Origin of the sequence: Azorhizobium oxalatiphilum (genome assembly GCF_014635325.1) — a bacterium.
GTDB lineage: Bacteria > Pseudomonadota > Alphaproteobacteria > Rhizobiales > Xanthobacteraceae > Azorhizobium > Azorhizobium oxalatiphilum.
In genome coordinates, this window is the sequence record NZ_BMCT01000002.1 from 681,685 (window position 1) to 737,715 (window position 56,031).

The window sequence follows — 56,031 nt, forward strand, 5'->3', positions numbered from 1 at the left end:
GTCCAGTTCGGTGATGGTCTGCTTGCCGGCATTGATCAGGTCGGCATCGACCTCGTTGTCCAGCGGAAACGGGCCGAGGCCGAGGATGCCGTTCTCCGACTGCAACGTCACATCGACGTCGGCGGGAATGTAGTTGGCGACCAGGGTCGGAATGCCGATGCCGAGATTGACGTAGAAGCCGTCACTCAGGTCCTGCGCGGCGAGGCTCGCCATTTCATCACGTGTCCAGGCCATCAGACTGCTCCCGTCCGTACCGTGCGCTGTTCGATCCGCTTTTCGTTCCGGGTCGCCAGAACGAGGCGCTGAACGAAAATGCCCGGCGTGTGGATGTGGTCGGGCTCGAGTTCGCCGGGGCCGACGATCTCTTCCACTTCGGCCACGGTGAACTTGCCGCAGGCGGCAGCCATCGGATTGAAGTTGCGAGCCGACTTCCGGTAGACGAGGTTGCCGTAGGGGTCGCCCTTCCAGGCCTTGACGATCGCCAGATCGGCGACGAGGCCCGTCTCCAGCAGATATTCCTCGCCGTTGAAGGTCTTGGTTTCCTTGCCTTCGGCGATCAGCGTGCCGACACCGGTCTTGGTATAGAAGCCCGGAATGCCGGCGCCGCCCGCGCGCATGCGCTCGGCAAGCGTGCCCTGCGGGCAGAATTCAATCTCAAGCTCCTTCGCCAGATACTGGCGCTCGAACTCCTTGTTCTCACCCACGTAGGACGAGATCATCTTGCTGATCTGGCGCGTGCGCAGCAGACGCCCGAGGCCGAAATCATCCACGCCCGCATTGTTCGAGATTGCGGTGATGTTTTTCGTGCCGCTGGCAACCAGCGCTTCGATCAGCGTCTCGGGTATGCCGCACAAGCCGAAGCCGCCGGAGGCGACCATCATTCCGTCGAATGTCTTGCCCGCCAGCGCCTCCTCGGCGCTGTCACAGATTTTCTGCACAATCTTCCTCCCTACATCAGGTCGAACGTCGGCAAACGCGCCTGACCCCGCCCGGCCCGCCTCGCGATGTATCCGCGAACGGCCCACGGCATGGGAACAGCCAGATATGCGGCTCGTTTTCAGCCGCGCCCTGCCCGTCCCCCTCAGACTCATCGCCACCGGCGGCGTGCGCAACCCCGGCAGGTCCCATTTGCCGATGACTCCCGCTGCGCACATGCCGCCGCAGGAGAATGGCACGAAATCGACGGGGGACAATAGGAGCCAGCACAACCGCAAGGCGTGACGGCACCTCAATCCTGTCAGGGAGCAGCCTCAAATCAGCGCGGATGCCGTCATCTTGCCCGGCTTCGCCGTGACCTGGGAAGGAGCGCCGCAGTGCGCTCAATAAGAAAACTCTACCAATTTACCACGACCTGAATATCTCTACCCCGGCCGACATTCGGCATGACGAGAGACGCGCACACTGGCGCGCCTCTCGCGGGTCGCGCCCTCAGTTGGTGGCGCGGTCGGCCAGATCCTTCGGCAGCTCGCGGCCGTGGAACTTGGCGAACATGGTCGGCAGCGCGCCATTGGCCATATTCTTGCGGATCCAGTCGTCGAGCCACGCCTTCAGCTTGGGCTCGCCCTGCGGCAGCGCGATGCCCAGATTCAGCTCGCGCATGACGAACTTGGTCTTCAGCTGCCGGTCCGGACGCTTCTCATTCATCATGGCGATCAGCGGCGGCTGGGTGGAGACGATGTCCACCTGCCCGGACACGGCCGCCGAGATGAGGGTCGCGTCATCCTCGAACCGCACGATCTCGGCGCCCTTGGCATTGGCGGTCACGAGCTGGTCGTTGACGGTGGCGCGGGTCAGGCCGATGCGCTTGCCGGTCAGGTCCGCATAATCCTTGATGGCGGTGCCATCCGGGGCAGCGACGATGATGTCGAGCGTGGCGTAGGGGATGGAGAAGTCCACCACCTTCTTGCGCTCCGGCGTGATGCCGAGGCTGGCGACGAGGATGTCCGCCTTGCCGGTCTGGATGGTCGGCACGCGGGCGGCGGTGGTGATCTCCACCCACTCCACCTCGACGCCGAGATCTTTCGCCAGCATGCGGGCGGTTTCCACATCCGAGCCGGTGGGCTTCAGGTCCGCGCCGGCAAAGGAAAAGAGCGGCGTGCCGAGCACCACGGCGACGCGGATCTTCTTGGCCTTCAGGATATCATCGAGCTGATCCGCCTTGGCGGCGGGAACGGACGCGAGCGCGAGGCTCGCGGCGGCAAGGGCAATGGCGCCGAATTTGAAAAGTCGCATGGGTTTCTCCTCCTCGTGTGCACTCAGGCCCCGATCTGCGCCGGGGTTTTGGTAAACGCGGCTTACGCACGCCCGCCAAAAGGCGCGGGCGTCAGAAAACTTCAGAGCCGGATCGGTTCGACTTTTTACTTTGACTGTGAAGCAATCGAAGTCGGACGTGCTCTAGAGATCATGGGCCATGAATGCCCTCAGCTCGGGCGTCTGCGGGTTGGCGAGCATGCTGCCGTCGCCCACCTCCCACACCCGGCCCTGATGCATGTAGACGATGCGATCCGCCACCTTGCGGGCGAACCCCATCTCATGCGTCACCACCAGCATGGTCATGCCGCCCTTGGCGAGGTCTTCCATGACGCGTAGCACCTCGCCGGTAAGCTCCGGATCAAGAGCGGACGTCACCTCGTCGAACAGCATCACCTGCGGCTGCATGGCCAGCGACCGGGCAATCGCCACCCGCTGCTGCTGGCCGCCGGACAATTGCTCGGGATAGGACTGCGCCTTCTCCGCCAGCCCGACGCGGGCGAGCGCCTGCGCCGCCAGCGCCCGCGCTTCGGCCTTGCGCAGCTTCTTCACCGTGACCGGGGCGAGCATGATGTTCTCCTCCACCGTCAGGTGGGGGAAGAGATTGTAGCTCTGGAACACGATGCCCACATCGAGGCGCAGCTTGCGCACGTCGAGCTTGGGATCATGCACGGGGTGGCCGCAGACATTGATCTCACCGGACTGGATGGTCTCCAGCCGGTTGACGCAGCGCAGGGCCGTGGACTTGCCCGAGCCCGAACGGCCGATCACCGCGATGGCTTCGCCGCGCTCCACGGCAAGCGAGACGCCCTTGAGCACCTCAACCTGCCCGAAGCTCTTGTGAACGTCCTTCAGCTCAATGACGGCCGACATGGAGCTTCCTTTCGAGCGTGCGGCTCCAGGCGCTCAGCGGCCAGCAGATCGCGAAGTAGAACGCGCCCGCGATGCCGAACACCAGAAACGACTGGAAGGTGGAATTGTTGATGATCTGCGCCGCACGCGTCAGCTCCACGAAGCCGACCACGGAGGCGAGCGAAGTGCTTTTCACCACCTGCACCATGAAGCCCACCGTGGGCGGGATGGCGAGGCGGAAGGCCTGCGGCAGGATCACCTTGCGCAGCGCCTCCCAGCGGGTGAGCGCAAGGCATTCGGCGGCTTCGAACTGGGTGCGCGGCACCGCCTCCACGCAGCCGCGCCAGATCTCGGCCAGAAAGGCGGCCGAATAGATCATCATGGCAACGCCCGCCGCGATGATGGGCGCCACCTGAAAGCCGAAGATGCCGAGGCCGAAATAGACCGCGAACAGGATCACCAGCAGCGGGATGCCCTGCACGATCTGCACCACCACCAGCGAGGCGATGCGCACCGCGCGGAAGCGCGAGATGCGCAGCAGCATGACGCCGAATCCGGCGATGCCGCCGAACACGAAGGCCAGCGCGGAGAGGGCGAGCGTCCACAGGACGCCGTTCAGCATGTAGCCCACATGGGCCAGGGTGAAGGGCTGTGCCAGCATGCGCGCCTCTCTAAAGGCTCGTGCCGAGGCGGCGGCGGCGCGTGAACAGCGCGAGGCCGAGCCCCCAGAAACCGGCCTTCAGGATCAGGGTGAGCAGCAGATAGATGCCGGCCACCACGATGAAGGTCTCGAACGAGCGGAAGGTGTTGGACTGGATGTTGTTGGCGATGCCCGTCAGCTCCTCGGCGGAAATCTGCGAGGTCACGGACGTGGACAGCATCATCAGGATGTATTGCCCGGTGAGCGCGGGATAGACCCGCTCCAGAGCGGGGCGCAGAATGATGTGCCAGTAGATCTGCGGCAGCGACATGCCGAGACTGTCCGCCGCCTCCAGCTGGCCGCGCGGAGTGGCGTCCATGCCGGCGCGCACTATCTCCGCCGTATAGGCGGCCACGTTGAACACCATGGCGATGACGGACGCCACCACCACCGGCAGGCGCAGGCCCGCCGAGGCGAGGCCGAAATAGATGAAGAACAGCTGGATCAGGAACGGCGTGTTGCGCACCGTCTCCACATAGGCGCCGCAGAGGCGCGACAGCAGCTTGTTCTCCGACCGCCGGCCGATGGCCACCAGCGTTCCGACCACGAGGCCGGAAACGGTGGAGAGCACGGTCATTTCCAGCGTCAGCAGGGCGCCGTCCACGAACTGCGGCCAGTATTCGGCCAGCGCGCCGAAATCGAACTTGTACTTCATGGCCGCCCCCGCTCCGGTACGCCCTGGAGGGAAAGCCCTCCAGCCAGGTCGCCATCGAAATAGCCGGGGTTCACATCGCGCATCTCGCCCAGTGACGCGCGCAGGCCCTCCACATGCGCCCGCATGGCGGCGGCGGCGGCCTCCGGATCATGGGCGGCGATGGCATCCACCACCGCGCCATGCTCCACGATCACCCGCTCCATGCGGCCGGGCTGCGGCAGGGTGAGATGGCGGAAACGGTCCACCTGCGTCTTCAGCTGCTGCACCATGCGCCACAGGCCGGGATAACGCGCCGCCTCCGCCACCGCCTGATGGAAGGCCTCGTCCGCGTCATGGAAGCCGGCATGGTCCTCGGCGCCGGCCATTTCCGCCTGCCGCTCCAGAATGGCGCGCAGACCGGAAACCGCGCTGCCGCTGGCATTCTGCGCAGCGGTGCGGGCCGTCACTTCCTCCAGCGCCATGCGGGCGACGATGGCTTCCGGCAGAGCAGCAACGGGAATGCGGGAGACGAAGGTGCCGGATTTGGGGGCGATCTCCACCAGCCCCTCGTCGGCAAGGCGCAGCAGGGCCTCGCGCACGGGGGTGCGGCTGACGCCATGGGCGGTGGCGATGTCCTTCTCGGAAATCACCGCGCCGGGCGCGCGCACCAGAGAGACGATCTCGTCCCGCAGATGCTGATGGATGATGCTGGCCGCGGTCAGCCCGCGGCTCCCCTCGCCGCCCCAATACGGGCCGTTGCCGGGCAAGCCGGCGCGGGCCATGGGGAGGCCAGCGGATAGCCGGCGTCGCATGGTCGTTTCCTCGTGTGCGCCGGGACTGTCCGCCGGCCCGAAAGCCGGTCGCCGTCCCGTGTCGACACACAACTGGTATATTAGATATGTAAGTCCGGCAAGCGGGGCCGACCTACACCTTTTGACGCAATGCAAACGCAAACGGGCGGCCCGAAGGCCGCCCGTCCGATGTCACGTGCGTGTTGAGTGCTTGATCAGGCCGCCCGCACCGTGGCGAGGAAGCGCTGCATCTCGCTGCTCAGCGCGGTCGCCTGCGAGGACAGGTCCGTGGAGAGCGAGAGCACCTCGCCCGCCGCGGCACCGACGCTCTGCGCCGTCTGGGCCACATTGGTGATGTTGCCCGTCACCTCGCTGGTGCCGGCGGACGCCTGCGCCACGCTCCGCACGATCTCGCCGGTGGCCGAGCCTTGCTGGGCAACGGCCGCCGCGATGGCGTTGGAGTAGGTGTTCATCTGCTGGATGGTGGCACCGATGGAGCCGATCGCCTCCACCGCCTTGTTGGTGGAGGACTGGATGGCGCCCACCTGACCCGAGATCTCGGCGGTGGCCTTTGCAGTCTGGTCCGCCAGTTCCTTCACCTCGGAGGCCACCACCGCGAAGCCCTTGCCCGCCTCGCCGGCACGCGCCGCCTCGATGGTCGCGTTCAGCGCCAGCAGGTTGGTCTGACCGGCGATGGTCGAGATCAGGCCGAGGATGTCGCTGATCTTGTGCGCCGCCTGCGAGAGTTCGCGAACGATCTCGCCCGTGGAGCGGGCTTCGTCCACGGCGGTCAGCGAGACAGCCGCCGCCTGCTCCACCTGCCGGCCGATCTCCTGCACGGAGCTGCCCAGCTCTTCAGCGGAGGACGCCACCACGGACACGTTCGCCGCCGCTTCCTCGGCAGCCGCCGCCACGGTGTTGGAACGGCCCGCCGTATCGTCCGCGCCGTTGGCGAGAACGTTGGCGGAAGCCTTGAGCTGGTCCGCGGACGCGCCGACCGAATTAACGATGGCGCCGACGCTCTGCTCGAACATGTCGGCCAGTTCCATCATGGACGCACGCCGCTCGGCTTCAGCCTTCTCGCGGGCGGCGACGGTCTCGGCTTCCAGTGCCGCGTTTCGGATCAGGCTCTCCTTGAACACCTGCACCGAGGCGGCCATTTCGCCGATCTCGTCCTTGCGGCCGACACCGGGGACTTCGGTGTCCAGCCGGCCGTCCGCCAGTTCGCCCACGGCGGCGGTCATGGCCACCAGCGGCTTGATCGCACGACGGGAGACGGCCACCAGCACGCCGATCACCACCAGCACCACGGCCGCGGCGCCAACCAGCGCCCAGGTGAGGTTCGAGCTTGCCGTCGCCTGCGCCCCGTCGATGGCCGCATCGGCACTGTCGAGGGCCGCATCGCGCAGTTCGACGACGGGTCCCCACACACGGAAGGTCTTCTCGCGGAAGGCCGCGCCGTCGAGCGGGAACTCGCCGGTGACGAAGAAGGGCAGCATCTCCTTGCGGATGTCCGCCGAAAGCTGGACGTTCTCGCGATAGACCTTCTCCAGCGAAGGCAGGAAGGAGGGGGCGCCATTGGTGACGGCGCGCAGCTTCCACAGGCCGGCCCAGATCTGATCCACACGCCCCTGCATGATCAGGAAGTTGTCGCGAGCCTCGCCGACCACCGGCTTGCGGGCGGCCACGATGTTCTGCAGCGAGCCGGACAGGCGGCCGCCGATATCGCGGAATTCAAGCACCGACACCGCCACGTTCGCCCAGGCATAGGCCTGGCCGTTGGCGCTGGCGAGCGTGCGCATCTGCGCTTCCATCGCCGCCATGGCGGACGTGTTGATGGCGCCGGCCCGCTCGGTGATCGTCGCAGTCGCGTCACCGCGCTGCCCCACCGGGCGCGCCATGGCGCCTTCCACCAGATCCCGCAGGCTCTTGTAGGACTGCTGCAGATCGTTGGCCTTGGCCACCAGCGCATCGGCGTCGGGCAACTCGCCCCTGGCGGCATTCGCCTTGCTGATCACGTTCGCCAGCGCCTTTTCGGTGGCGGCGCGATAGTCCGTGAGGTCGCGCCGGGCGGCAGCCTGATCCACGGTCATGGTCTCGACGGCGAGCACGGTCAGGCCACGCTCGGCGTTCATCAGCGGCGGGATATCCGCAGCGGCGCGGATGAACTGCAGCCGCATGTCGGCATCATTCACCAGTTGCAGACGGGAATACTGCATCCAGGCCATATTCAACGCCAGAGCACAGGCTATGGCGGCGATCAGCAGGATGGAAAGTGACAACAGGCGTTTGATGGTCACGCGCGCAATCTCCGACACGCCTCCGCGCAGAGGTACGCAGGAACGGCATCCTGTATTCATTAGTCATGAGACTTGCGTGAAGGTTGCAGCCCGAACGCTAGCGATGAAGTAGACAACCAAACGCGAAGGCGCGGCTCGCTGATGACCGAGCGAAGCCAGATACATTGCAAAGCATTGATTTCAATTACTATTTTTCCGACACAGGCGCGCATGGCCATGGCAGGCAGATGCCACGCGTGCAGCGCAACACAACCAGCTGACAGGAACTGTTCATGTGATGTCTCCGCGCCTCGGCAGGTGACACAAAACTGTTGCAGATCAGAGAGTTGGGTACTGTCCACCGTCTACGTTGCTGCAAACGCAAAACGGGCGGCCTTGCGGCCGCCCGTTCCAGTCTGGCTGTCTTCTGCGAAAGCGCCGCTCAGGCTGCCCGTACCGTTACGAGGAAGCGCTGCATTTCGGAGCTGAGCGCAGACGCCTGCGCCGAAAGGTCGGTAGACAGCGAAAGCACTTCGCCCGCCGCCGAACCCACACTCTGCGCTGTCTGGGCCACACCCGTGATGTTGCCCGTCACTTCGCTGGTGCCGGCGGATGCCTGCGCCACGCTCCGCACGATCTCACTGGTGGCAGCGCCCTGTTCCGCGACCGCCGTGGCGATGGCGTTGGAATAGGTGTTCATCTGCTGGATCGTGGCGCCGATGGAGCCGATCGCCTCCACCGCCTTGTTGGTGGAGGACTGGATCGCGCCCACCTGCCCCGAGATCTCGGCCGTGGCCTTGGCGGTCTGATCCGCCAGTTCCTTCACCTCGGAAGCCACCACCGCGAAGCCCTTGCCCGCCTCGCCGGCACGCGCCGCCTCGATGGTCGCGTTCAGCGCCAGCAGGTTGGTCTGGCCGGCGATGGTCGAGATCAGGCCGAGGATGTCGCTGATCTTGTGCGCCGCCTGCGAGAGTTCGCGCACGATCTCGCCGGTGTTGCGCGCTTCCTCCACGGCGGTCAGCGAGACGGCAGCCGCCTGCTCGACCTGACGGCCAATCTCCTGCACGGACGAGCCCAGCTCCTCGGCGGAGGACGCCACCACGTTCACATTCACCGCAGCCTCCTCGGCAGCGGCGGCGACCGTGCTGGAGCGGCTGGCGGTGTCGTCGGCGCCGCCGGCGAGCACATTGGCGGAAGCCTTGAGCTGGTCCGCGGACGCGCCGACCGAATTAACGATGGCGCCGACGCTCTGCTCGAACATGTCGGCCAGTTCCATCATGGACGCACGCCGCTCGGCTTCAGCCTTCTCGCGGGCGGCCACGGTCTCGGCTTCCAGGGCCGCGTTTCGGATCAGGCTCTCCTTGAACACCTGCACCGAGGCGGCCATTTCGCCGATCTCGTCAGCCCGGCCGACACCGGGGATCTCGGTCTCCAGCTTGCCGTCGGCCAGCTCGCCCACGGCGGCGGTCATGGCCACCAGAGGCTTGATCGCCCGGCGAGACACCAGCACCAGCACCGCGATCACCACGAGCACCACGGCCACGAGGCCGACCATGGCCCAGGTCAGGCTGGACTGCGCCGACGCCTTGGCCGCGTCCAGCGCCACATCGGCGCTGTCGAGCGCCGCGTCGCGCAGATCGGCCACCGGACCCCAGATGCGGAAGGTCTTCTCGCGGAAGGCGGCGCCGTCCAGCGGGAAGTCGCCATTGGCGAAGAAGGGCTGCATTTCCTTCCGGATACCAGCGGAAAACTGCACGTTTTCGCGCGAGACCTTTTCCAGCGTGGGCACGAAATTCGGCGCCCCGTTGGTCACGGTGCGCAGCTTCCACAGGCCGGCCCAGATCTGCTCCACCTGCCCCTGCATGACCATGAACTGGTCCTGCGCCTGCGGTGTTACAGGCTTGTGAGCCGAGACGATGTTCTGCAGCGTGCCGGCAAGGCGGCCGCCCACGTCGCGGAATTCCAGCACGGACACGGCGGCGCTGGTCCAGGCGTAGGCCTGGCCATTGGCATCGGCCAGCGAGCGCATCTGCGTTTCCATGGCGTTGGTGACGGCGATGTTGATCCGCGCGCCCCGATCGGTCATGTCCGTGCCGGCCTCGCCGCGCTGGCCGACCGGCCGCGCGAGGGTCGCGTCCACGAAGTCGCGCATGCTCTTGAAGGACTGCTGCAACGCTGTTGCGCTGGCGATCATCACCTCCGCATCCGGCAACTGGCCCTTGGCCTCGTTCGCCTTGGCGACCACATTCTCCACCGCCTTCTGCGTGGCCGCGCGATAGTCCACATAATCGCGCTGCCCCTCCGCCTGGCTCTGGGTGGCGGTGTCCAGCATGACCACGGTCAGGCCGCGCTCGGCATTCATGAGCGGCGGAATGGCGGCGGCGGCACGAATGAACTGAAGGCGCACATCCGCCTCTTCCACGCGGGTGAGGCGGGCGTACTGGGTCCAGGCCATGTTCAGCGCAAGGGCGCAGGCGATGGCGGCGATGAGCAGGATGGAAATCGACAGCAGACGCTTGATCGTCATGCGCGGGGTCTCCCTGAGGGACGCCTGCGCAGAGGTACGCAGGAACGGCATCGTGCCGTTCTGCTAAATGAAACTTGTCCGAAGGTTGCGTCGCAATATTACAAATGCTGCGACGCAACAACTATTCTGCCGTAACAACTTGAACCCGCAGGTTCATTTCTCCTGACCTGCCGGCGTGTCCATATGTCGTTTTCAGCGCGTCGCGATCACCGCCACCGGCCCGCCGCCATCCGGCCCCTGATGTTCGGCACCGCCGGAAACATAGATTTCCGTGTGCCCCACCAGCCCCGCCAGCGCCCCCGCGACGAAACCACGGGCATGGCGGGTGGAGGAGATGTCGCTGTCATCCAGCATGATATGGCGGCGTCCCCGGATGGTGCCGGAGCGGCTGGCTTCCGCCTTGGCCAGCACGATGAGACTGTCCGCCTCGTCCTGCGTGGCGGAGGGCAGCGTGACGCCGAGGCTGGCGAGCGCGCCAGCCACCGGAGCGATGTCGATGGCATCCTTCATCACCGCATGGGCGATGCCCAGCGGACCGGACCAGCCCTCCGACATGCCGAGCACCACCACCTCGTGCCCCATCAGCTCAATGCCGCTGGAGCAGCTGGCCCGGCCGGACCACAGCGACAGATCGGTGCCGATGACGGCGTCGGACAGTTGCTCCAGCCCGATTTCGCCCAGCGCAAGCCCGATACCGAGCGCGCTGGCACCGCGCGAAAGACCCATGGATTTGAGCGTGTCGCCGGTGGCAACGCTCGCCCCCCTGCCCTGCGCCTCCGCCACGCGGGCGGCGGTGAGCAGCGGGCACTTCACCTGCACGAAATGTACATCCTCGGGCCGCGTGATGCCGGCATCCGCCATGGCGCGTTGCACCGCCTCGGCCACCTGCTCCACCTGCCCCATGCGGCCGAGATGTTCCGGCGGCAGCGGCGCGGTATGAGCCCTTCCGATGGCGAGCGCGGGGCCGGACGTCATGCCCTCCCCGTCCTCGCCCCGTTCCAGCACCAGCCAGTGGGGCGCCATGCCGCCTTCCGTTCCGCCGGACATGACGAGGCAGACGTCCTGCGCCGCCGCTCCCACATGACCGCGCAGCATGTCTGCGAGCGCCCGGACGGCAAAGCCGCGCGAGAAATCGTTCACGCAGCCATTGCCCTCGGTCTTGCCGAAGATAGCGATGATACCGGCCGGATCGATGGTTCCGGCCGCGATGGCGGCCTCGACGCCGGACACGTCATCCGGCGCGCCGGCGGAGATGCGATGCACCTTTGCGATAGGCATTCTCTTGTCCTTCCCGTTCGTGCTCAGCCGAGCGCGAAATCGTCCTTGCGCTTGGCCCAGCCGATCACCCGTCCCTCGATCACCGAGAAGATGGCGTAGAGGCCGACGCCCAGCACCGCGAGCACCAGCAGGCCGGCGAAGACCAGCGGCACGTCGAAGGAGGAGGAGGCGATCATCATGAGGTTGCCGATGCCCCGGTTGGAGGCCACGGTTTCGGCAATCACCGTGCCGACGAAGGCCAGCGTCACGGACACCTTCAGCGAGGCGAAGAAATAGGGCATGGCGCGCGGCAGGCCGACATTGGTGAGAATGTCGAGCTTGGTGGCGCGCAATGCCTTCATCACGTCTTCCAGCTCCGGCTCGGTGGTGGCAAGGCCGGTGGCCACGTTCACCACGATGGGGAACATGCTCATGATCATGGCGGTGAGCACCGCCGGCACCGTGCCCGCCCCGAACCACAGGACGAAGATGGGCACCACCGCCACCTTGGGGATGGAGGAGAAGCCGATGAGCAGCGGATAACCCACGTCATAGGCGAGCCGCGAGGAGCCGATCAGCACGCCGAGGAACACGCCCGTGAGGATGCCGAGGCCGAAGCCCACCAGCGTGGTGTAGAGCGTCTGCACCGTGTGCGGCCAGATGGCAGGCGCCTGAAGCCAGAGCGTGGTGAGGATCTGCGACGGGCGCGGCAGCACGATCTCCTTCACATGGAAGACCACGCAGATCAGTTCCCACAGCAGGAAGAAGCCGATGATGACGGCGGCCGATTGCAGACGGCGGCGGTTGATCGCTTTCATGCCGGCACCTCGGTCTTGGCGGCGTCGGGCGCGCGGGCCGAGACGATCAGCTCGCGCAGGCGCTGGGTGAGGGAGACGAAGCCCGGTTCATAGGTCATCTCGATGGTGCGCGGACGTGGCAGATCCACGTGGCAGTCCTCCACGATGCGGCCCGGCCGGGCGCGCATCACGCACACGCGGTTGGCGAGATAGCCGGCTTCCTTGAGATCATGCGTGACGAGGAGCACCGTGGGACGGCGGGTCATCCAGAGATCCTGCATGATCGCCCACAACTCCTCGCGGGTGAACTGGTCGAGCGCGCCGAAGGGCTCGTCCAGCATCAAGAGCTGCGGATCGTGGATCAGCGCACGGCAGAGCGAGGCGCGCTGGAGCATGCCGCCGGAGAGCTGCCAGGGGAACTTGTCGCCGAAGCCGGCGAGGCCCACCTGCTTGAGCAGCGCGTCAGCACGGTCGCGGAATTCGGTCTTGCGCTTGGCGCGGAACTGCTGCCGGAAAGGCGGCACGATCTTCAGCGGCAGCATGACGTTGTCGCGGATGGAGAGCCACGGCAGCATGGTCGGGTTCTGGAACGCCATGCCCACGCGCACGGGCTCCGCGCCCACCTCGCGGCCGGCCACGAACACCCAGCCGGACGAGGCGGTGATGAGGCCCGTCACCAGCTTCAGGATGGTGGACTTGCCGCATCCCGAGGGGCCGACGAGGGCGACGAAATCACCCTTGCCGATCTTGAGGTTCGTCTCGCCCAGCGCGGCGACGGTCTTCTCGCCCTGCCCATAGGTGAGCGTGACCTGCTGGAGCTGGACGAAGGGATCGTTCTCCCCGGTCATTCCGCCGCCTCCGGCCGATATGCGACGACGGCCGCCAGCGTCTCGTCCGTGTGCTTGGGCTCGGGCGTCGGCATCTCCTGGATGACGTGCACGGAGCGCCCGAAGCCCTTGGTGTCCGCCACCAGTTCGCGATCCTTCACCACGAAGCGGCCGCGCACCATGGTGTGCACCGGCAGGCCAGTGACTTCACGGCCATCCCACGGGGAGATCTTGGAGCGCGAATGCAGCTCCTCGTCCTTCAGCGTCCAGGTCTTGCCGAGATCTACGAAGGCGAAGTCCGCGTCCGAGCCCGCCTGGATCACGCCCTTGCGCGGATAGAGGCCCCAGACCTTCGCCGGGTTCACCGCACTCCAGCGCACATAGTCGCTCACCGAATAGCGGCCCTTGGCCACTTCCGTCAGCATGAGCGGCATCTGGCTTTCCACGCCCGGGAAGCCGCAGTCCACGGCCCAGATGTCGGCGCGGGTCTTCTCTTCCGGCGTATGCGGCGCATGGTCGGTGGCGATCATGTCGATGGTGCCGTCGAGAAGGCCGTTCCACAGCGGCTCGTGGTTGGTCGCCTCGCGCACCGGCGGGTTCACACGCACCACGCCCTTGCAGCGCAGATAGTCGGTCTCGTCCAGCATCAGATAATGCGGGCAGGTCTCGCCCGTGATGTCCACGCCGCGCGCCTTGGCCTCGGCCAGCGGGCGCAACTCCGCGCCGGAGGAGATGTGCAGCACATGGATGCGGGCGCCGGTCCATTCCGCGAGAATGGCGGCGCGGGCCACCGCCTCCACCGCCACCACGGCGGGACGGGAGGCGAGATGGGCGAGCGGGTCAGTGCGGCCGGCATCGGTGAGGCGCTGCTGGCGGCGCTCCATGATGGAGTTGGTCTCCGCATGCAGCGAGATGCGCTTGCCGGTGGGCGCCACCACCTCGAACGCCTCCAGCATGGCGCCCGTGGAGGGCGACGGGATGCGGCCGAAGGTGTTGCCCATGTAGCATTTGAAGCCGATGATCCCGGCTTCAACAAGCTCCGGGACCTTGTCGATGGTGTCGTCGCCGATCACGGCATAAAGGCCGTAGTCCACATGCGCTTTGGACTGCGCGATGACGTGCTTGGCCTTCAGGCTCTCGGCATCCGCGATGGTCGGGATGGTGTTGGGCATGTCGAACACGGTGGTGACGCCGCCGAAGGCCGCCGACACCGTGCCGCTCTCGAAATCTTCCTTGTGGGTGTAGCCGGGGTCGCGGAAGTGCACGTGCACGTCGATGGCGCCGGGCAGGATGTGCAGGCCGGTGGCATCGAAGGTCTCGGCCGCCGCCGGCATGGCGTCGGCATCGCCCACCGCCACGATGCGCCCGTCGCGCACGGCGATGGAGGCATCCAGCACCAGTTCCGGCGTGACGACCTTGCCGCCATGGATGACGAGGTCGGCGGGCTGCTGGTCAATGTTGGTCATCGCCGATCTCCTCAGAGCATGGCCCAGCCGCCGTCAACGGGCATGTCGACACCGGTGAGCTGGCGGGAAACGTCGCTGGCGAGGAACAGGCAGGCGTTCGCCACGTCCTCGTCGGTGGTCACGCGCTTCAGCGCATAGTCCGCCGCGTGGCGCTCCATGGCTTCCTCGACCGTGATGTTGAGCTTCTTCGCCATGTCGGCGCAGACCTTGTCGCGGAAGCGCGGGCCATCGACCATGCCGGGCTCGACGCAGTTCACGTTGATGTTGTGCTGGCCGACTTCGAGCGCGAAGCTCTTGGTGATGCCGCGCAGGCCCCATTTGGAGGCCGAATAGGCCATGCGGCCGGCGCGCCCGCGCATGCCGAAGGTGCCGCCCACATTCACCACCTTGCCGTAGCGCCTGGCGATCATGGTCGGCAGCGCGGCGCGCATGGTGTGGAAGCAGCCGTGCATGTTGAGCGTGACGATATCGTCGAATTCCTCCGGCGTGGTCTCGACGCCGGTCTTGCCGATGGGGCCGGAGCCGCCGGCCACGTTCACGAGGATATCCACCGTGCCGAAGGCGTCCAGCGCCTTGGCGATGGCCGTCTCGCAGGCGGCGGGATCTGTGAGATCGCAGGGCACCACGATGGCTTCCGCGCCCTTCGAGCGCACCTCGTCGGCGATGGGGGCGATGGCGGCGGTGTCGCGGCCGATCAGCACCAGCTTGCAGCCCTCGGCGGCGAAAGCGCGGGTGATGGCGGCGCCCATGCCCTTGGCGGGGCCGGTGATGATCGCCACGCGATCCTTGAGCTTGAGGTCCATGGGTCCGTATCCGTCTTGATTGTTCTTCTGGTTTCATCGCGCCAGTACGGCTGGGCGCGTCAGATCCCCTCCCCCGCGTGCGGGGGAGGGCTTTAACGTTCGATCAGAACAGCGTCTTGGGCAGGTCGGCGACCGGCGGCAGGAAGGCCGGGTCGAAGATCTGCGAAGCCTTCGGGGTGGAGGGCAGCTTGTTGGCATCCACCAGGATGTCGATGGACTGCTGCAGGCGCGTCATGTCCACGTTGCCGAGGCCGATCTTGGCGATCTCGGGATGGTTCATCTCGGCCTTGAGGGTCGCGTCGAAACGCTCCTTCTCCACCGGCACCTTGATCAGCGGCTCGCGCTTGGTGACGGCGGCCACAGCCGCGTCCGGATCCTTCAGCGCGTCGATCATGCCCTTGTTGAGCGCACGCAGGAAACCCTTGATGGCTTCCGGGTTCTTCTTGACCAGATCCTGCGACACGATGATGCCGTTGGAATACAGGTCCATGCCGTAGTCGCCGAAGTTGATGTAGCGCAGCTTGTCGTCACCCACGCCGATCAGCTTGGCCGAGAAACGGATGGTGTTCACATAGCCGAACACGCCATCCACCTGGCCCTGCATGAGCATCTGCTCACGCAGGTTCGGCTGCATGTTGGTGATCTTGATGCCCGAGCAGTCGATCTTGGCCAGCTTGCAGAAGGCCGGGAACAGCTTCAGCGCGCCGTCATTGGCGGCACCGCCCAGCGTCTTGCCTTCCAGATCCTTCGGGGTCTTGATCGGGCTGTCAGCCTTCACGGCGATGGTGAAGGGAGGCTGGTTGAACATCACATAGACCGCCACCGGCGCATCTTCCGGCTTCTTGGCGGCGAGCTCGATCAGCGCGTTGATGTCGCCGAAGCCCATGTCGTAGGTGCCGTTGGCCACCAGCGGCACGGCGGCGCCGGAGCCGTTGCCCTGATCGAAGGTCACGTCGAGGCCCTCGGCCTTGAAGTAGCCCCGGTCCTGCGCCAGGAAGAACATGCCCTGCGGGCCCTGATACTTCCAGTTCAGCACCATCTTGATCTTGGTGTCGGCAAGCGCCGGAGCCGCCGCCATGGCGGAGAGCGCAAGACCGGCCGCAAGGGCCGCGAGACCGCGCCGGGAAAAGTGTTTCAGCATGTCAGGTCATCCCGTCTGGTTATGATTTATGGTCGGCAAGAAGGCTGGCGAGGTCTGCGGTGCCGGCGGTGACGCCATAGAGCAGCCGCACCAGATACAGCGTCGCCTCGCGCACATAGTCGGGCGAGGAGGTGGCGCAGGCGTCCTCCACCAGCACGCAGCCATAGCCGTGGAAGCTGGCATCGCAGAGGGTGGAGAAGACGCAGCGGTCGATGTTCACGCCGGCGAAGATCAGCGTGTCGATGCCGCGGTTGCGCAGGATCGTATCCAGCTCATTGTCGAAAAAGCCGGAGAGCCGGTGCTTGTAGACGAGGAGATCGCCGGGCTCGGCCTGCATGGCCTCGAACACCTCGGCGCCCCACTCCCCCTGAACCGCGATCGGCCCCTTGCCCTTCGGCGAGGGGTCCGCATAAACCGGCCGCGTACCGCAGGCGGAAGCCTTGCCGAGCAAGGGCTGCGAAAGTTCCGCGCGGTCCGCGCGCACGCCCCAGTTGAGCCACAGCACAGGAACGTCCGCCTTGCGGGCGGCTGCGGTCAGCTCGGTGATCTGCGGGATCACGCCCAGCAGCGGCGCCGGGTCGATGCCGGCGCTGGGGAACCAGCCGTCCGCATGCAGAAAGTCGTTCTGCATGTCCACCACCACCAGCGCACTGCGGGCGAGGTCGAACGTGACCGGCTGCGGCAGTCCACCGAGGGTGGCGATGCGGGGCGCGGGCTCATGGCGCACGTAGCTGAGCGTCGGCGCGGTCATCCTGTCCGGATCCCCCTCAAGCTGGAAAAACCGGGCGGAACCGGCCGTCCACGACACTAGGGTGACGGACTGGTGCGTTCCATTGCTGTTTATGATCTACATTGTAGCCGTTTCGGCTACGAACTCGGAGAAACCCATGCGGCACCTGCGCTTCCTGCGTTACATGGACGAGGTCGCCCGCACCGGCTCCATCCGTGGCGCGGCGGAACGTCTCAATGTCACGCCTTCAGCCCTCAACCGGCGGATCATGGATCTGGAGGAGGAGCTGGACGCCAAGCTGCTGGAGCGCAAACCGCGCGGTGTGCGTCTGACAGCGGCGGGCGAGGTGTTCGTGCGCTATGTGCGCGAGCAGTTGGGCGATGCCGACCGCATGCGCTCGCAGCTGGAGGATCTGCGCGGGCTGAAGCGTGGCCTCGTCAAGATCGCGTGCAGTCAGGCGCTGGCGCACGACTTCCTGCCGCAGCAGATCGCCTCCTTCCGCACCCGCTATCCGCTGGTGAGCTTCGATGTCTCGGTGGCGGACCATGAGCGCGGCGTCGTGCTGCTCGCCACCTATGAGGTGGATCTGATCCTCGTCTTCCGTCCGCCCTTCACGGCCAGCCTGCGCCCGCTCATGACCCTGCCCCAGCGTCTCGTGGCGCTGATCCCGGCCGGCCACCCCACAGCGGAGCGGGACACGGTGCGCCTTGCCGATTTCGTCGGCACGCCGGTCGCACTGCCGGAACGCACCACCGGTGGGCGGCAGATGATCGAGGAGGCACTGGCGCGGGCGGGCCTGCGCTTTTCCGTGGCGGCGCAGGCCAATTCCTTCGAATTGCTGCGGAGTCTCGTGGCCAATGCCGGGATGGTGTCGTTCCAGATCCAGATCGGCGCCTTGCCCGAGGCCATGCCTGCCGGCATCGTCGTGCGCCCGGTGGATGCACGCGATCTGGCATCCGCCGATCTGGTCCTCGGCCAGCTGCGGGGGCGCAACCTGCCCCTGGCCGGCGCGCAGTTTGCCGAGCATCTCGGGCGCACGCTGCACGCCGCCGCAGCCCCCGCAAAGCCCGCGAAATCCTGAGAGCCAAAACAAAACGGGCGACCCGAAGGCCGCCCGTTCCAGTCTGGCTGTCTTTCGCGAAAGCGCCGCTCAGGCCGCCCGCACCGTAGTGAGGAAGCGCTGCATCTCGCTGCTGAGCGCAGACGCCTGCGAGGACAGGTCGGTAGAGAGCGAGAGCACCTCGCCCGCCGCAGAACCCACGCTCTGCGCCGTCTGCGCCACACCCGTGATGTTGCCCGTCACCTCGCTGGTGCCGGCGGATGCCTGCGCCACGCTGCGCACGATCTCGCTCGTCGCGGCGCCCTGCTCCGCAACCGCCGTGGCGATGGCGTTGGAGTAGGTATTCATCTGCTGGATCGTGGTGGCGATTGAACCGATGGCCTCCACCGCCTTGTTGGTGGAAGACTGGATCGCACCGACCTGGCCCGAGATTTCGGCGGTGGCCTTGGCGGTCTGGTCCGCCAGTTCCTTCACCTCAGAAGCCACCACCGCGAAGCCCTTGCCCGCCTCGCCGGCACGCGCCGCCTCGATGGTCGCGTTCAGCGCCAGCAGGTTGGTCTGGCCGGCGATGGTCGAGATCAGCCCCAGAATGTCGCTGATCTTGTTGGCGGCCAGCGACAGCTCGCGGACGATCTCGCCGGTGTTGCGGGCTTCCTCGACAGCGGTCAGCGAGACGGCAGCTGCCTGCTCCACCTGCCGGCCGATCTCCTGCACGGAGCTGCCCAGCTCTTCGGCGGAGGACGCCACGACATTGACGTTCACCGCAGCCTCTTCGGCCGCAGCCGCCACCGCGCTGGAGCGGCTGGCGGTGTCGTCGGCACCGCCGGCGAGCACATTGGAGGCGCCCTTCAGCTGGTTGGCGGAAGCTCCCACCGCATTGACGATGGCTCCCACGCTCTGCTCGAACATATCGGCCAGCTCCATCATGGAGGCGCGGCGCTCGGCCTCGGCCTTCTCGCGGGCCGCGACGGTCTCGGCCTCAAGGGCCGCGTTGCGCAGCAGGCTCTCCTTGAACACCTGCACCGAGGCGGCCATTTCGCCGATCTCGTCCTTGCGGCCGACGCCCGGAATCTCGGTTTCCAGCTTGCCATCGGCCAGTTCACCCACGGCGGCGGTCATGGCCACCAGCGGCTTGATGGCGCGACGGGACACCAGCACCAGAACCGCCGCAACGGCGAGAACCACCACCACCACGCCGACAATGGCCCAGGTCAGGCTGGACTGTGCCGACGCCCTGGCGGCATCCAGCGCCGCATCCGCGCTGTCGAGTGCAGCGTTGCGCAGTTCGACAACCGGCCCCCACACACGGAAGGTCTTCTCGCGGAAGGCGGCACCATCCAGCGGGAAATCGCCAGTGGCGAAGTGCGGCATCAATTCCTTGCGCAGGTCCGCGAAGAACTGGACGTTCTCGCGCGAAACGCGCTCCAGCGTCGGCACGAAGCTGGAGGCGCCGTTGGTCACGGTGCGCAGCTTCCACAGGCCGGCCCAGATCTGCTCCACCCGGCCCTGCAGAACCAGGAACTGGTCCCGCGCTTCCGGCGACACCGGCTTGTGGGCGGCGACAATGCCCTGCGTGGTGCCGGCAAGGCGACCACCGAAATCGCGGAACTCCAGCACGGTAGCGGCGGCGCTGGCCCAGGCATAGGCCTGACCGTTGGCGCTGGAGAGCTTGCGGAGCTGGCTGTCCATGGCGGCCATGGCGGCGTTATTGATCGCCGCGCCACGCTCGGAAACCTGCGCCATGGCATCGCCGCGCTGGCCCACGGGGCGGTTCAGGGCGCTGTCCGTCAGGTCCCGAAGGCCCTTGTAGGCGCGCTGGAGATCGGCAGCGGCGGTGACGAGTGCATCCGCATCATCAAGGGCGCCCTTGGCCACCTCGGCCTGCGCGGCGATCTTCGCCAGCGCCTTCTCGGTGGCCGCACGATAATTGGTAAGATCGGAACTGGCAGAGGCCTGGCTGCTGGTCATGGTTTCCAGCACGCTCACGGTCAGGCCGCGCTCCGCATTCATCAGCGGCGGGATTTCGGCGGCATCGCGGATGAACTGCAACCTGACGTCCGCATCATTCACCAGCGTCAGGCGATTGTACTGCAGGTACGCCGTATTCAATGCCAGTCCGCACGCAATGGCGGCGACCACCAGGATTGAAAGCGAAAGCAAGCGCTTGATCGTCACGCGTCTAGTCTCCCGAACATGTCCCACGCAGGAACATGGGACGGGCATTCTAGACCTCATCGGCCGGCAGACTTGCGCGAAGGTTGCACCGCAACATTGCAGTCAATGCAATTTCCCGAACGTCTTTTCGCGCACCGGCGCCGATTTCACCGCGCCAACGTTCGTTGTTAGCGCGCGACTATCCGCTCTTCGCCGTCGAGCGTGAAGCCGGTGAAGGCAGCGACATGCTGCACTGCCGCATCCAGATCCGCTGCGCTGGAGGCATGGATCACAAAAAGCGGATCGCCCGGCCGCACGAGATCGCCCGACTGCGCCTTCAAGTCGATGCCCGCCCCCTTGTCCAGCGGAGCGCCGGCAAGGCGCGCGATGCCCGCAATGGCGAAACCGTCTATGTCCGTCACTCGCCCGGTTCCACCTGCGAGGATGGTGCGGGTGAGGCGCGCCGGCCGCACCGGCTCGCCCCAGCGCCCCTGCGCCTCGGCGATGCGCTCCAGCGCGGCGCGCGCGGCACCGGAAGCGAGCAGTTGTTCAGCCCGTGCGCGGGCATTGGCGGGACCGACGGCAGGATCCCACGCCAGAATGCGGCTGGCGAAGAACAGCGCCTTCTCGCGCAGGTCCGGCGGGGCCTCGGGATGGCCCTCCAGCACCCAGAGCACGTCCCGCACCTCCAGCGCCGGGCCGATGCCTCGGCCGATGGGCAGGCTGCCATCGGTGGGGATGGCCTCCACCGTCATGCCGAGCCCCGCCCCCACCTGCTCGAACAGGCGGGCCATCTCGCGCGCCTCGGCTTCGCCCTTCACGCGGGCGCGGGCGCCGAAGGGCAGGTCGATCACCACATGGGTGGACCCCGCCGCCAGCTTCTTGGAGAGGATGGAAGCCACCGACCAGCGGTTGGAATCAAGGCCGAGCGGGCGGGTGATGGCGTTCATCACGTCATCCAGCGCCGAATGGCTGAGCCGCCCGTTCCAGGCGATGCAGCCGCGCGCCTTCTCCACCGTGCGGCGCACTTCGGCCGCGTCGAGATCCACGCGCGCCAGCGTCTCCATGGCGTCCGCCGTGCCCGCAGCCGAGGTGATGGCGCGGGACGAGGTTTTGGGGATGGCCAGGCCGTGGGCGGCGATGATGGGCACCACGATCATGGTGATGCGCGAGCCGGGAATGCCACCCATGGAGTGCTTGTCCACCACCATGGGCTCGTCCCAGACGATGCGGTTGGCGAAACTCGCCCGCACCTTGGTCAGCGCCAGCACCTCGTCGTCGCTCAGGCCCCGATCGGCAGCGACGAGGAAGCCGGCCACCTCGCTGTCGGGGTAGCGCCCTTCCACGATGTCGCCGACCACTTGGCGATAAGCCGGCTCATCCAACGCCTCGCCCCGGATCTTTCGCCGCAGTGCCGCGCGGCTTTCGGGCACCGGCGTCCGGGTGAGCACCAGCTCGGCGCCTTCCGGCAGGCCGAGGGCGTCAAAGCTCTCCTGCGAGAGGCCCACCGCATCGGCCGGCAGCAGGCTGTCCGCGACGAGGGCGATCTCGGCCCGGATACTCTTCCCCTCGCCCGCCAGATCGACCCGGCCCGGCCCCAGATAGTCCGGCGCCGCCACCACGGTACAGCCACGCGCGAGGAAGGCGACGTTCCGCCGGCCCGTCTCGATGGGCATACGCACAAGGCGCAGCCGCGCGGTCTGGGCCTCCAAGGCGGCGACGAAGCGCTCGATGCCGGCGCGGGGCGTCGAGTCGTTGGCGACCGAGATGCTGCTCACGCCCGCCGGCAGCGGCGGCACCTTACGCTCAAGACGGGCGGCGATGTTCTCCGCCCCCTCGCGACCGCGCCCCGCGAGGCGCTCGGCCAGCACCGCCTCGGGAGCTGTGACTTCCACCACCACGAGATGCGGCACGCGGGTGGCGAGGTCCGCCACCATGGCGCGGGAGCCGTTGGCGATCACATGCCGCCCGGCCTTCATGTCGTCCAGCAGGCTGGCGCGCAGGCCGTAGGAGAGACCGTGCGCCTGCCAGTGGACGAGGAAGCCGCCCGCATCGCGCACGGCGGCGAACTGATCGACGCTCAGCGCCTCATGGGCTTCCCCGCCCGCATCCGCCGGCCGGGTGATGGACCGGCGGGCGAACACATAGCGCCCCGTGGGACCGAGCGCCGCCTTCGCCCCCTCGATGAGGGTGTCCTTGCCCGAGCCGCTCGGCCCGACCACGAAGAAGAAGATGCCCGATCCCATGACGCGCGCTCCGTTTCAGATCACTCGGCCTCGTCGAGGCCGATGTCCACCGCAGGGGCGGACTGGGTGATCTTGCTGGTGGAGATGTAGTTCACGCCCGTCTCCGCGATGGGGCGGATGGTGTCGAAGCGGATGCCACCGGAGGCCTCCAGCGGCACGCGGCCGGCCACCAGATCCACCGCCGTCTTCATGTCGGCCACCGACATGTTGTCGAGCATGATCACGTCCGCGCCGGCTTCCAGCGCCTCGGAGACCTGATCCAGCCGGTCGCATTCCACCTCGATCTTGGTCAGCGTCGGCAGACGCTTGCGGGCGCGGGCCACCGCCGGCTTGATGCCGCCGCAGACCGCGATGTGGTTGTCCTTGATCATCACGCCGTTATCGAGGCCGAGGCGGTGGTTGAGGCCGCCGCCGCAGGTCACGGCGTGCTTCTCCACCATGCGCAGGCCGGGCGTGGTCTTGCGGGTGTCGATGAGGCGGGCCTTGGTGCCCTCGATCACCTTCACATACTTCGCCGTCTCGGTGGCGATCCCGGACATGCGCTGCACGATGTTGAGCGCCGTGCGCTCGGCGGTGAGGATGCCCTGCGCCGGGCCCTTCACGGTGAGCAGGATGGCGCCCGTCTCCACCACGTCGCCGTCCTTCACCTTCACGTCCACTTCGAGCCGCTTGTCGTAGCGGGCGAAGACGGCAGCGGCGATCTCGATGCCGGCGATGGTCATGGGCTCGCGGGCGTTCATGTAGAAATGGCCCTGCTCGTCCGGCTCGATCATCACCTGCACGGTGAGGTCGCAATAACCGATGTCCTCGGTGAGCCAGAGGTCGATCAGGCGGTCGATGGCGAAGCGGTCGTACATTTTGGTTACTCCCGATGGGCGTCCAGATCGTGGGCGAGCGACGGCGTGGCCGCCCGGCGGGGCGTGCCCTGTCACCCGAAGGTGTGTCACATGGTCAATGGCGCGGCGGCGCGAGGGTCAGGGGCACCTCCGCATCAGGGCTGCCTCGAACGGTCGAGGGCCAGCAGCAGGCCGTTGGCGGCAAGCGCCACGGCAGCAATCATCACTGCCACTGCCAGAACGGTGGGCATGTCGCCCCGCTCCATGGCGTGCGTGACCATGTAGCCGAGGCCGTTGCGGGCGGCGAACATCTCGCCGATCAGCACGCCCAGCAGGCAGAGCGACACGCCGAGCCGCGCGCCGGTGATCACCTGCGGCAGGATGGCCGGCAGGATGACGGTGAAGGCGGTCTGCCATGAGGTCAGCCCCATCACCGCCGCGCTGCGCCGGTAGACCGGCTTCAGCTGCAGGATGGCGTTCATGGTGAACAGGGTCAGCGGGATCAGACCATGCATGATGCCGAAGGCGATGCGGGCCGAGATGCCGAGCCCGAAGATCAGCAGCACCACCGGATAGAGCGTCACCTTGGGCAGCGAGTAGAGGTTGACGAGGATCGGCTCCGCCACCTGCCCCGCCAGCCGTCCCATACCGAGCAGGATGCCGAGCGCAATGCCTCCCAGCGTCGAAAGCACCACGGCGATGCCGAAGGCGTAGCCCGTCTGGCTGGCCTGCTTCCAGAAATCCGGATCGCGCAGCAGCACACCCATCTGGACGATGGTCTCGAAAGGCGAAGGCAGCGAGGAATTCGCCACCACGAAGTGCAGCACTTCCCAGCCAAGGAAGCCGGCGAGGATGACAAGGAGGGGGCCGAGGATGTGTCGCATGGTCAGCGCCTCAGCCGCGCCTGCAGGCGGCGGTCGATGGTGTCGAGCACGGCGTTGATCACGGTCACAGCCAGCACGATCAGCAGCATCAGGCCGTACATCGTGCGGTTGTCGAAATTGTTGTAGGCGTAGGCGATGGCATGGCCGATACCCGCACCGGACAGGATGAACTCCGAGGCGATGACGCCGATGAAGGCATAGGCCACGGAGAGCTTCACGCCCGTGAACAGATAGGGCAGCGCCGCCGGCAGGCTGATCTTGAGCGCCCGCTCGATGGGCCCCATGCGCATCATGCGCGCGGTCTTGCCCAGCACCAGCGGGATGCGGTCGATGCCGTTCAGCGTGGCGGTGATCATGGCGACGATGGCCAGCAGGACCGCGATGGCGATGATGGCCCCGCTGCCCACCCCGAACAGGATGATGAACACCGGGTAGAACATGAAGGTCGGCACGGCATAATAGCTCGCCAGCAGCGGCTCCACCGCCCCTCGCACGGGCGGCAGCGTGTGCAGGATGGCGCCGATGAGGAAGCCCAGCACCACCGCCAGCGAAGCTGCGGCGGCGACGTTGGAGAAGCTCACCACGATGTCGCGTGTATGGCTGCCGCTCAGCAGCAATTGCCACAGGCTCTCGGCCATGACGGAGGGCGGCAGCACGATGGTCATGGGCACCCAGCCCACACGGCAGGCGATCTCCAGCGCGCCGACTGCGGCCACGATCACCACCAGCCGCAGCAACGTGGCCGGGCTCGCGGTAGGGACTGCGACGGCGGCGGGCGCCGGAGTTGCGGGTGCGGAGGCCATGCCTGCAATCCTCCCCTCAGCTGCCGCGCAGATGTTTCAGGGATTCCGCGCGCAGCTTGTCCCACAGATGGGCGGTCAGCTCGCCGAAGCGCGGATGGGAGACGATGCGGCTGTCACGATCACGCGGCCAGCCGGTCTCCAGCACATCGATGAAAAGACCCGGCCGGGCGGACATGACGCCCACGCGGTCGGACAGCATGGCGGCTTCATCGAGCGCGTGGGTGATGAGCAGAACGGTGGCGCCGGTCTCGCGCCACAGGCGCAGCAGTTCGTCGCCCATGAGCAATCGGGTCTGCTGGTCGAGCGCACCGAAGGGCTCGTCCAGCAGGATCAGGCGCGGCTGCATGACGAGGGTACGGGCGATGCACACGCGCTGGCGCATGCCGCCCGAGAGCTGGGCGGGATAGGCTTTCGAAAAATCCTTCAGCCCCATGAACCCGATGGCATAGTCCACGCGCCGGGCGACCTCGGCCGCATCGACGCCGGACCGCCGCAGCCCGAAGGCCACATTGTCCTCCACCGACAGCCACGGGAAGGAGGCGTCCTCCTGAAACACCACGCCGACACCGGCGGGCACGCCATTGATGGGCTTGCCCTCGAATTCGGCGGTGCCGGCGGTGGGAGATGAGAGGCCGGCGAGCACGTCCAGCAGGGTAGACTTGCCACAGCCCGACGGCCCCACCACGGAGAAGAACTCGCCCCGGTTGAGATCCAGGTCCACCGGCCCCAGCGCATGGACGCCAGTTCCCTTGCGGGCACCGAAGACCCGCGTGACACCCGTGAGCCGGGCGTGATGTTCGGCGGGCACCGGAGCCGCCACCGAGGCGAGCGCCGGGCTCATTTCACGGCCTGGAGCGCCGGAGGCAGGAAGGCGGGATCGATCAGCTTGGACCAGTCCACATCGACCGTGACTTCGCCGATAAGCTTGAGGCCCTCGACGGTGCGGTTCAGCTCGGCAATGTTGAACTCGCCCTCGGACCACATGCGTGGGCCGATCATGTTGTCGACCGCGATCTTGGCGATGGCCGGATCGAGCTTGAAATCCTTGGCGATGATGGTGGCGGCCTTGGCGGGATCCGCATAGAGCGCCTTCACGCCCTCCGCGCGGCCGGCGATGATCGCCTTCAGCTTGGCGGGATTGGCCTTGGCGAAGGCGCGGGTGGTGATGCCCACCGACGTGGCCATGGGGGCCAGCACCTTGCCGTAATTCACCACGGTGCGGTACTTGTCGGCACGAATGATGGACAGCGGCTCAATAAGCACAGCCGCCGCGACGGCGCCCTGCTCCAGCATGGTGAGACCGTTCACATAGCCGCCGGATGCCACCCGCTCCACCTTGGAGGCGTCCACGCCCTGCTCCTTCAGCGCCATCAGCAGCAGCATCTCGGAGACGCCCTTGGGCGAGGTGATGGCGACCTTCTTGCCTTCCAGATCCTTCAGCGACTTGATGGGCGAGTCCGGCATCGTCACCAGCGAGGCCTCGGCCACCGAGCGGGTGCCCGCATTCACGACCACCACGTCGAGCCCCTGCCGTGCGGCGGCGAGGGCGGCGGCGATCGCCACCTCGCCATAGGGCGTTTCGCTGGCCAGCAGGTTGCGCACGGTGGTGCCGCCGCCGCCGGAGCCGATGATGCTGGTGATGTCCACGCCCGCCTTCTTGAACAGGCCGTCGGCCATGGCGACGGCATAGGGCGCGCCATAGAGGCTGGTGCCCCACTGCGTGACGGAAATCTCGTCCGCTTTCGCCCCATTGAAGGCAGCACTGCACAGGGTTGCGCCGGCCATGGTGGCGGCAAGGACCAGCGATCGCAACGACTGATGGAACGACATGTAGATCACCCCGCACTGAAGCTTGATCGGCGCACCCGCGCCACGGCTGACCTTGACTGCATACGACACTTCGGCACGTCGTGGCGTACCCGCCATAACATTGCTTGCTCAGCAGCTGTTCAAAATAGAGTACACACTTTTTATTCCGTCAATCTCCAATCTCCGAAACGCGCTGCTGCAACGCCTTCATATTTTGTGCATTGCGTGATTATTTAGGGTGCATAGCGTCCATTTTTGCACCGCCGTGATGGAGGCGAGCGAGACGCGGTTGCGCATAACCTAGTGTATGCACTACGATTATTGTTGAGGGGATGTGGATGGCTGCGGGAAGATCCTGTCGGGCACCCATCCTTCCGACGATCCGGGCGCCCTGCCCTCTGCATCGGTGACGCCAATCGTGCCGGCAAACCCGCGTGACGACACTCTCGAGGATGACGCCTCCGCTCATGCGGACGCACGCCCCGACGCGCCATCAACCGCAGGCGCCGCATCGACGTCCTGCCCGCCCGCCTATGACTTCCGTGAGCAGGTCGGCCACCTGCTGCGCCGCACCTATCAGCGCCACGTGGCCATCTTCCAGCAGGAGGCCTCGGACCCGAATCTCACCACCGTGCAGTTCGTGACCCTGCATGCCATCCGCGACCATGGGCCGAGCGCACAGAGCGAACTGGTGCGGGCCACTGCCGTGGATCAGGGCACCATCCGGGGCATTCTCGACCGACTGAAGGGACGCGGGCTCATCACCCTGTCCGCCGACCCCAGTGACCGCCGCAAGGTCATCGCCTCCCTCACCGACGCCGGCAATCGAACGCTGGACGAAATGGTGCCCTGCGCCCTCAACATCACCGAACTGACGCTCGCGAACCTCAACGCCGCCGAGCGCGTGGCCCTGATGTTCCTGCTGCGCAAGATGCTCGGCCCAGACGCCGAAGGCTGAGCCCTCTCCCGCGTCGGCATCCCCGCAAGTCGCCCCAACTTCCTCTGCCAGACCTGCCCATTTTCGCGCCCATCCCGGTGCGAAACTGCACGCGCTTGGCGCTTGTGTGCCGGCAAAAACATATGTAGCGTATTTCAATCACTGTAATTGCAATGCGATTACTAAGGCGAGACATGACGATGCACGGTACCGGCTTGGATGTGGTGGCGGCCCTCAAAGCGAGCCTTGGTGCCGACAGCGTGCTGACGGAGCCGGCGGACCTGGCCGGTTACATCCACGACTGGCGCGAGCGCTACACCGGCCCGGCCGCCTGTGTCGTCCTGCCCCGCACCACGGCCGAGGTGGCCGAGGCGGTGCGCATCTGTGCCGCGCGCGGCGTTCCCGTGCTGCCCCAGGGCGGCAACACCAGCCTGTGCGGCGGCGCCGTACCGGGCACGCAGGGTCAGCCCCCGGTTATCGTCGCCCTCTCCCGCCTGCGCCGCATCCGCTCGGTGGATGCCGCCAACAACACCATGGTGGTGGATGGCGGCTGCGTGCTCGCCGCCGTGCAGGAGGCCGCCGCCGCCGCGAACCGGCTCTATCCCGTCAGCCTCGGGGCGGAAGGCTCGTGCCAGATCGCGGGCACCATCGCCACCAATGCCGGCGGCACGGCGGTCCTGCGCTATGGCAACACCCGCGAGAACGTGCTGGGCCTCGAGGTCGTGCTGCCTGACGGCTCGATCTGGGATGGCCTGAAGGCGCTGCGCAAGAACAACACCGGCTACGATCTCAAGCACCTGTTCATCGGCTCGGAAGGCACGCTCGGCATCATCACCGGCGCCACCCTGAAGCTGCATCCCCTGCCTTCGTCCCACGCGGTGGCGTGGATCGGCCTCGCCAATCCCTCCGTCGCGCTCGACCTGCTCGGCCGCTTCCAGTCCACCTGTGGCGCGCGCCTCTCCGGCTTCGAGCTCATCAACAAGCTGCAGCTCGATCTGGTGATCGCCCATGTTCCGGATCGCCGCAACCCGCTTGCCGGCAGCCACGACTGGCATCTGCTGGTGGAGCTGGCCGACAACGGCGCCGAAGAGGAACTGACGTCCACGCTTTCCCGCGTGCTGGAGGAGGCCATGGAGGCCGGCCTCGTGGAGGACGCGGTGATCGCCGCCAGCGAGGCCCAGCGCCACACCCTCTGGGAGATCCGCCACTCGGTCTCCGAGGCCAACAAGAAGGCCGGCGTGGGCCTCACCACCGATTGCGCCGTGCCGGTTTCGGCCGTGCCGACCTTCATCGAAAAGGCGGCTGAAGCCATGTGGGCGGAGGTGCCCGGCCTGCCCTACATCGTGGTGGCGCACATGGGCGACGGCAACGTGCACTTCATCCCCTTCTTCACCTACCCCCAGTGGGAAGAGGTGGAGGACAAGGAAGCCATGGCCCACAAGATGCGGCACGTGGTGATCGACGTCTCCAACCAGCTCGACGGCACGTTCAGCGCCGAGCACGGCGTCGGCCAGACGCTGATGGCCGAGATGACGAACTACAAGTCGCCCGTTGAGCTCAAGCTCATGCAGGCCATCAAGGCCACGATCGATCCTCAGAACCTGTTCAACCCCGGCCGCCTCATTCCCCCAAAGGGTTGATGCCGTCGAAGGTGTAATGCCGTCCGTCTCGTCTGTGTCCGTTTTCAGTCCGAACAACCAACGACAAACGCCAACCTGCAGGGGTAAATCATGACTGACCTTATCGGTACCGGCCCGTCCCGCCGCTCGCTCATCAAGGGCGCCGCCCTCGGCGCCGCCGCCGTGATGATGCCGGCCATCTGGTCCCCCTCCCGCGCGGCGGGCAAGCGGATCGTGGTGCGCGATGACGGCGGCATCTACACCAAGGCCTACGGCGCGGTGTACTACAAGCCGTTCTTCGAGAAGACCGGCATCGAGGTGGTGGGCGTGCAGGCCAATGCCGAGCCGACCGCGCAGATCAAGTCCATGGTGGACACCAAGAACTACACCTGGGACATGGCCAAGATCTCCAGGCCGGCCATCCTGCTGCTGACCGCGGGCGACACCAAGTATCTGGAGAAGCACAACCTCGAGTCCAATCCAGTTGTCGCCACCATCCCGCAGCAATACATGTCGCCCTATGGCGTGGGCACCAATGTCTACAGCACGGTGCTCGCCTATCGCACTGACGCCTTCAAGGGCAAGAAGGCCCCGGCCTCCTGGCAGGACTTCTGGAACGTCAAGGATTTCCCCGGCCGCCGCGCGGTGCGCAAGCATGCTTTCGACACCATCGAGCAGTCGCTCATGGGTGCCGGCGTGCCCACCGACAAGGTCTATCCCTGCGACCTGACCAAGGCCTTCGCCAGCCTCGACAAGATCAAGCCCGACGTCGCCGTCTGGTGGACCTCCGGCGCGCAGGTCGAGCAGATGCTCACCTCCGGCGAGGTAGACCTGGTGCCCACCTGGGTGTCGCGCGCGCAGGCCGCCCAGTCCAACGGCGCTCCGGTGGAGATCGTGTGGGATCAGGGCATCTGGGGCGCCGACCACTGGTCGATCCTCGCCGGCACGCCCAATGCCGACGCCTGCCGTGAGTTCATCGCGTTCGCGTCCGATCCCAAGCGCATGGCGCAGCTGGTGGAATACTTCCCCGCCGGCCTCACCCAGCCTGCCGCCTTCGAGTTCGTGAAGCCCGAGGTGGCGAAGAACTGCCCGACCTTCCCGGCCAACATCAAGTCCGGCCTGCCGATCGATGCCGAATACTGGCTGAAGAACCAGACCGCGGTGATCGAGCGCTTCAACAGCTGGGTCCTCGGCTGAACGAGAGAATGCTCTAGAGGCGGATTCACGCTTCAGATTGAGTCAATCTGAACGGATCCGGCTCCAGTCGCGGCGCCTCTCCCCAGGCGCCCATCGCGTACCGGCCGGCGCCTCCCCCCAGCCGGCCGGTACGCACCTCTCAAGGGGCCTCCCGCGCCTCCGGCGCGCGGCGCCCTCATGCGCGTCCATCCGCGTCTTTCCTTGTCGTCTTTGCCGGAGCAGGCCCGATGTCGTCGTCCAGTCTCACCGTTCAGGGCCTCGCCAAGCGCTATGGTGAATTCGTCGCCCTTGCCCCCACCAGCCTCGATGTGCCGGCGGGCGAGTTCCTGACCCTGCTCGGCCCCTCCGGCTCGGGCAAGACCACGCTGCTCAGCCTCATCGCGGGCCTTGCCTCGCCGGACGAGGGCGCGGTGCGCATCGGCGGGGCGGACGTCACCTACCGCCCGCCCTATGAGCGCGACCTCGGCATGGTGTTCCAGAACTATGCCCTGTTTCCGCACATGACCATCGAGGACAATATCGCCTTCCCGCTGAAGATGCGGAAGGTAGGCACGGCGGAGGCCAAGGCGCGCGCCGCCGAAGCGCTGGAGATGGTGCGCCTGCCGCACGTGGCCAAGCGTTTTCCGCGAGAGCTTTCCGGCGGCCAGCAGCAGCGCATCGCGCTTGCCCGCTGCCTCGTATACCGCCCCTCCATCATCCTCATGGACGAGCCGCTGGGCGCGCTGGACAAGAAGCTGCGCGAGCAGATGCAGCTGGAGATCAAGCGCATCCATCGCGAGCTGGCCACCACCATCATCTATGTGACACACGATCAGGAAGAGGCGATGACCATGTCGGATCGCATCTGCCTGATGAATGCCGGACAGATCGAGCAACTGGGCGCGCCCGGCGATCTCTATTTCCGCCCCCGCACCGTGTTCGTGGCCGACTTCCTCGGCGAGTCCAACCTGCTCCCCGCCCGCGTCACCGCCGCCACCGGCGACACGCTGGACATCACGCTCGCGGGCGATGCCGGCACCGCGCAGGCCATTGCCAGCGGCGCCGTGCTCGCCGCCGGCGCGCAGGTGACGGTCATGGTCCGCCCGCAGAACGTGGTCGTCCGCTCCGCCGTGGAAGGTTCTGGCAAGCTCAAGGGCAAGCTGGCGGACGTGATGGTGACGGGCAGCCTCACCAAGCTCTATCTGGATGCGCTCGCGCCCGGCCTGCCGCAGCTGGTTGCCGCCTATCCCACCCGCAGCCTCTCCGATGAGCACAGGATCGGCGACCTGCTGGAGCTGGACTGGCAGGCCGCCGACGCGGTGGCCATCGCCGACGCCAAGGGGCACTGAGCGATGACCGCCGCCCATCTTCCCACCTCCCCGGAAGGACGCGCCGCCGCCCGCCGCAAGACCATGGGCCGCGTGCTCATGGCCGCGCCGCTGGTAGTGCTGCTGCTCGCCTTCCTCGTCTATCCCGTCGGCCAGTTGCTGTCGCTGAGCGTGTGGGGCCGCGACGGCTTCACGCTGGCGCCCTACCAGCAGCTGTTCGCTTCGCCGCTCTATTTCAACGTGATGCTGATCACGCTGAAGATCTCCTTCTTCACCACTTTGCTGTCGGTGATCCTGGGCTATCCCATCGCCTACCTGATCTCGGTGGCGGAGCCGCAGCGCAAGGCGCGGCTGCTGTTCTGGGTGCTGCTGTCCTTCTGGACCAGCTTCCTCGTGCGCGCCTTCGCCTGGATCGTCATTCTGGGCCGGCGCGGCGTGGTCAATCAGACGCTCACCTCCATGGGTGTCATCGATCGCCCGCTGGACCTGCTCTACAATTTCAACAGCACCATGATCGGCATGGTGCATGCGCTGATCCCGCTCGCCATCCTCACCATGCTCTCGGTGATGGAGAACATCGACCGCAGCCTGCCCCGCGCCGCATCGACGCTGGGTGCCCGGCCCGGCACCGCGTTCTGGAAGATCTATTTCCCGCTGTCCCTTCCGGGCGTGGCCGCCGCCGCCATCATGGTATTCGTCACCGCCATCGGCTTCTTCATCGTGCCCGCTTTGCTGGGCGGCCGGCGGGAGACCATGATCACGCAGCTGATCATCGATCAGGTGCAGCAGACGCTCAACTGGGGCTTTGCGGGCGCCATCTCGGTGCTGCTGCTCGTGGTCGTGCTGCTGGTGTTCGTGCTCTACGACAAGGTGCTCGGCCTCTCCACCATGACCGGGTCCGGCGCGCCGCGTGCCGCCTCCGCCAAGCCGCAGGGTTTTGGCCATAGGGTAGGCGACGTCATCCTGACCGTGCTCGGCGACGTCAGCGACCGCATCATCGCCCTCTTCCCCCGCCGCAAGCGGGAGACCGGCAAGCCGCCGCTGGCACTGAGCAGCTTCGTCTGGGGCCTGCTCATCCTCATGAGCCTGCCGGCGGTTCTCATGATCCCGCTGTCATTCGGCTCGGGCGGGCTCAACTGGCCGCCGCAGGGCTTCACGCTGCAATGGTACCAGCAGATGGCCGCCTCGCCGGTCTGGATGCAGGCACTCACCCGCTCGCTCATCGTCGGCATCGGCACGGGCGTGCTGGCCATGCTGATCGGCACGCCGGTGGCCTTCCTGCTGGTGCGCAGCGAGATGCGCGGCAAGGGCCTGATGCTGGCCTTCGTGCTCTCGCCCATCATCGTGCCGCGCATGATCATCGCGGTCGGCCTGTTCTACATGTTCGCCCGCATCGGCCTCGTCGGCACGGCGTTCGGCCTCGTGCTCGGCCACACTGTTGTGGCGGTGCCCTATGTGGTGATGACCATGATGGCGGTGCTGCGCAATTACGACACGCGGCTCGATCTCGCCGCCCAGAGCCTCGGCGCGCGGCCCTTGGCCACCCTGCGCCACGTCACCCTGCCCATTCTCGGGGCGGGCATGATGTCGTCCTTCCTGTTCGCCTTCGCCACCTCGTTCGACGAGCTGACCATCGCGCTGTTCGCCTCGGGCGGCCTCAACGCCACCCTGCCCAAGCAGTTCTGGGACGAGGTGACGCTTCAGGTGTCTCCGGTCATCGCCGCCGTCTCCACCTGCCTGTTCGTCTTCATCGCAGTGCTGATCTTCGTGGCCGACCGGTTGCGTCGGCGCAGCGCAGCGTCCTGATCCACCCCAGTATCAAGGTTCCCAGTTCCATGCTCACTTCCGCCCAGCTCAAGGGCATCCTGCCCGCCACCCCGACGCCGGTGAACGCCGACGACACCATCAATGTCGCGGCCTCCAAGGCGCTGTTCTCCTGGCTGCTGCAGCAGGGTGTTGATGGCCTCGTCCCGCTCGGCGGCACGGGTGAATACGGGGCGCTCGCCCGCGCCGAGCGCATCAAGTTCGCCGGCCTCGCTGCCGAGGCCATGCAGGGCAAGGGGCCGGTGATCGCCGGCGTGCTCGACACCGGCTTTCATGACGCGCTTCAGGCGGGCCGCGAGTTCGCACAGGCCGGCGCGGATGGCCTTCTGGTGGTGACGCCCTATTACACCAACCCCACCCAGGCCGGCATCCGCGACTATTTCCTGCGCTATGCCGATGCCTCGCCGCTGCCGATCCTCATCTATGAGATCCCCTATCGCACCCGCCACGCCGTCCAGCCCGAGATCCTGCACGAGCTTTCGAAGCACGAGCGCATCATCGGCATGAAGGCGTGCAATCTCGACATGTACCACTTCCTCCAGGTGGTGGCGGGCGTGGCGCCGGACTTCACCGTGCTGAGCGGCGAGGACAGCCTGTTCCCGCTGCATCTGGCGGCGGGCGCCAAGGGCGGCATCATCGTCACCGCCAACCTGCTGCCCCGCGCCTGGCGCAAGGTCTTCGATCTGGCGACCGCCGGCCGCACGCAGGAGGCCCTCGCCCTGCACCGTCGCTTCATCCCGCTGATGAACATGGCCTTTGCAGAGACCAATCCCGGCCCCATGAAGGCGGTGATGGACCTCGTTGGCGTCGATGCTCCGCGCATGCTGGCCCCGCTGGTTTCCGCCAACCCCGAACTCGCCAAGCGCCTGCGGGCCGAGGTGACGCGCCTGCTGCCGGAGTTCGAGGGCACGGCCCCCGCCGCCCTCGCTTCCTGACACAATGGCTGGCCGCCGCTCCCTGCGGCGGCCAGCCTCTTTTTCAGGCGAAGAAGCGCCACGCGGACGATTGACGGACGGCCCACCGAGCCGACAGAAAGAGCCGATGCGCATGCCGAAGAAACCCGCCACCGCCCCGGCGCCCGATGCCGTCCCCGATGCCGCTGGTGATGCCGGCGCGGACAAGCGCCGCTCCTCGCTGTTCGTCGGCTCGACGGAGAAGGCATTCCAGGTCCTGCACGCCTTCGACGGCCCGCACCGCTTCATGACGCTGGCCGACATCGCCCGTGCTTCCGGGCTGGATCGCAGCGCCGCCCAGCGCCTCGTCCACACGCTGGAAACGCTCGGCTACATCAAGCGCGTGCCGGACACGCGCAATTACGCGCTGACGTCCAAGGTGCTGCAATTCTCCTACAGCTACCTGCGCGCCAACGAACTGGTGGACAAGGCCCTGCCCTACCTGCTCGACGTCAGCCGCCGGCTCGGGGAGACAGCCAATCTTCAGGAGCTGGACGGGCCGGACATCGTCTTCATCGCCCGCATTCCCGGCCAGCATATGGCCCATATCGACATCGTGGTGGGCAGCCGCCTGCCCACATTCTTCACCGCCTCCGGCACTGCCATGCTCTCGCGCATGTCCGAAGCCGAGCAGCGGGAGATCCTCGCCCACACCAACCTGACGCCGCTGACGCCCTTCACCGAAACCGATCCGGAAGCGCTCATGGCGCGGGTGAGGCAGGCGTCCGAGCGCGGCTATGCCATCACGGTCAATCAGGCTGTGATGGGCGACATCTCGGTGGGCGCGGCCATCACCGACGAGCAGGGCAAGCCCGTGGCGGCGATCACCATCTCGGTGCCCACCAGCCGCTGGACTCCGGAACGCGCCGAGGCGGAACTGGCCCACAACGTACAGGTGGCCGCCACCTCCATCTCGAAGCAGCGCGCCGTCCGCCTGTCCTCCTGAGCGGTGCTCAGCAGGCTGCGTGCGGCCACGCCAGACGCGCAACCGGCGCGACGCACAATGCGGCCCGGGCCAATTCCGGAGCGCCGGGCACCTCATATTCAACGTCATCCGGCGTACGGGCGCCATAGAGATCATACAACAGGCCGGCCAGAGAGCGGCCGGTGGCCTCGATTTCGGCAGAGAGATTGGTAGGCGTCCAGTGGCGCTGAAAATTGCCCTCCGAAGGATCGGTATCGAAGCCTTCGGCCGCGAGGAGCGCACGCACGCGCGCCGGCACCTCAACCGTGCTGGGGTCTCCCTTCTGCTTCAGATAGAAACCCGATGCCACCTCGCACAGGATGGAGGAGCCCTCCTCCACCATCAGGCACTGCGCATAGGCATGCCCTTTCGCGGGCACCCCGGCGATGACAAAGCGATTTTTCCCCGGCGGACGCGCAGCCACGATCCGAATGCGACGATCAATCTCGCACCCCACACGCTGCACGAAAGCTGCGCGATCCGCCCTCTTGTCGACGGCAGCCATAGCCGCTGAGAACGAGATGACCTCAAGCACGCAGCAGGCAACTATCGCGCGCCAAGCCGCGCGTCCCACGCCCGAGCCGATCACCCTTGCCCCCATGATGGCCTCCCCTTCCCTGCACCCAGCCTAATGGCTCCGGCACGAAAAGGAGAGACTTTGCCATCACGCCTTGTAGCGGTCGAAGGCGGTGAGCTTCTGCACGTAGGGCTCCACCTCGCGCAGGTAGATCTCTTCCTTCAGGAAGCGGATCTCCTCGTCGAGCCCGTCTTCCATGACCTCCCGCCACCACGATTTCGGACGTCCGTCCGAGCCGTCGTTCCAGCGATAGCCCCGCGCTTTCAGCGCATCCTTCATCTCGAACGGGCTCTGCTCGGCCCAGACTCGATAGCGCGGCTTGCGGGCCGTATCCAGCAAGCGGGCGAAGCCGGTGCCCTCGGCCTCCTTGAGCGGCGCGGCGAGCACTTCCAGCAGCGCGTGGCAATCGTCCACGGCCCGGTGGCCGTTGTGGAACATGCCGCACTGGCCGATGAGATAGCCGAGCTTCACGCCCTCGAAGCCGAAATCGCCCCACGGCACTTCCTGCACGGAGCAGGCCCACGCCTTGCCGTCGAAGCCCTCGGCCAGATGCTCGCAGAAGGGACGATCGAAACGCGCATTATGGGCAATGACGAGGGACGCCGGCTCCATGAAGCGGGCCACCGCCTCAAGGTCCAGCACATGGCCCTTCACCATCTCCGGCGTGATGCCGGTGAGCCGGGTGATGGTCTCGCTGATGGGCACGGAGGGCTCGCGCAGGGCGCTGAAGGTTGAGATTACATCGCCGATCTCGCCGCCCTCGCGATAGGTGAAGGCGACCATGCCCAGCTCGATCACCTCGTCCTTCTGGTGGTCGAGGCCGGTGGTTTCGGTGTCCACGATCACCGCCAGCTTCTCGCCCGGCTCCAGCGCGCGCGGCAACACGGTGCGGGGCTGGAGCTTGCGCAGCACGCGGTAGCGGCCGGTCTCCTCCAGCTCGCAGGCATAAGCCTCGTGCACGGCGTCATAGGCAACGGCGGGACCCGGCTTGGGCTTGACCTCGTCCGTCTTGGCCACCCCGGCCTTGGCGCGCACCTTGCGGCGTGGCTTGGCGAGAGCCGCAACCTCTTCGGGCGACAGATCGTCAAGGGCGAGCAAGGCGAAGAAATCGGCCTGTTGCGCCATGATTCGGCTCCTCCACCCGCTGCCGCGACTCACTCAATGGTTAGCAAATCATAACCTGAGGGCGGCAAGAGGGCGCGACGGCGCACCGAAACGCTTGTGGGGAACGGGCTTCAAGCCGTGGCGAGCCAGATCATGTGGCGGGCACCGCGCTTCTTCGTGGAGGCCCGCACGGGGACCTCCTCCACCTGAAAGCCCACCTTGCGCATGCGCTGGCTGAAGCGAGGATCAGGCGCGGACGACCACACCGAAAGCACGCCGCCCGGGGTGAGCGCCGCCTTGGCCGCGCCGAGGCCACCCGTGGCATAGAGCCGGTCGTTGGCCTCCACCGTAAGGCCGTCCGGGCCGTTGTCCACGTCCAGCAGGATGGCGTCGAAGCCGCCCCGGCTCTTGCCGATCAAGGCCCCCACATCGCCCACATGGATCGAAACGCGCGGATCATCGAGGCAGCCGCCGAACACCTCGGCCATGGGGCCGCGCGCCCAGTCCACCACCGCCGGCACCAGTTCGGCCACCGTGATGCGCGCATCCGCCGGGCAGAGCGCCAGCGCCGCCCGCAAGGTGAAACCCATGCCCAGCCCGCCGATGAGAATGTGCGGCGCCTTGGACCCGGAGAGCTTCTCCAGCGTCAGCCGCGCCAGCGCTTCCTCCGAACCGGACAGGCGGCTGTTCATCAGCTCGATGGGGCCGAGCATGATGGAGAATTCGGTGCCACGCTGCTTCAGGCGCAGGTCGCCGCCGCCGGGCAGCGGCGCGGTATCGAGAAGTACCCAGGGGATCACGGAGTCACGGCTTCATCTGTTTCGAAAACGGGCGCCACCATACACGCCGCGGCGTGCCCGCAAAGCCGTCAGCCGCGCGGATCGAACACGCGCTGCTTCAGATCCTCGATGACACGGCCGAGATGGCGCTCCATGGCCGTGCAGGCTTCGTCGCCCTTGCCGGCGGCGAGCGCATCGATGATCTCCAGATGCTCGGCGCAGATCTCGCGGATGCGGCCGGGCCGGCGCTCCAGGCCGAACAGGCGTGAGCGCTGGCGCACCTGCCGGATCAGATCCGCCATCAGCGGATTGCCGCTGCCCTCGGCGATGGCCTCGTGCAGCAGTTCGTCCACTGCGTCGAGATCATCGCGGCCGGGCAACTCGCCGCCGGCCGCCTCGGCGGCCTTCACGAGCTGGACGATGCGCGCGCGCAGCGGCGCCAGAACGTTCGCCGGCACGTGGCCCGCCGCCAGCCGCGCCGCCTCGCGTTCAAGCGTGACGCGCACCCGCAAGGCGTGGCTGTAGTCTTCCAGGGTCACGGTCTTCACTTGCAGGGCGCCCTCGCCCCGGCGGATCAGCAGGCCCTCGCCTTCCAGCCGGAAGAGAGCGTCGCGGAGCGGCGTGCGCGAGACGTCCAGCGCCTTGGCGAGCTTGCGCTCCTGCACCACGGAGCCGGCTTCCAGCTGACCGGACAGGATCATGTCGAGCAACTGGCGATAGGCTACCTCGGTCAGGCGGGGAGCGATCTTCACCTCGTCCGCTGTGCTCGTCATATCCGCCATCCTCCTGACCGCCCCCAAACGAACTATGCCCAAAAATTAAGCTCTGCCCGTCATTGACCAAAGTGGAATACCACCGGCATACTATGTCGCGCAACCCTTGCGAAGCGAAGCAGCGCAAGGCGTGGCGGACCCGGCGGGGAGAATTGGCACGCGCCGCTTTCCCCTCTCCACGCACAGGACGATCCATCGATGCGCCACCTCTTCTCGCTGACCCGTTCCACCGTTTCCCGGACGCTGGCCGTTGCCGCCATCGCCGCCCTCCCCTTCGGCGCGGTCGCGCAGGAACTGAAGACAGGCGTGGACGGCACCTTCGCTCCCCACGCCATGCCGAACCTCTCCGGTGGCGTGCAGGGCTTCAACATCGACCTCGCCAACGAACTCGCCAAGCGTCTGGGCTCCAAGATCACCATCGACGCTACGCAATTCTCGGGCCTTGTTCCCGGCATGCAGGCGGGCACCTACGATTTCATCGCCGCCCCGGTGACGGCCAACAAGGACCGTGCCGAGCAGATGCTCTTCACCGAGGGCTACCTCAACACGGACTTCCAGTTCGTGGTGAAGAAGGACACGGCGGACATCACCGATCTCGCCCAGCTCAAGGGCAAGGTGATCGCGGTCAACAAGGGTTCGGCCTATGACAGCTGGGCGCGCGAACTGGCCGACAAGATGGGCTGGACAGTCGAGAGCTACGGCACCAATTCCGACGCCATCCAGGCGGTGGTGACGGGCCGCGCCTATGCCAACGTGGCCGGCAACACGGTCTCGGCCTGGGCGGTGAAGAACAATCCCGCCATCAAGCTGTCCTACCTGCACTCCACCGGCCTCGTGTGGGCGATCCCTGTCCGCAAGGACAATGCGGCCCTGCGCAACAAGCTCGATGCCGCCATCGAGTGCATGAAGAAGGACGGCACCATGGCCGCCCTGCATGAGAAGTGGTTCGGCACCAAGCCCGCCGCCGGCGCCGCCGCCGTCACCATCTTCCCCGGCTACGGCGTTCCCGAGCTGCCCGGCTACGACAAGACCGAGCATCCGCTTTCCTGCTCCTGATCACAGGCTGACGCGCGTGGGGGCGACGAGCCCCCGCGCTTTTCCTTCCGACTGACGAATGGCAGCGCCCGTGTCCCTTCCCGATCCCTCCCCTTCCGCGCCGGTCGAGCCGATGCTGGACATCCGCGCCCTGCGCAAGACCTTCGGCGCGGTTGAGGTGCTCAAGGGCATCGACCTCAAGGTGGCCCGGCAGGAGCTGGTGTTCATCATCGGCCCGTCCGGCTCCGGCAAGAGCACGCTGCTGCGCTGCATGAACCGTCTGGAGGAGCCGTCCGACGGCTCCATCTTCGTGGACGGCGTGGACCTGCTGAGCCCGAAGACCGACATCAACCTGATGCGCCGCAAGCTCGGCATGGTGTTCCAGTCCTTCAACCTCTATCCGCACAAGAACGCGCTCGGCAACGTGACGCTCGCCTTGCGCAAGGTGCTGCGCAAGAGCGCCGCCGAGGCCGAGGCCATCGCCATGGCGGCGCTGGATCGCGTCGGCCTGAAGGAGAAGGCCGGCAACTTCCCGAGCCAGCTCTCCGGCGGCCAGCAGCAGCGCGTGGCCATCGCCCGCGCCATCGCGCTGGAGCCCACCGTCCTGCTGTTCGACGAACCCACATCCGCGCTCGATCCGGAGCTGGCCGGCAGCGTGCTCGCTGCCATGGGCGACCTGAAGAAGGCCGGCATGACCATGGTGGTGGTCAGCCACGAGATGCGCTTTGCCCGCGATTTCGCGGATCGCGTGGTGTTCATGGAGAACGGAGAGGTGGTGCAGGACGGCCCGCCTGCGGTGCTGTTCGGGCCGGATGCGCATCCGCGCGTCAAGGCCTTCCTCTCCGAACTCAGCCACTGAGCCCATCATGACCGGCGGCTCACTGTTTCTCGAAACCTTCTTCAACCCCACCATCATCGCCCGCTACCTGCCCGACATATTGAAGGGCATGCTGGTGACGGTGGAGGTGGCGGCCTGCGTCATCGTCACCGGCATTGCGCTGGGCCTCGCGCTCGCGGTGGTGCGCAGCTTCCGGCTGCGGGCCGTCAATTTCCTGATCATCGTGCTGGTGGACGTGCTGCGCGCCCTGCCCCCGCTGGTGATCGTGCTGATCGTCTATTTCGGCCTGCCCAATGTGGGCATCACCCTGCCGAGCTTCGCGGTGCTGTGGCTGGTGCTATCGCTGGTGCTCGCCGCCTTCGCCGAAGAGGTGTTCTGGGCCGGCATCGTCTCGGTGCGCAAGGGCCAGTGGGAGGCCGGGCGCTGCACCGGCATGACCGAATTCCAGACCCTGTGCTGGATCGTGCTGCCGCAGGCCATCCGCCTCACCGTGCCGCCACTCACCAACCGCACCATCGCCATCACCAAGAACACCGCGCTCGGTACCGTCATCGGCGTGCCCGAAATCCTCAATCAGGCCACCACGGCGCAGAGCTTCTCCGGCAGCGCCACGCCGCTGATGATGGGCGCTCTGGCCTATCTCGTGCTGTTCATTCCGGTGGTCATCGTCGGGCGCTGGATCGAGACCCGCTTTGCCTGGAGGCGTGGCTGATGGACGCCATCCTGCAACAATTCTTCAACCTCGACATCATGGCGCAGGCAGCGCCCCTGGTGTTCAGGGGCCTCGGCATGACGCTGCTGGTGTGCTGCGCGGTGATCCCGCTCGGCCTCGTCGGCGGCCTCCTCGTGGCGCTGGGAAGCCGGTCGCATTCACGCCTGCTGCGCGGCCTGCTGGCCGGGCTCATCGACCTGCTGCGCGCACTGCCGCCGCTGGTGCTGCTGATCGCCATCTCCGCCGGATTGCCCTTCGCCGGCATCCGCCTGTCGCCCTTCGCCTGTGTCACGCTCGCTTTGTTCCTCAACACCTCGGCCTATTATGGCGAGGTTTATCGCGCGGGACTGGAAAGCGTGCCGCACGGCCAGTGGGAGGCGGCGCGCTGCACCGGCATGACCGCATGGCAGACGCTCGTCCACGTGGTCATCCCGCAGGCGGTGCGCAACGTATTGCCGGACCTCGTCTCCAACACGGTGGAAGTGGTGAAGCTCACCTCGCTGGCCAGCGTCGTGGCGCTGCCGGAGATGCTCTATTCCGCCGACATGGCGCGCTCCGTGACCTTCAATTCGTCGCCCATCGTACTGGCGGCGCTCATCTATCTCGCTTTGCTGTGGCCCGTGGTGCGCCTCATGAGCCGCCTCGAGCACCGGCTGGGCACCTGACATCACCCCATCAAAATGAAAGCGCGGATCCGCCTTCAGGGGGCCGCGCGCGAGGAGTTAAGCCATATGCGTGAAATCAAGGTCGCGGCCGCCCAGCTCGGCCCCATCCAGAAGGCCGAAAGCCGCGAGGAAGTGGTCAGCCGCATGCTGGCCCTCATGGAAGAGGCCAAGACCGCCGGGTGCAACCTGATCGTGTATCCTGAGCTGGCACTCACCACCTTCTTCCCGCGCTGGTACCACGAGAACCGCGCCGAGGCGGACGAGTGGTTCGAGGCCGAGATGCCGAACGCCGCCACCCAGCCGCTGTTCGACAAGGCGAAGGAATACGGCATGGGCCTCAGCTTCGGCTATGCCGAGCTGACGGAGGACGGCCACCACTTCAACACCTCCATCCTTGTCGACCCGCAGGGCAAGATCGTGGGCAAGTATCGCAAGATCCACCTGCCCGGCCATGTGGAGTACGAGCCCGAGCGCACTCACCAGCATCTGGAGAAGCGCTATTTCGAGCCCGGCGACCTCGGCTTCCCGGTGTGGCGCACCATGGGCGGCATCTTCGGCATGGCCATCTGCAACGATCGCCGCTGGCCCGAGACCTATCGCGAGATGGGCCTGCAGGGCGTGGAGATGATCGTGCTCGGCTTCAACACCCCCTCGGTGAACAACCTGCGCGGCGCCGAAGCCCTCAACCAGCGCCTGTTCCACCACAAGCTGTCCGTGCAGGCCGGCGCCTACCAGAACTCCACCTGGGTGATCGCGGTCGCCAAGGCCGGCTCGGAAGACGGCAACCATCTGATGGCCGGCACGGTGATCGTGAATCCGGACGGGGAAATCGTCGCCGAGACCAAGACCGAGGGCGACGAGATCATCGTGCATGCGTGCGACCTCGACGATACCGTCTTCGGCAAGGAAACGGTGTTCGATTTCAAGCGCCATCGGCGTATTGAGCATTATGGGCGCATTACCGCCCAGACCGGCGTGATTCTGCCGCCGGAGGACTGATCCCCTTTCCCCTTAGGCGATGAGGACACGCGCATGACCACTGCCGACATGAGCTTCGATTTCGCGAATGTTGATCCCGAGATCCGCTACAAGCTGCTCACCGGCCTCGTGGTGCCGCGTCCCATCGCCTGGGTGGTGACGAAATCCGTGAAGGGCGTGGTGAATGCCGCGCCCTTCTCGCTGTTCAATGTCATCTCGGAAGACCCGCCGCTGGTGATGTTCAGCGTGGACACCAAGCCCGGCGACCGGGTGAAGGACACGCTGGTCAACGTCCACGCAACCCGTGCCTTCGTGGTGAACCTCGTAGATGAGGCGACAGCGCAGGTGATGAACAACTGCGCCATCAACTTCCCGCCCGAGGAAGGCGAGCCGGAGGCGTTCGGCATCCCGCTCGTTCCCGGCACCCACGGGCCGGTGCCGCGCCTTGCCATCTCGCCGGTGGCCATGGAGTGCAAGCAGGTCACGACGCTCAACTTCGGCCCGCGCCGCGACCTCGTGATCGGCGAGGTGCTGGCCCTGCACACCCGCGCCGGCGTGCTGGACCCCACCAATCTGCGCACCAATTACGACACCTACCAGCCGGTGGGCCGCCTCGGCGGCACCATGTATGCGCATCTGGAAGACCGCTTCTCCATGGACCGCGAGACCTACGAGCAGTTCAGCGCCCGCACCGCGCAGGAAGCCGCCGCCAAGGAAACGGTCTGAGCGCAGACCTCAGGCGGCGACGCGCACCGCGCCGATGGCCATAGTGACCGCCGCCTGAACCGGGTCGATCACCGGCACGCCCAGCGCCGCCTCCAGCCCCTGACGGTGCCGGGCCATGCCGGCACAGCCCATGACGATGACGTCGCAGCGGTCGAGCTTCACCAGCTCGCCGCCCACCTCGATCATGCGCGCCAGCGTGTTGTCGCCCGCAGCGCTCTCGGCAACGCTCATGTTGAGCGGCCGCTCGCCGGAGAAGCGCTCCATCAGGCCCATCTGGCGCACGTAACGCTGGTGGCGGGCCATGGTGCCCTCGCCGATGGCGATCACGCCGAAGCGGTCGCCCCGCGCCAATGCCATCAGCAGCGCGCTCTCGCAGATGCCGAACACCGGCGCCTTCGTGCCCTCCCGGCAGACGTGCAGGCCCGGATCGCTGTAGCAGGCGATCACGAAGGCACCCGCACGCGTCTCCCGCTCCACCAGCCGGCGCAGCGGAATGGCGACCTGCTCCACATGCTCCTGCGTCTCGACGCCATAGGGACCGTCCTCCAGCGTAACGCAGCGGATCGCCGGCCCGTCGGCGAAGCGCAGAGGCGCCAGCGCGGCATCGAAGCCGGCCGTCACCACCGCGTTGGAGTTGGGATTGACCACGACGATCTCGCCTCGCGCCATTCTCATCTTCCCCGTTCTGTCCCACTGGGCGGCAGCATTCATTCCCCAGCGTCATGGAACAGTTAAGTCCGGCAGATGACCTCTTGTCCACGTCCCAACGAAAAGGGAGCGGCCCGCTTCCGCGAAACCGCCCCCTCCCGGACATCCAGTGACGTGAAGCCTGACCGGCCGATCAGTACATCGGCACGAAGGGGCCGCCCCACGGGCCGTAGTCGAACGCCATCTGCTGGGCGTTCATCTGGTTCATCATGGCCGTCATCTGCTGCTGATTGGCCAGCCGCTGCTGGAACATCATCTGCTGGTAGGAGCCGTAATTGTCCTGATTGCCGTAATAGATGCAGCCGCAGACGGTCGGATCGGCATAAAGATAGACCGGCTGGCCGTTCTGCATCTGCACGGTGAACTTGTGCGCCGGCAGCGACTTCAGCGAGGCCACCTTGGCCGGCGTGTCCGCCACGCGCACCCGGAAACCGGCGGCGGCGAGCATGTTTTCCTTGTTCTGCGTATCGGTGACGCAACCGGCAATGCCAAGCCCGATCAGCGCCAGCGCAGCGATGGATTTCAGTTTCATATCAGCCTCCCTCAGGCCCAAGCCGTCTTCCCGGAGGCAACGTAACAGCGGCGCGTCCTGAGTCGAGTCGGCGAAGGCTATCCTGTACCTTCTCCAAATCACCCGAGGCTGTGCTTGCGCCGATGAAGAACGACACGGCATCTTCCCACGCGCGCCATAGCGCGCGAGAAGAGATGTCATGCTGCATCACGACCTCCAATCCCTGCGCCTGTTCGTGGCCGTGTGCGAAACCCGCAGCCTCTCCAAGGCGGCCGAGCGCATGAACCTCGCTTTGTCCGCCGCCAGCCGCCGCCTGCGCTTGCTGGAGGAAGAAGCGGGCATGCCGCTGGTCCGGCGCCTGCCGCACGGGGTGGAGCCCACCATGGCTGGCCAGACCGCGCTCGCCTATGCGCAGTCCGTGCTCATGCTGGCGGATCGCTATGTGGCTGGTCTGGCCGACCATCTCACCGGGGCGCGCGGGCAGGTGCGGGTGTCCGCCTCCAGCTCGGCCCTGGTACAGCGCCTCGCGCCGGACCTTGCCGCCTTCGCTTTGCGCCATCCCGATATCCGCATCGACCTCGACGAGCGCCCCACTGCCGACACCATCACCGCACTCACCCGCAAGCAGGCGGACCTCGGCGTGATCGTGCTGGGCCATCCCGTGGACGGGCTCATCTGCTACCCCTATTCCACCGACCGCCTCGCCGTGGTGACGCTGAAGGACCACCCCCTTGCGGCGCGCGAGAGCGTCACCCTCGGCGATCTGATCTCCGAGGACTTCGTGGCGCTGGAGGCCGGCACCGCCGTCAACCGGCTGGTGATGGAGCGGGCGCGCGAGTTCGGCCGTTATCTCAAGGTGCGGGTGCAGGTGCGCAGCTTCGAGGTGATGTGCCAGATGGTCAGCCATGGGCTGGGTATCGGCATCCTGCCCGAAGCGGCGCTGCGCCCCCTCACCACTGCGCTCGATCTCGCCATCGTCCGCCTCGACGAGCCATGGGCGGTGCGGGAGATCGCCATCTGCGTGCGTGAGAGTGAGGAATTGCCCAACGCCACTCGACGCTTGCTGGAGGAGTTGCGCGACAGAAAGTGACGCTGCGGAACATTTCGCGTTTTGCGAAATCAGCCTACCCCCTTTTCTCATTCCACGAACCAGAAGCAGCCCTGATACTCTGCTTGTGACGGGGAATTGGGCATGGACGCTTTCGAGGCACGCCGCGACGGACGGGAGGGACCGGAGGCCATCGCCGCCGCCCACGCCCGCTGCGCGGCACTGGGGCAGGCGACCAACGCCTTCGTAGAGCTGCGTACGCCGGACGCCGGTGGCGTCATCCCCTACGCCATCAAGGACATGCTGGATGTGGCCGGCCGCCCGCCCACCCTCGGGCTCGACCACGCACCAGCCGCGCCGCCCACCGTGACTGCGCCCCTGATCGCCCGGCTCGAAGCCGCCGGCGGCCGCGCCGTCGCCTTCACCCAGATGACGCCCCTGGCTTTCGATCCCTCGGGCGCCAACCGGTGGCGCGGGCGGCCGATCAATCCATGGAACGCCGAGCGCATCTGCGGCGGCTCGTCCTCCGGCTCGGCAGTGGCGGTGGCGGCAGGCTGCGTGCCGCTCGCCATCGGCTCGGATACGGCCGGCTCGCTGCGCATTCCCGCTCATTGCTGCGGGGTCAGCTCGTGGAAGGCCACGCGGGGCCTACTGCCGCTGGAAGGCGTAATGCCCCTCGCCCCCTCGCTGGACACGCTGGGCTTCCTCGGCCGTGACGTGCACCTTCTGGAGCGCGTCTCCACGCTGTTCACGACCCACGGCCGGGCCGCTCCACGCAGCCTGCGGGTGGGTTGGGATCTGGTGGAAGCCTGCGATGACGACATCCGCGAGGTCTTCGCCGCCGCCGTTTCCACCATCGGCCGCATGGGTCATACGTTCCGGCCCGCCGCTCTCGGCCCGCTCGTGGCCGCCACCGACCAGCCGGTGCTGGAGCTCCTGCTGGGAGAGAGCGCCCGCTCACTGGCGTCCATTCCCGCCGCCACGGACGATCCCCTGTTCGCCACCCGTCTTGCCAAGGGGCGGGCGCTGGGGGAGAGCCACCTTGCCGCCTGCCGTGCCGCGCTGAAGGCCGCGGAACCGCTGGCCGAAGCGCTGTTTCAGGACGGCGAAGCGGTGCTGCTGCCGGCCATGCCCTGCACCACACCGACCGTGGCCGACTGCGATCCGCAGACACCCGGTTTCTCGGGCCGCACGCTCTATCGCCTGTCCGCCTTCTGCCGTTTCGCCAGCGGGCTCGGACTGCCGGTCGTGACCTTCCCCATCGGCCGGGATCGCAACGGCATGCCCGTGGGCGCGCAGATGGTGGGGGCGCAGGGTTCAGACCGCGCGCTGCTGGCGCTCGTTCATCATATCCAGTCGCTCAGCAACGGGCATCGGACCCGGCCCGAGACCGAGGCCGCAGACACGACATCCAAGGAGCGTATCGCGTGAGCGCAACCGCCACGGCCTTCGCGGCCCCTGTCCCGCCTTCTACGGCGCTGTCGAAGCTGCGCATCCTCGATCTGACGCGGGTGCGCGCGGGGCCGACCTGCTGCCGCATCTTCGCGGATTTCGGCGCCGACGTGATCAAGATCGAGGCTCCGGACGGGGTGGACCCCAACGAGACCATGTCGGGTGCCCGCGACGGCTACGACATGCTCAACCTCCACCGTAACAAGCGTTCGCTCACCTTGAATCTCAAGCGCAAGGAAGGGCTTGAGCTGTTCCTCAAGCTGGTGGAGACCGCCGATGTGGTGGTCGAGAACTACCGGCCCGACGTGAAGAGCCGTCTCGGCATCGACTATGAGGCGCTGAAAGCCCGCAACCCGCGCATCATTCTCGCCTCCATCTCCGGCTTCGGGCAGGACGGCCCCTATGTCGGCCGCGCCGGCTTCGACCAGATCGCGCAAGGCATGGGCGGGCTCATGTGGCTCACCGGGCTGCCCGGACAGGGACCGGTGCGGGCGGGTGTCGCGACCGCGGATTCCACAGCTGGCCTTTATGCCGCCACCGGCATCCTCGTGGCGCTACGCGAACGCGACACCTCCGGCGAAGGCCAGTGGGTGCAGACCTCGCTGCTGCAGGCGCAGATCGCGCTCTGCGATTTTCAGGCGGCACGCTATCTCGTGGACGGGGTGGTGCCCGAGCAGGCGGGTAACGACCATCCCTATTCCACCCCCATGGGCGTGGTGGAAACGGCGGACGGCTTCATCAATCTGGCGGTGGGCGGCGACGGCCAGTGGCGCGACCTCTGCCGCGCCATCCAGCGCAGCGATCTCGTCGACCATCCCGACTACGCCACACAACCCGAGCGCCTCGCCCATCGCGCCGAGGTGTGGGCGCTGCTCACCCCCATCTTCGCCTCCGATACCTCGGCCAACTGGTTGCAGCGCCTGGAGGAAGTGGGCGTGCCCGCCGGTCCCATCTACCGCATGGACGAGGTTTTCGAGGACGAGCAGGTTCGGCATCTCGGCATCGCCCGCACCGTCCCCCATCCCCGGCTGGGCGAGGTGACGCTGGTGGGCCAGCCCATCGGCCTCTCGCGCACGCCGGCCGCTGTCGTCTCTCCGCTCTCCGACAAAGGAGCGGACGGCGCAGACATTCTGGCCGAGATCGGCCTTGATGCCGCGCGTATCGCGGATCTCAAGGCGGGAGGCGTGCTGTGAGCGGCGATCTTCTCTATTCCAGCCAGAATGGCCTCGCCCGCATCATCATCTCCCAGCCGGAGAAGATGAACGCCATGGCCTTCCACATGTGGAGCGCCCTGCCCGGCCTCATCGCGCGCGCCTCGGCCGATCCTGCCATCCGCGCCATCGTGCTGGAAGGCGCAGGTGAGAAGTCCTTCTGTTCCGGTGCGGACATCTCGCAGTTCGGCGAGAAGCGCTCCGATCCGGACGCGGTGGCCGCCTATGACACGGCGGTGGCCGACGGCATGCGGGCGCTGGCGGGAGCATCCAAGCCCACGGTAGCGGTGATCCGCGGCATCTGCTTCGGCGGCGGTTTCGGGCTGGCGCTCGCCTGCGACATCCGCCTCGCGCGCTCCGATGCCCGCTTCCGCGTGCCGGCGGCCCGGCTCGGCCTCGGCTATGGCTATGAGGGCGTCACACTCATCGCCCGCAAGCTGGGACCGGATGCGACGGCGGATATCCTCTTCTCCGCCCGCATACTGGACGCGGCCGAGGCTCTGCGCCTCGGAGTCGTCGGGCAGGTGTGGGGTATGGAGACCTTCGCCGCCGACAGCGCTGCCTATCTCGACCTTATGGGCGCCAACGCCCCGCTCACCCTCATGGCTGCCAAGCGCGCGCTCATCGAGCTGGCGCGGCCGGAAGCGGAACGCACGCCGGAGCAGGTGGCGGATCTCGTCACCGCCTGCTTCGCAAGCGCCGACTACCGTGAGGGGCAAGCCGCCTTCAAGGAGAAGCGACAGCCGCAATTCACCGGTGCCTGACGGCGCCCGATCACGTTCATGACGCGTCCGCACAAAACAAACCTTCCAGGGGACCAGACCATGCATCGTCGAACGTTTCTTGCGGGCCTTTCGGGGCTGACCATAGCCGCCGTCGGCGCCACCTCCGCCGCCCGCGCCCAGGGGGCTCCGGTCACGCTCACGGTGGGCTACGCCAAGGTGGCGCATATCGCTCCCATCATCCTCATTTCCGATGCCCTGAAGGCGCAGGGCGTGGACCTGAAGCTGGTGGAATTCGCCCGCTATGCGGATGCCCGCACGGCGCTGCAGGCGGGCTCCCTGGATCTGGCCACCATCGGCCCGGCGGACATTCCGATCTCGCTCGCCAACGGCTCCGACAGCCTCGTGGGCCTCATGGGTGTGGGCTCCTCGCCCAAGTACGTCATCGGCGGCAAGGGCGTGAAGCTCGACAGCTGGGACGACATCAAGGGCAAGAAGATCGCCATCGCGCCGGGCTCGGCGGTGTGGTTCCAGTTCGCCGCGACGCTGATCGAGAAGGGCATTCCCTACAACTCCTTCCAGGCCATCAACATCCAGGGCGGTGGCGCCAATTTCGATCAGGCGCTGGAGAAGGGCGAAGTGGATGCCATCGTCACCTGGGAGCCGTTCGAAAGCGTGCCGGTGATGAAGGGTTACGGCTTCTTCGCCAAGAACCTCGATTACAGCACCTCGAAGGCGGCCGGCGCGGAGCTGGGCATGCTGGCGGCCAACCGCAAGCAGATCGCCGGTAAGGAAGCCGCCGTGCAGAAATTCGTCTCCGCTTATGTGAAGGAGATGACCACGCTCGGCGCCTCTCCCGCCGCCTTCGGCAAGGCCATCCAGCAGCTCACCGGCCTCGATGCCGACATCTCGCTGCGCATCGCCGAGATCATCAAGCTCGGTCCGGTGGTGACGCCGGACCAGTTGAAGCGGCAGGCCAAGGCGTTCAACGAACTGGGCGTGATCCCCAAGGATGTCACCGGCCAGATCGACGGCGCATGGGACGCCTCCTATCTCGACAAGGCCATGAAGTCCTGAGCGGCTTGTCCTTGTCGCACGCCCCGAGCGGGGCGCAGGGACCGGCCTAACCGGTCACGGTCCGGCCAGTCACAGGCAACCGGCCCGCCCCTGCCACCCGTCGGCGCGCGGACGCCCTTTCAATCCCCCGGGCGTCCGCGCGTTATTCTGTACTGACCAGTTTCTATCCGACGTGTCCCGGAGCGGCTCATGACTACCCTGACCTCGGCCGCGCGCCCCCGCCGCCTCACCGGACGCCTCGTCGTCCCGAAAGCCGGCGCCATCGTGCTTGCCCTCATCCTGCCCATCGCCCTCGTGGCGCTGTGGCAGGCATCAGGCACCAATGGCGCGCTGTTCGGCGGCGCGCTGCCGACGCCGGACCGGGCGTGGAACGCCTGGGTCACATGGGCCTTCGGGCCGAAGGGCATGGGCCTCAATCCCTATTCGGGCACATGGGCGGAAAGCGTGGTGTTCTCCGCCATCCGCGTCGCCAAGGGGTTCGCGCTGGCCATTGTCATCGGCGTGCCATTGGGCATCGCGATCGGCTGGTGGAAGCTGTTCGCCATGGTGGTGGACCCCACCATCCAGTGGCTGCGGCCGGTGCCCATCACCGCCTGGCTGCCCATCTCCATCGCCATCTTCGGCATTTCGGATTTCGGCTCGGTGTTCCTGATCACCATCGGCGCCTTCTATCCCATCGTCATCAACACCACCCACGGCACGCGGGACGTGGAGAAGAACTGGATCCGCGCCGCGCTGATGATGGGCTCCTCGCCCTTCACCGTGCTGCGCCGGGTGGTGCTGCCGGCGGCCCTGCCGTCCATCTTCACCGGCCTGCGGATCGGGCTCGGCATCGCCTGGACGGCGGTGATCGTGTCCGAGATGGTCGCGGTGAAATCCGGCCTCGGCTACGTGCTGTGGGATGCCTATTACGTCGGCCGCATGGACATCGTGATCGCCGACATGGTCTCCATCGGCCTGCTCGGCTACCTGAGCGACTTCTTGATCGTGCGCGTGGAGCACTGGGTGCTCCGCTGGCGCCGCCTGCAATCCTTCAACGCGTGAGGACGCCATGGGCACCGTTTCGATGACCGGCGTCTCAAAAGTGTTCGGTGGTCCGCAAGGCGTGCGGGCGCTGGACAATGTGGACGTCCACCTGGCCGAAGGCGAGTTCATGGCCCTGCTCGGCCCCTCCGGCTGCGGCAAGTCCACCCTGCTCAACATGGTGGCAGGCTTCGAGGGACTGACCGAGGGTGCCATCTCCTTCGACGGCAAATCAGTTGTGAAACCCGGCCCCGACCGGGGCGTGGTGTTTCAGGAGGCCGCCCTCCTGCCCTGGCTGAACGTCTGGCAGAACGTGATCTTCGGCCCGCAGGTGCAGGGCGTGCCGCGTTCGGACTACGAGCCGCGTGCGAAGGAGATATTGCGCGTGGTTGGGCTGGAGGCATTCCACGATGCTTTGCCGGCGCAATTATCCGGTGGCATGCGCCAGCGCGTGGGCATCGCCCGCGCCCTCGTGATGCAGCCGCGCGCGCTCTTGATGGATGAGCCGTTCGGGGCGCTGGACGCGCAGACGCGCCTGTCCATGCAGCAATTGCTGCTGGACGTGTGGCAGACTTTCAAAACCACCGTCCTGTTCGTCACCCACGACATCGACGAGGCCATCCTGCTGGCGGACCGGGTCTGCATCATGACCGCCCGTCCCGGCCGCATCACGCGCGACATTCCCATCACCCTGCCGCGCCCGCGCTCGATTGATCACCTGCTTACACCGGACTTCGTGCAGTTCAAGGCCGAGATCATGGCCGAGATGCGCGGCGCGCACTGAAGCCATTCCAGCGGAAGTGGGAACCGGTTCCGCGTCCGGAATTGCGATCGAAGCCGAGAAACTTCCTGAGGCACAGCGTATGGCCAACCCGCGTATCCCGTACCGCTTCTCCACCTCCCGCCCGCCGCTGCCCAAGCTCGACGGCAAGAGCATCCTCGTGCATCTGGTGGTGAACGTGGAGCACTGGCAGTTCGACCGTGCCATGCCGCGCACCATCATCACGCCTCCGCACGGACAGGGCACCATTCCGGACGTGCCCAACTTCTCATGGGCGGACTACGGCATGCGCGCCGGCCTGCCGCGCATCCTGAAGCTGTTCACCGAGCGCGGCCTGCCCGCCTCCACCAGCTTCAATGCGGGCGCCATCGACGCCTATCCGCAGGCCGCCGAGGCCATGCTGGCGGCGGGCTGGGAATTCATCGGCCACGGCCTCCACCAGAAGGCAATCCAGAACACCGATGGCGACGCGGAAGCGCAGATGATCTCTGCCGCCTTCGACAAGATCGCCGCCTTCACGGGTGTGAAGCCGCGTGGCTGGCTCTCCCCCGGCCTGCGCGAGAGCGAGCGCACGCCGGACCTGCTGAAGGCGCAGGGGCTCGATTATGTCTGCGACTGGGTGGTGGACGACGTGCCCGACTGGATGACCACCGCCCATGGCCCGCTCATGGCCATGCCCTATAATCTCGAGATCAACGACAGCATCGTCTACGCCATCGAGCGCCATGCCACCGGCGAGATGGAAAAGCGCCTCAGGCACACGCTGGCGCTTTTCGAAGAGGAGGCTCAGACCTGCCCGCGCGTGCTGGCGCTGGGCCTCCATCCGCATCTCATCAGCGTGCCGCACCGCTTCCACGAACTGGTGGGCATGGTGGATGCGCTGGCCGCCTCCCCCAATGTGGCCTTCGTGACCGGCAGCCAGATCTGCGACTGGTACACCGCCGCCGTCCCGCCCGAGGTTTAGCACCATGGATCTGCAACTGAACGGCCGCCGCGTCCTGATCACCGGCGGCTCAAAAGGCATCGGCGCCGCCTGCGCCCGCGTCTTTCTGAAAGAAGGCTGCGCAGTCCTTCTGGCCGCCCGCGACGCCGGCCAGCTTGCCGCCACAGCGCAGGAACTGGCACCGCTTGGCCCCGTCACCACTTGGGCTGGCGACCTCTCCCGGCCCGAGGAGCGCGAACGTCTCCACGAGGAGGCCGGCGGCTATGACATATTGATCAACAATGCCGGCGCCATTCCGCGCGGCGGCCTGCTCGACCTCACCATGGTGCAATGGGAGGCGGCGTGGGCGCTTAAGGTGATGGGCTATATCCACCTCACCCAGCTTGCCCTCGGCGCCATGCAGGCGCGCGGTTCCGGCGTCATCGTCAACATCATCGGCTCGGCGGGGCGCCATCCGCGCTACGGCTATGTGTGCGGGGCCACCGGCAACGCCGCGCTCATGGCCTTCACAGAGGCGGTGGGCGGCAAGGCGCCGGATTTCGGCGTGCGGGTGTTCGGCATCAATCCGGCCGGCACGCGGACCGAGCGCATGGTCACGCTGGCGGCGCAGGACGGAAAGACCATGGAGGACGTCAGCGCAGGCGCCCCCTTCGGCCGGTTGGCCGAACCACTGGAAATCGCCCGGACCGCCGTCTTCATGGCGTCACCTGCCTGCGGATATGTCAGCGGCACGGTCCTCGACGTCGATGCTGGAAGCGGTAATAAATAACCAAATCCATAGCTGGAAAAATACTTCCATCCGGCGGGAACCCTATGCCGCTTCGCGCGTTGAGACGGCAGCCCACTATGTAGCATACGGGTTTGCGGGGGATGATGACCGGCTGGGGGCCGCCACAGGCGGACATGGAAATGGCGGGGCTCGGCTTCGCCGGGCAGACGCCGCGCGGCGTCATTGATGGTTCCGACCTCGTGTTCACCATGGCGTTCCAGCCGATCGTGGAACTGCATGGCGGCAAGGTGTGGGGCTATGAAGCCCTCGTGCGCGGCGAGAACGGCGAAAGCGCCAGCTCCATCCTGTCCAGGGTCAGCGCGCAGACCCTCTATCGCTTCGACCAGGCCTGCCGCATCAAGGCCATCGAGATGGCCGGCAGGCTCTTCCGCGACACCGATACCAAGCTCTCCATCAACGTCCTGCCCAACGCGGTGTTCGATCCCGTCGCGAACCTCCACGTCTCGCTCAAGGCCGCGACGGCGGCCGGCCTCAGGCCGGACCAGATCGTTTTCGAGTTCACGGAGTCAGAGCGCATTCCCGAGCCGCGCTTCGCCGCCGAGATCATGTCGCGCTACCGCGACCTCGGCGTGCTGACGGCACTGGATGATTTCGGCTCCGGCTATTCCGGCCTGCTCCGCCTCGCCTCACTGCACCCCGATCTGGTGAAGATCGACATGGGGCTGATCCGCGACATCCATGAGGATTCCCGCCGGCAGGCCATCGTTTCCGCCATTGTCGGTCTGACGCGGCAGCTTGGCATCACTCTCATCGCCGAGGGCATCCAGAGCGAGGACGAATACCGCACGCTGGAGGCCATGGGCATTTCGCTGTTCCAGGGCTTCTATTTCGGCGCGCCGGAAATCGGCACCCTGCCGCAGGTGCGCATACCGCGCACCGTGCGCGGCGAGTTTCCCGTCGCCGGGCAGCGTCAGACCGCTTCGGCCATCATGCAGGGCCTGCCCTCGCTGTCGGCGGTCCAGAGCGTGAGCCCGCCCTCCGCCTGACGGATGTGCGGCGGCATGGCTTCCAGCCGCTCGATGGGCAGAGGCACGGCGTTCAGCGTCATGGGCGGGCCGTCGAAGATCGGTCGCACACTGCGGAACGAAAAGCTCTTCGGCTTGCGCTTCAGGAGACGCGCCGCGAACTCGGCCAGTAGCGTGGCCTGCAGCGGCCCATGCACCACGAGGCCGGGATAGCCCTCTTCCTCCACGCAATAGCGGCGGTCGTAATGAATGCGATGGCCATTGAAGGTGAGCGCCGAATAGCGGAACAGCAGCACCGGCGAGGTCTCGACGCTCTCCTGCCACTGCGGCTCCGGCTGCGCCTCCTCGTTGCCCGTCCCGCCCGCCGGGGCGTCGGTGCCGCGATAGACGATGTCCTGCCACTCGTGGATGGCCAGCCCCCGCGCGGTCGTGATCTCGTGCTCCACGGTCACGAAGCACAAGGTGCCCGTGCGGCCCTGCTTGATCACCACATCGGCGATGCGCGACGTGCGCCCCACCTGATCGTTGACCTTCAGCTCGTCATGCCACTCCAGACGGCTGCCGGCCCACATGCGGCGGGGCAGCGGCACCGGCGGCAGGAAACCGCCGCGCGCCGGATGCCCGTCCGGCCCCAGCGAATGCATGGGAGCAGTTGCGGGCGCGAGGCACCAGTGGGCGGTCATCACAGCCGCCTCGCCCGGCACCGGCTCGCCGGGCGGCAGGTCGAGGGTCGCGCGCATCTCGCGCACCGCACGGGCCGTAAGGAGGTCGTGCGCGGTCTCGGTGCGGCCGATCCAGGTGCGGAAATGGTTGAGATCCATGGTCGACATGAAACGGCTTTCAATAAGAACGCGGCAAGCCGAGCACATGCTCGGCGACGTAACTGAGGATCAGATTGGTGGAGATGGGGGCCACCTGATAGAGGCGGGTTTCCCGGAATTTGCGCTCCACGTCATATTCCTCCGC

At 66.7% G+C, this 56,031-nt stretch carries 55 protein-coding genes (2 of these 55 cut by a window edge); 24 read left to right on the top strand and 31 right to left on the bottom strand.

Translation table 11 applies throughout. The features are described from left to right. The 16 genes from IEW24_RS11570 to IEW24_RS11645 all read right to left on the bottom strand — a co-directional run. A protein-coding gene (locus IEW24_RS11570) for a 3-oxoacid CoA-transferase subunit B (RefSeq protein WP_188578583.1) crosses the window boundary here: on the bottom strand, window positions 1-234 show its 5' end (the start). It extends 402 nt beyond the left edge of the window; 234 of the gene's 636 nt are visible here — the first part of the coding sequence; the start codon lies at window positions 232-234; the stop codon falls past the left edge of the window. Continuing rightward, complete coding sequence (locus IEW24_RS11575; protein ID WP_244644338.1) at window positions 234-938, bottom strand: CoA transferase subunit A; 705 nt, start codon at window positions 936-938, stop codon at window positions 234-236. The genes IEW24_RS11570 and IEW24_RS11575 overlap by 1 nt, the downstream gene beginning before the upstream one ends. Window positions 939-1,428: 490 nt before the next feature. Continuing rightward, complete coding sequence (locus IEW24_RS11580; RefSeq protein WP_188578585.1) at window positions 1,429-2,232, bottom strand: transporter substrate-binding domain-containing protein; 804 nt, start codon at window positions 2,230-2,232, stop codon at window positions 1,429-1,431. Between the two features lie 162 nt (window positions 2,233-2,394). Then, window positions 2,395-3,123: an amino acid ABC transporter ATP-binding protein gene (locus tag IEW24_RS11585; RefSeq protein WP_188578587.1), complete on the bottom strand. Its 729-nt coding sequence runs from the start codon at window positions 3,121-3,123 to the stop codon at window positions 2,395-2,397. Further along, window positions 3,107-3,763, bottom strand: a complete 657-nt coding sequence (locus IEW24_RS11590; protein ID WP_188578589.1) for an amino acid ABC transporter permease — start codon at window positions 3,761-3,763, stop codon at window positions 3,107-3,109. Before IEW24_RS11590 ends, IEW24_RS11585 begins: the two co-directional genes overlap by 17 nt. A 10-nt stretch (window positions 3,764-3,773) precedes the next feature. Then, window positions 3,774-4,457: an amino acid ABC transporter permease gene (locus IEW24_RS11595; RefSeq protein WP_188578591.1), complete on the bottom strand. Its 684-nt coding sequence runs from the start codon at window positions 4,455-4,457 to the stop codon at window positions 3,774-3,776. Continuing rightward, on the bottom strand, window positions 4,454-5,248 hold the full coding sequence (locus tag IEW24_RS11600) for a GntR family transcriptional regulator (RefSeq protein ID WP_244644314.1): 795 nt from the start codon (window positions 5,246-5,248) through the stop codon (window positions 4,454-4,456). Before IEW24_RS11600 ends, IEW24_RS11595 begins: the two co-directional genes overlap by 4 nt. 194 nt (window positions 5,249-5,442) lie before the next feature. Beyond that, window positions 5,443-7,527, bottom strand: coding sequence for a methyl-accepting chemotaxis protein (locus IEW24_RS11605; RefSeq protein ID WP_188578593.1), 2,085 nt, complete (start codon window positions 7,525-7,527; stop codon window positions 5,443-5,445). A 421-nt stretch (window positions 7,528-7,948) separates the two neighbouring features. After that, window positions 7,949-10,033 carry a methyl-accepting chemotaxis protein gene (locus tag IEW24_RS11610; RefSeq protein ID WP_188578595.1) on the bottom strand — a complete coding sequence of 695 codons (2,085 nt, stop codon included), beginning with the start codon at window positions 10,031-10,033 and terminating at the stop codon, window positions 7,949-7,951. A gap of 192 nt (window positions 10,034-10,225) precedes the next feature. Then, window positions 10,226-11,311 carry a cyanuric acid amidohydrolase gene (atzD, locus tag IEW24_RS11615; RefSeq protein ID WP_188578597.1) on the bottom strand — a complete coding sequence of 362 codons (1,086 nt, stop codon included), beginning with the start codon at window positions 11,309-11,311 and terminating at the stop codon, window positions 10,226-10,228. A 23-nt stretch (window positions 11,312-11,334) separates the two neighbouring features. Continuing rightward, window positions 11,335-12,108 carry an ABC transporter permease gene (locus tag IEW24_RS11620; protein ID WP_188578598.1) on the bottom strand — a complete coding sequence of 258 codons (774 nt, stop codon included), beginning with the start codon at window positions 12,106-12,108 and terminating at the stop codon, window positions 11,335-11,337. After that, window positions 12,105-12,935: an ABC transporter ATP-binding protein gene (locus IEW24_RS11625; protein WP_188578600.1), complete on the bottom strand. Its 831-nt coding sequence runs from the start codon at window positions 12,933-12,935 to the stop codon at window positions 12,105-12,107. Before IEW24_RS11625 ends, IEW24_RS11620 begins: the two co-directional genes overlap by 4 nt. After that, on the bottom strand, window positions 12,932-14,380 hold the full coding sequence (allB, locus tag IEW24_RS11630; protein ID WP_188578602.1) for an allantoinase AllB: 1,449 nt from the start codon (window positions 14,378-14,380) through the stop codon (window positions 12,932-12,934). Before allB ends, IEW24_RS11625 begins: the two co-directional genes overlap by 4 nt. An 11-nt stretch (window positions 14,381-14,391) precedes the next feature. Continuing rightward, window positions 14,392-15,183: an SDR family NAD(P)-dependent oxidoreductase gene (locus IEW24_RS11635; RefSeq protein ID WP_188578604.1), complete on the bottom strand. Its 792-nt coding sequence runs from the start codon at window positions 15,181-15,183 to the stop codon at window positions 14,392-14,394. Between the two features lie 103 nt (window positions 15,184-15,286). Beyond that, window positions 15,287-16,324 carry an ABC transporter substrate-binding protein gene (locus IEW24_RS11640; protein ID WP_188578606.1) on the bottom strand — a complete coding sequence of 346 codons (1,038 nt, stop codon included), beginning with the start codon at window positions 16,322-16,324 and terminating at the stop codon, window positions 15,287-15,289. A 19-nt stretch (window positions 16,325-16,343) separates the two neighbouring features. After that, entirely contained in the window at window positions 16,344-17,075 is a 732-nt protein-coding gene (locus IEW24_RS11645; protein WP_188578608.1) for a cysteine hydrolase family protein, read from the bottom strand. A 136-nt stretch (window positions 17,076-17,211) separates the two neighbouring features. Between IEW24_RS11645 and IEW24_RS11650 the strand changes: the two genes are divergently transcribed. Further along, window positions 17,212-18,135, top strand: coding sequence for a LysR family transcriptional regulator (locus tag IEW24_RS11650; RefSeq protein WP_188578610.1), 924 nt, complete (start codon window positions 17,212-17,214; stop codon window positions 18,133-18,135). Window positions 18,136-18,204: 69 nt separating this feature from the next. On the opposite strand, the gene IEW24_RS11655 is transcribed toward IEW24_RS11650, so the two are convergent. The 7 genes from IEW24_RS11655 to IEW24_RS11685 form a co-directional block, all read right to left on the bottom strand. Beyond that, a complete protein-coding gene (locus tag IEW24_RS11655; protein ID WP_188578612.1) occupies window positions 18,205-20,289 on the bottom strand; it encodes a methyl-accepting chemotaxis protein in 2,085 nt (694 codons plus the stop codon). 167 nt (window positions 20,290-20,456) lie between these two features. Beyond that, complete coding sequence (gene phnN / locus IEW24_RS11660; protein ID WP_188578614.1) at window positions 20,457-22,514, bottom strand: phosphonate metabolism protein/1,5-bisphosphokinase (PRPP-forming) PhnN; 2,058 nt, start codon at window positions 22,512-22,514, stop codon at window positions 20,457-20,459. 20 nt (window positions 22,515-22,534) lie between these two features. Continuing rightward, complete coding sequence (gene nadC / locus IEW24_RS11665) at window positions 22,535-23,371, bottom strand: carboxylating nicotinate-nucleotide diphosphorylase (RefSeq protein ID WP_188578616.1); 837 nt, start codon at window positions 23,369-23,371, stop codon at window positions 22,535-22,537. 134 nt (window positions 23,372-23,505) lie between these two features. After that, window positions 23,506-24,234, bottom strand: a complete 729-nt coding sequence (locus IEW24_RS11670) for an ABC transporter permease (RefSeq protein ID WP_188578618.1) — start codon at window positions 24,232-24,234, stop codon at window positions 23,506-23,508. Window positions 24,235-24,236: 2 nt separating this feature from the next. Beyond that, window positions 24,237-25,037, bottom strand: coding sequence for an ABC transporter permease (locus IEW24_RS11675; RefSeq protein ID WP_188578620.1), 801 nt, complete (start codon window positions 25,035-25,037; stop codon window positions 24,237-24,239). A 16-nt stretch (window positions 25,038-25,053) separates the two neighbouring features. Further along, complete coding sequence (locus IEW24_RS11680) at window positions 25,054-25,878, bottom strand: ABC transporter ATP-binding protein (RefSeq protein WP_188578622.1); 825 nt, start codon at window positions 25,876-25,878, stop codon at window positions 25,054-25,056. Beyond that, a complete protein-coding gene (locus tag IEW24_RS11685; RefSeq protein ID WP_210324182.1) occupies window positions 25,875-26,936 on the bottom strand; it encodes an ABC transporter substrate-binding protein in 1,062 nt (353 codons plus the stop codon). Before IEW24_RS11685 ends, IEW24_RS11680 begins: the two co-directional genes overlap by 4 nt. A gap of 469 nt (window positions 26,937-27,405) precedes the next feature. On the opposite strand from IEW24_RS11685, the gene IEW24_RS11690 reads away from it, so the two are divergent. The 7 genes from IEW24_RS11690 to IEW24_RS11720 all read left to right on the top strand — a co-directional run bounded on the left by IEW24_RS11690 (window position 27,406) and on the right by IEW24_RS11720 (window position 35,629). Further along, window positions 27,406-27,804 carry a MarR family winged helix-turn-helix transcriptional regulator gene (locus IEW24_RS11690; protein WP_244644339.1) on the top strand — a complete coding sequence of 133 codons (399 nt, stop codon included), beginning with the start codon at window positions 27,406-27,408 and terminating at the stop codon, window positions 27,802-27,804. Window positions 27,805-27,977: 173 nt separating this feature from the next. Continuing rightward, window positions 27,978-29,423 carry an FAD-binding oxidoreductase gene (locus tag IEW24_RS11695; RefSeq protein WP_188578624.1) on the top strand — a complete coding sequence of 482 codons (1,446 nt, stop codon included), beginning with the start codon at window positions 27,978-27,980 and terminating at the stop codon, window positions 29,421-29,423. A gap of 90 nt (window positions 29,424-29,513) precedes the next feature. Beyond that, entirely contained in the window at window positions 29,514-30,599 is a 1,086-nt protein-coding gene (locus IEW24_RS11700) for an ABC transporter substrate-binding protein (protein WP_188578626.1), read from the top strand. Between the two features lie 227 nt (window positions 30,600-30,826). Continuing rightward, complete coding sequence (locus IEW24_RS11705; protein ID WP_188578628.1) at window positions 30,827-31,927, top strand: ABC transporter ATP-binding protein; 1,101 nt, start codon at window positions 30,827-30,829, stop codon at window positions 31,925-31,927. Window positions 31,928-31,930: 3 nt separating this feature from the next. After that, window positions 31,931-33,712: an ABC transporter permease subunit gene (locus IEW24_RS11710; protein ID WP_244644315.1), complete on the top strand. Its 1,782-nt coding sequence runs from the start codon at window positions 31,931-31,933 to the stop codon at window positions 33,710-33,712. Between the two features lie 29 nt (window positions 33,713-33,741). After that, on the top strand, window positions 33,742-34,665 hold the full coding sequence (dapA, locus tag IEW24_RS11715) for a 4-hydroxy-tetrahydrodipicolinate synthase (protein WP_188578630.1): 924 nt from the start codon (window positions 33,742-33,744) through the stop codon (window positions 34,663-34,665). Window positions 34,666-34,777: 112 nt separating this feature from the next. Next, complete coding sequence (locus IEW24_RS11720; RefSeq protein WP_188578632.1) at window positions 34,778-35,629, top strand: IclR family transcriptional regulator; 852 nt, start codon at window positions 34,778-34,780, stop codon at window positions 35,627-35,629. Between the two features lie 7 nt (window positions 35,630-35,636). On the opposite strand, the gene IEW24_RS11725 is transcribed toward IEW24_RS11720, so the two are convergent. From IEW24_RS11725 to IEW24_RS11740, 4 genes are all read right to left on the bottom strand, one after another. Further along, window positions 35,637-36,248 (bottom strand): hypothetical protein, encoded by a 612-nt coding sequence (locus IEW24_RS11725; RefSeq protein WP_188578635.1) that lies wholly within the window; start codon window positions 36,246-36,248, stop codon window positions 35,637-35,639. 63 nt (window positions 36,249-36,311) lie between these two features. Further along, a complete protein-coding gene (locus tag IEW24_RS11730; protein ID WP_188578637.1) occupies window positions 36,312-37,349 on the bottom strand; it encodes a 3'-5' exonuclease in 1,038 nt (345 codons plus the stop codon). Window positions 37,350-37,459: 110 nt separating this feature from the next. After that, the gene (locus IEW24_RS11735; protein WP_188578639.1) at window positions 37,460-38,128 is read right to left on the bottom strand and encodes a spermidine synthase; all 669 of its coding nucleotides are present in this window, start codon (window positions 38,126-38,128) and stop codon (window positions 37,460-37,462) included. 68 nt (window positions 38,129-38,196) lie between these two features. After that, a complete protein-coding gene (locus tag IEW24_RS11740; RefSeq protein ID WP_188578640.1) occupies window positions 38,197-38,880 on the bottom strand; it encodes a GntR family transcriptional regulator in 684 nt (227 codons plus the stop codon). A 198-nt stretch (window positions 38,881-39,078) separates the two neighbouring features. Between IEW24_RS11740 and IEW24_RS11745 the strand changes: the two genes are divergently transcribed. From IEW24_RS11745 to IEW24_RS11770, 6 genes are all read left to right on the top strand, one after another. Next, window positions 39,079-39,936, top strand: coding sequence for a transporter substrate-binding domain-containing protein (locus IEW24_RS11745; RefSeq protein WP_188578641.1), 858 nt, complete (start codon window positions 39,079-39,081; stop codon window positions 39,934-39,936). A 58-nt stretch (window positions 39,937-39,994) separates the two neighbouring features. Continuing rightward, window positions 39,995-40,774 (top strand): amino acid ABC transporter ATP-binding protein, encoded by a 780-nt coding sequence (locus IEW24_RS11750; protein WP_280514973.1) that lies wholly within the window; start codon window positions 39,995-39,997, stop codon window positions 40,772-40,774. A gap of 7 nt (window positions 40,775-40,781) precedes the next feature. Continuing rightward, a complete protein-coding gene (locus IEW24_RS11755) occupies window positions 40,782-41,465 on the top strand; it encodes an amino acid ABC transporter permease (protein WP_188578642.1) in 684 nt (227 codons plus the stop codon). Continuing rightward, complete coding sequence (locus IEW24_RS11760) at window positions 41,465-42,130, top strand: amino acid ABC transporter permease (protein ID WP_188578644.1); 666 nt, start codon at window positions 41,465-41,467, stop codon at window positions 42,128-42,130. Before IEW24_RS11755 ends, IEW24_RS11760 begins: the two co-directional genes overlap by 1 nt. A 66-nt stretch (window positions 42,131-42,196) precedes the next feature. Then, complete coding sequence (locus tag IEW24_RS11765; RefSeq protein ID WP_188578646.1) at window positions 42,197-43,129, top strand: N-carbamoyl-D-amino-acid hydrolase; 933 nt, start codon at window positions 42,197-42,199, stop codon at window positions 43,127-43,129. A 33-nt stretch (window positions 43,130-43,162) separates the two neighbouring features. After that, on the top strand, window positions 43,163-43,834 hold the full coding sequence (locus IEW24_RS11770; RefSeq protein WP_188578647.1) for a flavin reductase family protein: 672 nt from the start codon (window positions 43,163-43,165) through the stop codon (window positions 43,832-43,834). Window positions 43,835-43,843: 9 nt separating this feature from the next. Here IEW24_RS11770 and IEW24_RS11775 read toward each other — a convergent pair whose 3' ends face one another. Together IEW24_RS11775 and IEW24_RS11780 are read right to left on the bottom strand one after the other, a co-directional pair. Further along, window positions 43,844-44,503 carry an aspartate/glutamate racemase family protein gene (locus tag IEW24_RS11775; RefSeq protein ID WP_188578649.1) on the bottom strand — a complete coding sequence of 220 codons (660 nt, stop codon included), beginning with the start codon at window positions 44,501-44,503 and terminating at the stop codon, window positions 43,844-43,846. Window positions 44,504-44,675: 172 nt separating this feature from the next. After that, window positions 44,676-45,074, bottom strand: a complete 399-nt coding sequence (locus IEW24_RS11780) for a hypothetical protein (RefSeq protein WP_188578651.1) — start codon at window positions 45,072-45,074, stop codon at window positions 44,676-44,678. Window positions 45,075-45,252: 178 nt separating this feature from the next. Here IEW24_RS11780 and IEW24_RS11785 point away from each other — a divergent pair, with 178 nt between their 5' ends. The 10 genes from IEW24_RS11785 to IEW24_RS11830 all read left to right on the top strand — a co-directional run bounded on the left by IEW24_RS11785 (window position 45,253) and on the right by IEW24_RS11830 (window position 55,086). Then, window positions 45,253-46,143: a LysR family transcriptional regulator gene (locus IEW24_RS11785; protein ID WP_188578654.1), complete on the top strand. Its 891-nt coding sequence runs from the start codon at window positions 45,253-45,255 to the stop codon at window positions 46,141-46,143. Window positions 46,144-46,245: 102 nt separating this feature from the next. Then, window positions 46,246-47,532, top strand: a complete 1,287-nt coding sequence (locus tag IEW24_RS11790) for an amidase (RefSeq protein WP_188578656.1) — start codon at window positions 46,246-46,248, stop codon at window positions 47,530-47,532. Beyond that, window positions 47,529-48,746: a CaiB/BaiF CoA transferase family protein gene (locus IEW24_RS11795; RefSeq protein WP_188578658.1), complete on the top strand. Its 1,218-nt coding sequence runs from the start codon at window positions 47,529-47,531 to the stop codon at window positions 48,744-48,746. The genes IEW24_RS11790 and IEW24_RS11795 overlap by 4 nt, the downstream gene beginning before the upstream one ends. Next, window positions 48,743-49,528: an enoyl-CoA hydratase gene (locus tag IEW24_RS11800; RefSeq protein ID WP_188578660.1), complete on the top strand. Its 786-nt coding sequence runs from the start codon at window positions 48,743-48,745 to the stop codon at window positions 49,526-49,528. The genes IEW24_RS11795 and IEW24_RS11800 overlap by 4 nt, the downstream gene beginning before the upstream one ends. A 60-nt stretch (window positions 49,529-49,588) precedes the next feature. Beyond that, entirely contained in the window at window positions 49,589-50,563 is a 975-nt protein-coding gene (locus tag IEW24_RS11805; protein ID WP_188578662.1) for an ABC transporter substrate-binding protein, read from the top strand. A gap of 189 nt (window positions 50,564-50,752) precedes the next feature. Continuing rightward, window positions 50,753-51,607, top strand: coding sequence for an ABC transporter permease (locus IEW24_RS11810; RefSeq protein ID WP_188578664.1), 855 nt, complete (start codon window positions 50,753-50,755; stop codon window positions 51,605-51,607). Between the two features lie 7 nt (window positions 51,608-51,614). Next, window positions 51,615-52,370: an ABC transporter ATP-binding protein gene (locus IEW24_RS11815; protein WP_188578666.1), complete on the top strand. Its 756-nt coding sequence runs from the start codon at window positions 51,615-51,617 to the stop codon at window positions 52,368-52,370. 79 nt (window positions 52,371-52,449) lie between these two features. Continuing rightward, window positions 52,450-53,331 carry a polysaccharide deacetylase family protein gene (locus IEW24_RS11820; protein ID WP_188578668.1) on the top strand — a complete coding sequence of 294 codons (882 nt, stop codon included), beginning with the start codon at window positions 52,450-52,452 and terminating at the stop codon, window positions 53,329-53,331. Window positions 53,332-53,335: 4 nt separating this feature from the next. After that, a complete protein-coding gene (locus IEW24_RS11825; RefSeq protein WP_188578670.1) occupies window positions 53,336-54,079 on the top strand; it encodes a short-chain dehydrogenase/reductase in 744 nt (247 codons plus the stop codon). Between the two features lie 101 nt (window positions 54,080-54,180). Then, complete coding sequence (locus IEW24_RS11830; protein WP_244644316.1) at window positions 54,181-55,086, top strand: EAL domain-containing protein; 906 nt, start codon at window positions 54,181-54,183, stop codon at window positions 55,084-55,086. On the opposite strand, the gene IEW24_RS11835 is transcribed toward IEW24_RS11830, so the two are convergent. Further along, complete coding sequence (locus tag IEW24_RS11835; RefSeq protein WP_188578672.1) at window positions 55,011-55,895, bottom strand: HTD2 family dehydratase; 885 nt, start codon at window positions 55,893-55,895, stop codon at window positions 55,011-55,013. The genes IEW24_RS11830 and IEW24_RS11835 overlap by 76 nt on opposite strands. A gap of 10 nt (window positions 55,896-55,905) precedes the next feature. Further along, window positions 55,906-56,031, bottom strand: the 3' end of a protein-coding gene (locus IEW24_RS11840; RefSeq protein ID WP_188578674.1) for an acyl-CoA dehydrogenase family protein. The gene runs 1,050 nt beyond the window's last position; only the last 126 of its 1,176 coding nucleotides appear in the window; its start codon lies beyond the right edge, outside the window; the stop codon is at window positions 55,906-55,908.

What these genes read in the sequence shown, in the direction of transcription:
- IEW24_RS11830 (WP_244644316.1), top strand. Translation starts at nt 54,181, where the DNA reads ATGATGACCGGCTGGGGGCCGCCACAGGCGGACATGGAAATGGCGGGG.
- IEW24_RS11780 (WP_188578651.1), bottom strand. Translation starts at nt 45,074, where the DNA reads ATGAAACTGAAATCCATCGCTGCGCTGGCGCTGATCGGGCTTGGCATT.
- IEW24_RS11695 (WP_188578624.1), top strand. Translation starts at nt 27,978, where the DNA reads ATGACGATGCACGGTACCGGCTTGGATGTGGTGGCGGCCCTCAAAGCG.
- IEW24_RS11670 (WP_188578618.1), bottom strand. Translation starts at nt 24,234, where the DNA reads ATGCGACACATCCTCGGCCCCCTCCTTGTCATCCTCGCCGGCTTCCTT.
- IEW24_RS11775 (WP_188578649.1), bottom strand. Translation starts at nt 44,503, where the DNA reads ATGGCGCGAGGCGAGATCGTCGTGGTCAATCCCAACTCCAACGCGGTG.
- IEW24_RS11620 (WP_188578598.1), bottom strand. Translation starts at nt 12,108, where the DNA reads ATGAAAGCGATCAACCGCCGCCGTCTGCAATCGGCCGCCGTCATCATC.
- nadC (WP_188578616.1), bottom strand. Translation starts at nt 23,371, where the DNA reads ATGTACGACCGCTTCGCCATCGACCGCCTGATCGACCTCTGGCTCACC.
- IEW24_RS11635 (WP_188578604.1), bottom strand. Translation starts at nt 15,183, where the DNA reads ATGGACCTCAAGCTCAAGGATCGCGTGGCGATCATCACCGGCCCCGCC.
- IEW24_RS11710 (WP_244644315.1), top strand. Translation starts at nt 31,931, where the DNA reads ATGACCGCCGCCCATCTTCCCACCTCCCCGGAAGGACGCGCCGCCGCC.
- IEW24_RS11585 (WP_188578587.1), bottom strand. Translation starts at nt 3,123, where the DNA reads ATGTCGGCCGTCATTGAGCTGAAGGACGTTCACAAGAGCTTCGGGCAG.
- IEW24_RS11720 (WP_188578632.1), top strand. Translation starts at nt 34,778, where the DNA reads ATGCCGAAGAAACCCGCCACCGCCCCGGCGCCCGATGCCGTCCCCGAT.
- IEW24_RS11760 (WP_188578644.1), top strand. Translation starts at nt 41,465, where the DNA reads ATGGACGCCATCCTGCAACAATTCTTCAACCTCGACATCATGGCGCAG.
- dapA (WP_188578630.1), top strand. Translation starts at nt 33,742, where the DNA reads ATGCTCACTTCCGCCCAGCTCAAGGGCATCCTGCCCGCCACCCCGACG.
- IEW24_RS11680 (WP_188578622.1), bottom strand. Translation starts at nt 25,878, where the DNA reads ATGAGCCCGGCGCTCGCCTCGGTGGCGGCTCCGGTGCCCGCCGAACAT.
- IEW24_RS11580 (WP_188578585.1), bottom strand. Translation starts at nt 2,232, where the DNA reads ATGCGACTTTTCAAATTCGGCGCCATTGCCCTTGCCGCCGCGAGCCTC.
- IEW24_RS11765 (WP_188578646.1), top strand. Translation starts at nt 42,197, where the DNA reads ATGCGTGAAATCAAGGTCGCGGCCGCCCAGCTCGGCCCCATCCAGAAG.
- IEW24_RS11825 (WP_188578670.1), top strand. Translation starts at nt 53,336, where the DNA reads ATGGATCTGCAACTGAACGGCCGCCGCGTCCTGATCACCGGCGGCTCA.
- allB (WP_188578602.1), bottom strand. Translation starts at nt 14,380, where the DNA reads ATGACCAACATTGACCAGCAGCCCGCCGACCTCGTCATCCATGGCGGC.
- IEW24_RS11725 (WP_188578635.1), bottom strand. Translation starts at nt 36,248, where the DNA reads ATGGGGGCAAGGGTGATCGGCTCGGGCGTGGGACGCGCGGCTTGGCGC.
- IEW24_RS11625 (WP_188578600.1), bottom strand. Translation starts at nt 12,935, where the DNA reads ATGACCGGGGAGAACGATCCCTTCGTCCAGCTCCAGCAGGTCACGCTC.
- IEW24_RS11745 (WP_188578641.1), top strand. Translation starts at nt 39,079, where the DNA reads ATGCGCCACCTCTTCTCGCTGACCCGTTCCACCGTTTCCCGGACGCTG.
- IEW24_RS11640 (WP_188578606.1), bottom strand. Translation starts at nt 16,324, where the DNA reads ATGCTGAAACACTTTTCCCGGCGCGGTCTCGCGGCCCTTGCGGCCGGT.
- IEW24_RS11600 (WP_244644314.1), bottom strand. Translation starts at nt 5,248, where the DNA reads ATGCGACGCCGGCTATCCGCTGGCCTCCCCATGGCCCGCGCCGGCTTG.
- IEW24_RS11645 (WP_188578608.1), bottom strand. Translation starts at nt 17,075, where the DNA reads ATGACCGCGCCGACGCTCAGCTACGTGCGCCATGAGCCCGCGCCCCGC.
- IEW24_RS11810 (WP_188578664.1), top strand. Translation starts at nt 50,753, where the DNA reads ATGACTACCCTGACCTCGGCCGCGCGCCCCCGCCGCCTCACCGGACGC.
- IEW24_RS11770 (WP_188578647.1), top strand. Translation starts at nt 43,163, where the DNA reads ATGACCACTGCCGACATGAGCTTCGATTTCGCGAATGTTGATCCCGAG.
- IEW24_RS11805 (WP_188578662.1), top strand. Translation starts at nt 49,589, where the DNA reads ATGCATCGTCGAACGTTTCTTGCGGGCCTTTCGGGGCTGACCATAGCC.
- IEW24_RS11590 (WP_188578589.1), bottom strand. Translation starts at nt 3,763, where the DNA reads ATGCTGGCACAGCCCTTCACCCTGGCCCATGTGGGCTACATGCTGAAC.
- IEW24_RS11610 (WP_188578595.1), bottom strand. Translation starts at nt 10,033, where the DNA reads ATGACGATCAAGCGTCTGCTGTCGATTTCCATCCTGCTCATCGCCGCC.
- IEW24_RS11595 (WP_188578591.1), bottom strand. Translation starts at nt 4,457, where the DNA reads ATGAAGTACAAGTTCGATTTCGGCGCGCTGGCCGAATACTGGCCGCAG.
- phnN (WP_188578614.1), bottom strand. Translation starts at nt 22,514, where the DNA reads ATGGGATCGGGCATCTTCTTCTTCGTGGTCGGGCCGAGCGGCTCGGGC.
- IEW24_RS11835 (WP_188578672.1), bottom strand. Translation starts at nt 55,895, where the DNA reads ATGTCGACCATGGATCTCAACCATTTCCGCACCTGGATCGGCCGCACC.
- IEW24_RS11750 (WP_280514973.1), top strand. Translation starts at nt 39,995, where the DNA reads ATGGCAGCGCCCGTGTCCCTTCCCGATCCCTCCCCTTCCGCGCCGGTC.
- IEW24_RS11705 (WP_188578628.1), top strand. Translation starts at nt 30,827, where the DNA reads ATGTCGTCGTCCAGTCTCACCGTTCAGGGCCTCGCCAAGCGCTATGGT.
- IEW24_RS11740 (WP_188578640.1), bottom strand. Translation starts at nt 38,880, where the DNA reads ATGACGAGCACAGCGGACGAGGTGAAGATCGCTCCCCGCCTGACCGAG.
- IEW24_RS11755 (WP_188578642.1), top strand. Translation starts at nt 40,782, where the DNA reads ATGACCGGCGGCTCACTGTTTCTCGAAACCTTCTTCAACCCCACCATC.
- IEW24_RS11785 (WP_188578654.1), top strand. Translation starts at nt 45,253, where the DNA reads ATGCTGCATCACGACCTCCAATCCCTGCGCCTGTTCGTGGCCGTGTGC.
- IEW24_RS11820 (WP_188578668.1), top strand. Translation starts at nt 52,450, where the DNA reads ATGGCCAACCCGCGTATCCCGTACCGCTTCTCCACCTCCCGCCCGCCG.
- atzD (WP_188578597.1), bottom strand. Translation starts at nt 11,311, where the DNA reads ATGCCTATCGCAAAGGTGCATCGCATCTCCGCCGGCGCGCCGGATGAC.
- IEW24_RS11815 (WP_188578666.1), top strand. Translation starts at nt 51,615, where the DNA reads ATGGGCACCGTTTCGATGACCGGCGTCTCAAAAGTGTTCGGTGGTCCG.
- IEW24_RS11730 (WP_188578637.1), bottom strand. Translation starts at nt 37,349, where the DNA reads ATGGCGCAACAGGCCGATTTCTTCGCCTTGCTCGCCCTTGACGATCTG.
- IEW24_RS11700 (WP_188578626.1), top strand. Translation starts at nt 29,514, where the DNA reads ATGACTGACCTTATCGGTACCGGCCCGTCCCGCCGCTCGCTCATCAAG.
- IEW24_RS11790 (WP_188578656.1), top strand. Translation starts at nt 46,246, where the DNA reads ATGGACGCTTTCGAGGCACGCCGCGACGGACGGGAGGGACCGGAGGCC.
- IEW24_RS11675 (WP_188578620.1), bottom strand. Translation starts at nt 25,037, where the DNA reads ATGGCCTCCGCACCCGCAACTCCGGCGCCCGCCGCCGTCGCAGTCCCT.
- IEW24_RS11650 (WP_188578610.1), top strand. Translation starts at nt 17,212, where the DNA reads ATGCGGCACCTGCGCTTCCTGCGTTACATGGACGAGGTCGCCCGCACC.